This window comes from Arthrobacter sp. TE12231 (assembly GCF_054062895.1).
The window spans coordinates 2,630,549-2,688,219 of the sequence record NZ_JBSSFS010000001.1; the positions used below are offsets into that span (position 1 = coordinate 2,630,549).

At 66.6% G+C, this 57,671-nt stretch carries 43 protein-coding genes, 3 rRNA genes and 1 pseudogene (1 of these 47 cut by a window edge); 16 read left to right on the forward strand and 31 right to left on the reverse strand.

The window, feature by feature from the left end; all coding sequences use genetic code 11:
* The 4 genes from ACVWYS_RS11875 to ACVWYS_RS11890 form a co-directional block, all read left to right on the forward strand.
* Positions 1-536, forward strand: partial view of a GntR family transcriptional regulator gene (locus tag ACVWYS_RS11875; RefSeq protein WP_456509792.1) — the 3' portion only. 106 nt of this gene lie to the left of the window's left edge; 536 of the gene's 642 nt are visible here — the last part of the coding sequence; its start codon lies beyond the left edge, outside the window; its stop codon occupies positions 534-536.
* 10 nt (positions 537-546) lie between these two features.
* The gene (locus ACVWYS_RS11880) at positions 547-2,067 is read left to right on the forward strand and encodes an MmgE/PrpD family protein (RefSeq protein WP_116767554.1); all 1,521 of its coding nucleotides are present in this window, start codon (positions 547-549) and stop codon (positions 2,065-2,067) included.
* The gene (gene prpB / locus ACVWYS_RS11885) at positions 2,067-2,969 is read left to right on the forward strand and encodes a methylisocitrate lyase (protein ID WP_456509793.1); all 903 of its coding nucleotides are present in this window, start codon (positions 2,067-2,069) and stop codon (positions 2,967-2,969) included. Before ACVWYS_RS11880 ends, prpB begins: the two co-directional genes overlap by 1 nt.
* Before the next feature lie 62 nt (positions 2,970-3,031).
* A complete protein-coding gene (locus ACVWYS_RS11890) occupies positions 3,032-4,171 on the forward strand; it encodes a bifunctional 2-methylcitrate synthase/citrate synthase (RefSeq protein WP_116767556.1) in 1,140 nt (379 codons plus the stop codon).
* A 76-nt stretch (positions 4,172-4,247) separates the two neighbouring features.
* On the opposite strand, the gene ACVWYS_RS11895 is transcribed toward ACVWYS_RS11890, so the two are convergent.
* The 12 genes from ACVWYS_RS11895 to ACVWYS_RS11950 all read right to left on the reverse strand — a co-directional run bounded on the left by ACVWYS_RS11895 (position 4,248) and on the right by ACVWYS_RS11950 (position 17,285).
* Entirely contained in the window at positions 4,248-5,582 is a 1,335-nt protein-coding gene (locus tag ACVWYS_RS11895; RefSeq protein WP_456509794.1) for a hypothetical protein, read from the reverse strand.
* Positions 5,575-6,084 (reverse strand): RNA polymerase sigma factor, encoded by a 510-nt coding sequence (locus tag ACVWYS_RS11900; protein WP_456509795.1) that lies wholly within the window; start codon positions 6,082-6,084, stop codon positions 5,575-5,577. The genes ACVWYS_RS11895 and ACVWYS_RS11900 overlap by 8 nt, the downstream gene beginning before the upstream one ends.
* A 67-nt stretch (positions 6,085-6,151) precedes the next feature.
* On the reverse strand, positions 6,152-6,640 hold the full coding sequence (locus ACVWYS_RS11905) for an 8-oxo-dGTP diphosphatase (RefSeq protein WP_344362294.1): 489 nt from the start codon (positions 6,638-6,640) through the stop codon (positions 6,152-6,154).
* Between the two features lie 67 nt (positions 6,641-6,707).
* Positions 6,708-7,727: a site-specific tyrosine recombinase XerD gene (xerD, locus tag ACVWYS_RS11910; RefSeq protein ID WP_456509796.1), complete on the reverse strand. Its 1,020-nt coding sequence runs from the start codon at positions 7,725-7,727 to the stop codon at positions 6,708-6,710.
* Entirely contained in the window at positions 7,724-8,389 is a 666-nt protein-coding gene (locus ACVWYS_RS11915) for an NUDIX hydrolase (RefSeq protein ID WP_344362296.1), read from the reverse strand. The genes xerD and ACVWYS_RS11915 overlap by 4 nt, the downstream gene beginning before the upstream one ends.
* A gap of 27 nt (positions 8,390-8,416) precedes the next feature.
* Positions 8,417-10,222, reverse strand: coding sequence for a CTP synthase (locus ACVWYS_RS11920; RefSeq protein WP_456509797.1), 1,806 nt, complete (start codon positions 10,220-10,222; stop codon positions 8,417-8,419).
* A gap of 87 nt (positions 10,223-10,309) precedes the next feature.
* On the reverse strand, positions 10,310-12,046 hold the full coding sequence (gene recN, locus ACVWYS_RS11925) for a DNA repair protein RecN (protein WP_456509798.1): 1,737 nt from the start codon (positions 12,044-12,046) through the stop codon (positions 10,310-10,312).
* Positions 12,047-12,049: 3 nt separating this feature from the next.
* A complete protein-coding gene (locus tag ACVWYS_RS11930) occupies positions 12,050-13,087 on the reverse strand; it encodes an NAD kinase (protein WP_116767568.1) in 1,038 nt (345 codons plus the stop codon).
* Between the two features lie 22 nt (positions 13,088-13,109).
* Entirely contained in the window at positions 13,110-13,922 is an 813-nt protein-coding gene (locus ACVWYS_RS11935; RefSeq protein WP_344362303.1) for a TlyA family RNA methyltransferase, read from the reverse strand.
* Positions 13,919-14,293, reverse strand: coding sequence for a hypothetical protein (locus ACVWYS_RS11940; protein WP_456509799.1), 375 nt, complete (start codon positions 14,291-14,293; stop codon positions 13,919-13,921). The genes ACVWYS_RS11935 and ACVWYS_RS11940 overlap by 4 nt, the downstream gene beginning before the upstream one ends.
* Before the next feature lie 9 nt (positions 14,294-14,302).
* On the reverse strand, positions 14,303-15,292 hold the full coding sequence (locus tag ACVWYS_RS11945) for an HAD-IIA family hydrolase (RefSeq protein WP_456509800.1): 990 nt from the start codon (positions 15,290-15,292) through the stop codon (positions 14,303-14,305).
* Between the two features lie 4 nt (positions 15,293-15,296).
* A complete protein-coding gene (locus tag ACVWYS_RS11950; RefSeq protein WP_456509801.1) occupies positions 15,297-17,285 on the reverse strand; it encodes a hypothetical protein in 1,989 nt (662 codons plus the stop codon).
* Positions 17,286-17,644: 359 nt separating this feature from the next.
* On the opposite strand from ACVWYS_RS11950, the gene ACVWYS_RS11955 reads away from it, so the two are divergent.
* From ACVWYS_RS11955 to ACVWYS_RS11965, 3 genes are read left to right on the forward strand one after another with little or no spacing between them, the layout of a single operon-like run.
* Positions 17,645-18,937, forward strand: coding sequence for an MFS transporter (locus ACVWYS_RS11955; protein WP_456509802.1), 1,293 nt, complete (start codon positions 17,645-17,647; stop codon positions 18,935-18,937).
* A gap of 3 nt (positions 18,938-18,940) precedes the next feature.
* Positions 18,941-21,337, forward strand: coding sequence for a family 78 glycoside hydrolase catalytic domain (locus ACVWYS_RS11960; RefSeq protein ID WP_456509803.1), 2,397 nt, complete (start codon positions 18,941-18,943; stop codon positions 21,335-21,337).
* Between the two features lie 28 nt (positions 21,338-21,365).
* A complete protein-coding gene (locus ACVWYS_RS11965) occupies positions 21,366-22,910 on the forward strand; it encodes a family 43 glycosylhydrolase (protein WP_456509804.1) in 1,545 nt (514 codons plus the stop codon).
* A 23-nt stretch (positions 22,911-22,933) separates the two neighbouring features.
* On the opposite strand, the gene ACVWYS_RS11970 is transcribed toward ACVWYS_RS11965, so the two are convergent.
* Entirely contained in the window at positions 22,934-23,548 is a 615-nt protein-coding gene (locus tag ACVWYS_RS11970; protein ID WP_091255752.1) for a TetR/AcrR family transcriptional regulator, read from the reverse strand.
* Between ACVWYS_RS11970 and ACVWYS_RS11975 the strand changes: the two genes are divergently transcribed.
* Positions 23,547-23,735, forward strand: coding sequence for a hypothetical protein (locus ACVWYS_RS11975; protein ID WP_344362323.1), 189 nt, complete (start codon positions 23,547-23,549; stop codon positions 23,733-23,735). The genes ACVWYS_RS11970 and ACVWYS_RS11975 overlap by 2 nt on opposite strands.
* A gap of 31 nt (positions 23,736-23,766) precedes the next feature.
* Positions 23,767-24,348 (forward strand): dihydrofolate reductase family protein, encoded by a 582-nt coding sequence (locus tag ACVWYS_RS11980; protein ID WP_344362326.1) that lies wholly within the window; start codon positions 23,767-23,769, stop codon positions 24,346-24,348.
* 131 nt (positions 24,349-24,479) lie between these two features.
* Here ACVWYS_RS11980 and rrf read toward each other — a convergent pair.
* The 6 genes from rrf to ACVWYS_RS12010 form a co-directional block, all read right to left on the reverse strand.
* Positions 24,480-24,596, reverse strand: a 5S ribosomal RNA gene (gene rrf, locus ACVWYS_RS11985).
* Between the two features lie 243 nt (positions 24,597-24,839).
* Positions 24,840-27,966, reverse strand: a 23S ribosomal RNA gene (locus ACVWYS_RS11990).
* A gap of 536 nt (positions 27,967-28,502) precedes the next feature.
* Positions 28,503-30,029 (reverse strand): 16S ribosomal RNA (locus tag ACVWYS_RS11995).
* The 16S, 23S and 5S rRNA genes sit together here, the layout of an rRNA operon.
* Positions 30,030-30,539: 510 nt before the next feature.
* Entirely contained in the window at positions 30,540-31,853 is a 1,314-nt protein-coding gene (tyrS, locus tag ACVWYS_RS12000) for a tyrosine--tRNA ligase (RefSeq protein ID WP_456507054.1), read from the reverse strand.
* A 130-nt stretch (positions 31,854-31,983) separates the two neighbouring features.
* Complete coding sequence (locus tag ACVWYS_RS12005; protein WP_116767746.1) at positions 31,984-34,212, reverse strand: HelD family protein; 2,229 nt, start codon at positions 34,210-34,212, stop codon at positions 31,984-31,986.
* 150 nt (positions 34,213-34,362) lie between these two features.
* Entirely contained in the window at positions 34,363-34,920 is a 558-nt protein-coding gene (locus ACVWYS_RS12010) for an adenine phosphoribosyltransferase (protein ID WP_456509805.1), read from the reverse strand.
* A 136-nt stretch (positions 34,921-35,056) separates the two neighbouring features.
* On the opposite strand from ACVWYS_RS12010, the gene ACVWYS_RS12015 reads away from it, so the two are divergent.
* The gene (locus tag ACVWYS_RS12015; protein WP_456509806.1) at positions 35,057-35,674 is read left to right on the forward strand and encodes a GNAT family N-acetyltransferase; all 618 of its coding nucleotides are present in this window, start codon (positions 35,057-35,059) and stop codon (positions 35,672-35,674) included.
* A gap of 6 nt (positions 35,675-35,680) precedes the next feature.
* Here the strand turns inward: ACVWYS_RS12015 and ACVWYS_RS12020 are convergent, their stop codons facing one another.
* The gene (locus tag ACVWYS_RS12020) at positions 35,681-36,343 is read right to left on the reverse strand and encodes a hypothetical protein (protein ID WP_456509807.1); all 663 of its coding nucleotides are present in this window, start codon (positions 36,341-36,343) and stop codon (positions 35,681-35,683) included.
* Between the two features lie 51 nt (positions 36,344-36,394).
* Entirely contained in the window at positions 36,395-37,129 is a 735-nt protein-coding gene (locus tag ACVWYS_RS12025) for a DNA-3-methyladenine glycosylase (RefSeq protein ID WP_456509808.1), read from the reverse strand.
* A 100-nt stretch (positions 37,130-37,229) separates the two neighbouring features.
* On the opposite strand from ACVWYS_RS12025, the gene ACVWYS_RS12030 reads away from it, so the two are divergent.
* Together ACVWYS_RS12030 and ACVWYS_RS12035 are read left to right on the forward strand one after the other, a co-directional pair.
* Positions 37,230-38,720 carry an AlkA N-terminal domain-containing protein gene (locus ACVWYS_RS12030; protein ID WP_456509809.1) on the forward strand — a complete coding sequence of 497 codons (1,491 nt, stop codon included), beginning with the start codon at positions 37,230-37,232 and terminating at the stop codon, positions 38,718-38,720.
* 29 nt (positions 38,721-38,749) lie between these two features.
* Positions 38,750-39,268, forward strand: coding sequence for a methylated-DNA--[protein]-cysteine S-methyltransferase (locus tag ACVWYS_RS12035; protein ID WP_116767758.1), 519 nt, complete (start codon positions 38,750-38,752; stop codon positions 39,266-39,268).
* A 45-nt stretch (positions 39,269-39,313) separates the two neighbouring features.
* Here the strand turns inward: ACVWYS_RS12035 and ACVWYS_RS12040 are convergent.
* From ACVWYS_RS12040 to argC, 10 genes and pseudogenes are all read right to left on the reverse strand, one after another.
* Positions 39,314-40,052 (reverse strand): annotated as a pseudogene (locus tag ACVWYS_RS12040) (maleylpyruvate isomerase family mycothiol-dependent enzyme).
* Positions 40,053-40,108: 56 nt separating this feature from the next.
* Positions 40,109-40,630 (reverse strand): pyridoxine/pyridoxamine 5'-phosphate oxidase, encoded by a 522-nt coding sequence (locus ACVWYS_RS12045; protein ID WP_344362363.1) that lies wholly within the window; start codon positions 40,628-40,630, stop codon positions 40,109-40,111.
* Between the two features lie 104 nt (positions 40,631-40,734).
* Positions 40,735-42,171, reverse strand: coding sequence for an argininosuccinate lyase (gene argH, locus ACVWYS_RS12050; protein ID WP_344362366.1), 1,437 nt, complete (start codon positions 42,169-42,171; stop codon positions 40,735-40,737).
* Between the two features lie 5 nt (positions 42,172-42,176).
* The gene (locus tag ACVWYS_RS12055; protein WP_091249950.1) at positions 42,177-43,382 is read right to left on the reverse strand and encodes an argininosuccinate synthase; all 1,206 of its coding nucleotides are present in this window, start codon (positions 43,380-43,382) and stop codon (positions 42,177-42,179) included.
* A 143-nt stretch (positions 43,383-43,525) separates the two neighbouring features.
* Positions 43,526-44,059 carry an arginine repressor gene (locus tag ACVWYS_RS12060; RefSeq protein WP_091249947.1) on the reverse strand — a complete coding sequence of 178 codons (534 nt, stop codon included), beginning with the start codon at positions 44,057-44,059 and terminating at the stop codon, positions 43,526-43,528.
* Entirely contained in the window at positions 44,059-45,081 is a 1,023-nt protein-coding gene (gene argF / locus ACVWYS_RS12065; protein ID WP_456509810.1) for an ornithine carbamoyltransferase, read from the reverse strand. Before argF ends, ACVWYS_RS12060 begins: the two co-directional genes overlap by 1 nt.
* Positions 45,078-46,376, reverse strand: coding sequence for an acetylornithine transaminase (locus ACVWYS_RS12070; protein ID WP_456509811.1), 1,299 nt, complete (start codon positions 46,374-46,376; stop codon positions 45,078-45,080). Before ACVWYS_RS12070 ends, argF begins: the two co-directional genes overlap by 4 nt.
* Positions 46,373-47,302, reverse strand: coding sequence for an acetylglutamate kinase (gene argB / locus ACVWYS_RS12075; RefSeq protein WP_344362376.1), 930 nt, complete (start codon positions 47,300-47,302; stop codon positions 46,373-46,375). The genes ACVWYS_RS12070 and argB overlap by 4 nt, the downstream gene beginning before the upstream one ends.
* A 25-nt stretch (positions 47,303-47,327) precedes the next feature.
* Positions 47,328-48,494 (reverse strand): bifunctional glutamate N-acetyltransferase/amino-acid acetyltransferase ArgJ, encoded by a 1,167-nt coding sequence (argJ, locus tag ACVWYS_RS12080; protein WP_456509812.1) that lies wholly within the window; start codon positions 48,492-48,494, stop codon positions 47,328-47,330.
* A complete protein-coding gene (gene argC / locus ACVWYS_RS12085) occupies positions 48,491-49,522 on the reverse strand; it encodes an N-acetyl-gamma-glutamyl-phosphate reductase (protein WP_456509813.1) in 1,032 nt (343 codons plus the stop codon). Before argC ends, argJ begins: the two co-directional genes overlap by 4 nt.
* Before the next feature lie 292 nt (positions 49,523-49,814).
* On the opposite strand from argC, the gene ACVWYS_RS12090 reads away from it, so the two are divergent.
* From ACVWYS_RS12090 to ACVWYS_RS12105, 4 genes are all read left to right on the forward strand, one after another.
* Complete coding sequence (locus ACVWYS_RS12090) at positions 49,815-50,906, forward strand: fatty acid desaturase family protein (protein ID WP_456509814.1); 1,092 nt, start codon at positions 49,815-49,817, stop codon at positions 50,904-50,906.
* A 200-nt stretch (positions 50,907-51,106) separates the two neighbouring features.
* Entirely contained in the window at positions 51,107-52,072 is a 966-nt protein-coding gene (locus tag ACVWYS_RS12095; protein WP_456509815.1) for a quinone oxidoreductase family protein, read from the forward strand.
* Positions 52,073-52,195: 123 nt separating this feature from the next.
* Positions 52,196-56,119, forward strand: coding sequence for a Pls/PosA family non-ribosomal peptide synthetase (locus ACVWYS_RS12100; RefSeq protein ID WP_456510287.1), 3,924 nt, complete (start codon positions 52,196-52,198; stop codon positions 56,117-56,119).
* 46 nt (positions 56,120-56,165) lie between these two features.
* Complete coding sequence (locus tag ACVWYS_RS12105) at positions 56,166-57,614, forward strand: M1 family metallopeptidase (protein ID WP_425547124.1); 1,449 nt, start codon at positions 56,166-56,168, stop codon at positions 57,612-57,614.
* The last annotated feature ends 57 nt before the right edge of the window (positions 57,615-57,671 follow it).

Consider the following 57,671-nt stretch of genomic DNA (forward strand, 5'->3'; position numbering starts at 1 on the left):
GCATCTCGCGCACGCCGCTGCGCGAGGCCCTGAGCCGGCTCACGGCCGAAGGGCTGACGACGACGGCGGGCGGCCGCGGCGTCGTCGTGACCGATATTTCCCTGGACGACATCGACGAACTGTTCGAATTGCGCGAAACCCTCGAAGGGAAGGCCGCCGCCCTGGCCGCCGAGCGCGGCGACCGGGCGACCTTCGACCAGCTCCGGCGGGAGCTGCTCGAAGCCCCGGAACTGATCGGCGGCGAGGACCCGGCCCTGCATGAGTACTACGAGCTCGTCGGGCGGCTGGACGCGGCCATCGACGCAGCCATCTCCAACGCGTACCTCGCCCAGGCCATGCGCAGCCTCCGCGTCCACCTCGTGCGCGTCCGGCGCCTGGCCGCCGACGACGCCGCCCGGCTCACCGCCGCCGCTGCCGAGCACGCCGCGATCGCCGAGGCAATCGCCGCCGGCAACCCGCGGCTGGCCGAGGCCGCCACCACGCTTCACCTGCACCGCAGCCTTTCCCACGTCAAAGCCACGCACACACCTCACTAGAAGGAGCAACATGGTCAAGGAACACCACGTCCGCGTTTACAAGAGCGAGGAAAACCTGCCCCGCGAGGACCAGCTTGCCTACAAGATCGCCAAGGTCGCCGCGGATCCCGTGGACGTCACCGCTGACGTCACCGACATGGTGATCAACCGCGTCATCGACAACGCCTCGGTGGCGATCGCCTCGCTGAACCGTGCCCCCATCGTCGCGGCCCGGGCCCAGGCCCTCACCCACGGCCCGACCACCGGCGGCAAGGGATCGAAGGTCTTCGGCATCGAAGAGCGCGTAGCCCCGGAGTGGGCCGCCTGGGCCAACGGCGTCGCGGTCCGTGAGCTCGACTACCACGACACCTTCCTGGCCGCGGATTACTCCCACCCGGGCGATAACATTCCGCCGATCCTCGCCGTCGCCCAGCACGTCGGCTCCAGTGGACATGATTTGATCCGCGGAATCGCCACCGGCTACGAAATCCAGGTCAACCTGGTCAAGGCCATCTGCCTGCACAAGCACAAGATCGACCACGTGGCCCACCTCGGCCCCTCCGCGGCGGCCGGCATCGGCACCCTGCTGGGTCTCGACGTCGAGACCATCTTCCAGTCCGTCGGCCAGGCCCTGCACACCACCACCGCCACCCGGCAGTCCCGCAAGGGCGAAATCTCCACCTGGAAGGCGCACGCCCCCGCGTTCGCCGGCAAGATGGCCGTCGAATCCGCTGACCGTGCCATGCGCGGCCAGACCTCCCCCGTGCCGATCTACGAGGGCGAAGACGGCGTGATCGCCTGGATGCTCGATGGCCCGGACGCCTCGTACATGGTGCCTCTGCCCGAGGCCGGCGAGGCCAAGCGCGCCATCCTGGACACCTACACCAAGGAGCACTCGGCCGAGTACCAGGCGCAGGCGTGGATCGACCTGGCGCGCAAGCTGCACGGCGAGCACCCCGAGGTCACGGACCCGGCCAACGTCGACTCCGTGCTGATCAAGACCAGCCACCACACGCACTATGTGATCGGCTCCGGCGCCAACGACCCGCAGAAGTACAGCCCCACGGCCAGCCGCGAAACCCTGGACCACTCCATCCCGTACATCTTCACCGTCGCCCTGCAGGACGGCGCGTGGCACCACGTCGATTCCTATGCCCCGGAACGCGCCGCCCGCCCGGACACTGTGGAACTCTGGCACAAGGTCACCACGGTCGAGGACCCGGAATGGACCCGCCGCTACCACTCCCTGGACATCGCCGAGAAGGCGTTCGGCGGCACCGTGGTCATCACGCTCAAGGACGGCACCGTCATCACGGAGTCGATCGCCGTCGCCGACGCCCACCCGCTGGGTGCCCGGCCCTTCGCGCGGGAGCAGTACGTCAACAAGTTCCGCACCCTCGCCGCCGGCCTCGTGGCCGACGAGGAGATCGAGCGCTTCCTCGCCGCCGCCGCGCGGCTTCCGGAGCTCGCCGCCGGTGAGCTTGACCAGCTGAACATCCAGGCGGCCGACGGCGTGATCGACCTCGCCGCCGCCCCGAAGGGACTCTTCTAATGCTGTACTCGAAGACCACGCCGGAGCAGAAGCGGATCCGGTTCCGGGAGCTCCTGGCCTCCGGCACCATCCAGCAGTTCCCGGGCGCGTTCAACCCGCTCTCGGCCCGGCTGATCGAGGAAAAGGGCTTCGCCGGCATCTACATTTCCGGCGCCGTCCTGGCCAACGACCTCGGCCTGCCGGACATCGGGCTGACCACGCTCACCGAGGTCGCCACCCGGGCCGGGCAGATCGCCCGGATGACCGACCTGCCGTCCATCGTGGACGCCGACACGGGCTTCGGCGAGCCGATGAACGTGGCGCGGTCCGTCCAGGAACTCGAGAATGCCGGCTTGGCCGGCTGCCATATCGAGGACCAGTTCAACCCGAAGCGCTGCGGCCACCTCGACGGCAAGAACGTGGTGGACCTCGAGACCGCGACCAAGCGGATCCGCGCCGCGGCCGACGCCCGCCGCGACCCGAACTTCCTGATCATGGCCCGGACTGACATCCGGGCCACCGACGGTCTCCAGGCCGCCCAGGACCGGGCCAAGGCCCTCGTAGAGGCCGGGGCCGACGCGATCTTCCCGGAGGCCATGAAGGACCTGAGCGAATTCCAGGCGATCCGCGACGCCGTCGACGTCCCGATCCTGGCCAACATGACCGAATTCGGCCAGAGCGCCCTGTTCACGGTGGACGAGCTCGCTGGGGTCGGCGTCAACATGGTGATCTATCCGGTCACCCTTCTCCGTAGTGCCATGGGGGCTGCGGAGCGTACTCTGGAATCGATTAAGGCCGACGGAACCCAAGAGGCACAGGTTGGGAGCATGCTGACCCGTGCGCGTTTGTACGATCTCGTTGATTATGAGGCTTACAACCGATTCGATACCGGAGTCTTTAATTTCCATATCCCAGGTCAGTAAGCCCCGCATGGAACCGCCGGCACGTGCCGGTATACAGGCGTTAGGAACAAAGGAGTTTCAGCATGGCTGAACAGGACATTAAGAAGGGCCTCGCCGGCGTCGTGGTGGACTACACCGCGGTCTCCAAGGTCAACCCGGACACCAACTCGCTGCTCTACCGCGGCTACCCCGTCCAGGAACTGGCAGCCAAGTGCAGCTTCGAGGAAGTCGCCTACCTGCTCTGGAACGGCGAACTGCCCACCGCGGAGCAGCTGGCCGAGTTCACGGCACGGGAACGCGCCGGCCGCCCCATCGATCCGGTCGTGAAACAAGTGGTGGACGCGCTGCCCACCACGTCGCACCCGATGGACGTCTGCCGCACGGCAGCCTCCGTCATGGGCGCACGGCACCCGCTCGCCGAGGACTCCTCGCGCGAGGCCAACATGGCTAAGGCTATCGACCTCTTCGCGGCGATGCCGGCGATTGTGGCCTACGACCAGCGCCGCCGGCACGGTCAGGACGTCGTAGCGCCCCGCGACGATCTGGGCTACTCGGCGAACTTCCTCTGGATGGCTTTCGGCGAGGAACCGGTCCAGGAAGTCGTGGACGCCTTCAACGTCTCGATGATCCTCTACGCCGAGCACTCGTTCAACGCCTCGACCTTCACGGCCCGCGTGATCACCTCAACGCTCTCGGACCTGCACTCGGCCGTCACCGGGGCGATCGGAGCGCTCAAGGGCCCGCTGCACGGCGGCGCCAACGAGGCCGTCATGCACACCTTCGACGAGATCGGTATCCGGCAGGAGGAGTCGCTGGACGAGGCCCACGCACGGGCCAAAGCCTGGATGGAGGATGCCCTGGCCCACAAGCGCAAGGTCATGGGCTTCGGCCACCGTGTCTACAAGCACGGCGACTCGCGGGTGCCCACCATGAAGGCGGCCCTGGATAAGATGATCGCGCACTACGGCCGCCCGGAGCTCTTGGGCCTCTACAACGGCCTGGAAACTGCGATGGACGAGGCCAAGGCGATCAAGCCAAACCTGGACTACCCGGCCGGCCCGACCTACCACCTCATGGGCTTCGACACCCCCACCTTCACTCCCTTGTTCGTCGCCAGCCGCATCACAGGCTGGACGGCGCACATCATGGAGCAGCTGGAATCGAACTCCCTAATCCGCCCGCTGAGCGAGTACAACGGCGTCGAAGAACGGCACCTGCCGTAACTTTCGAACAACGCTCGACGGCGGGCCGGTCACCTTTCAGGTGGCCGGCCCGCTTCGTTGTGCCCGCGGACTGGTCCTAGCTGACCTTAGTGACGGTCAGCGAGGTGATGACCGTCTTGAGGTCCTTGTAGGCCTGGGTGCGGGTGAAGGCCAGGGCATCGTCCATGGTCTGGAACTTGTAGAGACCCCACGTGGCTCCGCCAAGGGGACGACGATCCGCGAAGCTGTAAAACTTCAAAGAGTCCGGGCCTTGTACCGCAAAATCAAGGACGCAGCCGATCCCGTCCTGTCCGGCGATGCGGTTCGTGATCCCTATCCCCGCTTGGACGGGACCTCCGTCATTTGCTGCTGAGGTCATGGCGACGTAAGCGAACCTCGGGGTTCCCTGTGCCGGCGCTGCCGGGTCGACCGGGAGTCCTGCCATCGGCTGGCTGTCGAGGACCTTGTAGGGTGCGTTGTTAAGACACCCGCTGGTGGTCCAGTCATTGGTATCGCCGAAGGCCAGCCGTGCCACTTCCTTGCCGGCGGAATCCGTGAGGGAAGTTCCTTCACCGTTTGAGAGGGCGTTGCTCTCCGCGGTCCCGGCGAGTTGCCAGGCAGCCGGGTAGTTGAAGGCCAATTTATAGCCCGTCGACCAGTACTCGTACGTCTTGATCCCCCGCGCCGCCAAGCTGCCCGGCGCCGGGGTGCCTACGAGAGCCTTCCGGAGCTCCACGGGAATTCCCTTGGACGCGAACTGCCCGTCCATGTACTGTTCCGCCGTCAGCCGCTCATTGTTCGCCGCCGCCTGATCCCAGCCGGGCATGTTCGCCCACGGCTGGTCAGCGTCGATGACGTACTTGCGGTCAGTCAGCTTGGCCATCCAGAACCAACTGCCGGTGTCCGTCTGGCCGCCTGAGACCTTCATGCTCAAGGCCATCCAGTCTCCCGCGCAGCCCGCAACCTGTGCGGCAGGCAATTGGTCAGCAAACCAGCTCTGAACGCCGACCACGCTGTCCTTCGTGCAGGCGACAGGTCCGGTGGCTGCCGGCACGCTCGCCGCTGCCGTCGGCGTCGGGGTCGCCGACGGCGTCACGCTAGCCGAAACTGTCGCTGAGGCCGTCGGAGAAGCGGTCGCCGTCGTAGTGACGGTGGCCGCCGGTACGGGGGCGGTGGTGAGGGAACCCAGGTTGGTGGCCACGAGGACGCCGGCCGTGACGGCCGCCGCTGCCAGTGTCAGTACGCCGGCCAGCCGGGTCCGCCTGCGCTTCCGGTCCGCGAGGGACAAGACATTGTGCGGCAGGCTGTCGCTAAACTCCGCGGGCTCGGTGAGTATCCTGCGCAGGGCGGCCTCGCCGTCGGGCACGGACGAATCGTTATGTACGGGGTCGATCCCGGAAATCATGTTCTTGATCGGATCCATCTCAGGCACCCATTTTCTGTGTCATCGTTTCAGCGCCTGCCGGAATGTGCTTGCGAAAGGCGGCCCGCGCCCGGTGCAGCCGGACCTTGGCGGCGGACTCGCTGCAGTGCAGCACACCGGCAATTTCCGCGATACTCAATTCATCCCAGTACGCGAGCTGGAGGATGTCCCGGTCCTTCTCCCGAAGAGCGGCCAGGGCGTCCTGGACCGCCACGTTGTCCGAATCGCCGCCGAACCGCACCACGGCCGCGGAACGCAGCTTGTCCTGGAGCGCCTCCTGCCGGTCCCGGCTCCGGTAGGCGTTCCCGATCAGGTTGCGGGCGACCGTCAGGAGCCACGCCGTATCCGTCCGGGGCGCGTCGTCCCACTTCTGCCACACCACCCGGAAGACATCCGCGGCGAGTTCCTCCGCCAGTTCGACCGATTCCACCCGCCGTCGGACAAACCTGTAGACCTGCGGATAGTTGTCTTTATGAATGGCGATAAACGCCAACTCGCGCTCCGAAAGCACGCATCCCCCAAAAATCAAATGTCCGAACTGCTGGATAACTGTATTGTTTCCGGCTTCCGGGCCGGGGTTACACGCCCCGCAAAGAATATTCCGCCGAGGCCACGGTCTCGTTGTCATCGTTCAGGATGATGACGGCGTCCACAGCGCCCTCCCCCAATGCCAGCGGCAGCCAGTGTTCGGCATCCTGCCACATGCGCGCCAACGGCAGCGACGTGACCGGGAACCATTCCGGGATGATTTCCTGGCTTTCGACCGGGTCGCCGGTCCAGCGGCGCGCGGTGAAGAGGCTCGTGGACATGTTCCATTCCGGCCGGGCGGGAAAGACGAACTCGATCAGTCCGGCGACGCGGAGATCGTGCTCCCTGACCACGATTCCGGCCTCCTCGAAAACTTCGCGGCAGGCGGCCTCGGCGTCGGACTCCCCCGGTTCCACATGGCCGCCGAGACCCACTATTTTTCCGACGCCGAACCCGGTCTTCTTGGTACCGAGCAGGACGTGCGTCCCGGCGGCTTCGTCGCGTAGCAGGAAGCACAGAGTGACAGCTGTCGAATTCATGGATCAACATTAGCGCCCGGCCACGGTGGCTGGGGTCGCCCCGCCGCGGTTGGCCCGGGTGGCCGTCCTAGCCCAGGGCGCGCGGGTGCGCGGCGGCGTAGATCTCCCGCAGCGTATCGGCCGTCACCTGGGTGTAGACCTGCGTGGTGGTCACCGAGGCGTGCCCCAGCAGCTCCTGGACCACGCGGACGTCGGCACCGCCCTCCAGCAGGTGGGTGGCGAAGGAGTGCCGCAGGGTGTGCGGTGACACGTCCTTGGTGATGTTGGCCTTGTCCGCGGCCGACTTAAGGATGGTCCAGGCGCTTTGCCGGCTGATCCTGCCGCCGCGGGCGTTCAGGAACAGCGCCGGGGTGCCCTTGCCCTTGGCGGCCAGCAGGGGCCGGCCGCGGACGAGGTAGGCGTCGAGGGCTCGTGCCCCGAACGATCCCAGCGGGACGAGGCGTTCCTTGGACCCCTTGCCGAAGAGCCTCACGATCGCGGGACCCTCGCTGTCACCGGCTCTGCGCGAGGCATGCAAGGAGATGTCGTCGACGTCAAGGCCCACGGCCTCGCTGATGCGGGCTCCGGTGGAATAGAGGAACTCAAGCAGGGCACGGTCACGCAGTCCGGTGGCCGTATCCGTGCCGACGGCCTCGAGGATCCTCGTGACCTCCCCGACGCTGATCGCCTTGGGCAGGCGCTTGCCGGGCATCGGCGGGTGGACGTCGCTGGCCGGGTCGGTGGGCGTGATGCCTTCCAGCGCCCAGAACTTGTGCAGACCGCGCACTGCCACGACGGTGCGTGCCGCGGACCGGACGCCGAGGGAGGACCCTCCGTCGGACCCGTCGGATAAGGCCTGGACGAAGCCGGTGACATCATGCCGGGTGACGTCCGCCGGGCGCTGGCGGCCCGAACGGGCGAGGTAGCTCGCGTAGCGGGCAAGGTCCCGCCGGTACGCGGCGAGGGTGTTCGCCGCCAGTCCGCGTTCGACCCCCATGTGCTGCAGGTAGTCAGTGACGGCGCGGTCAATCTCCGTCTGCGGCCGAACCGTCGGCGCCGGGGAGCGCGGTTCCAGCGTCTGCGGGCCGGCGATCAGCGCGTCGGTCATCGGCGCTGGCTGGGATGGGCCGGCCAGGGCGCGTCGGCCGGGCGGAGGCTTGCGAAGTTGTCGGCGCGGGCGGCGGCCGCGGCAAGGACGCCGACGACGGCGGACGGGTTGTGGAGGCGGCCGTCCAGCACTGCCTGCACGGCCTCGTCCAGCGGCGTCCAGTGCAGTTCGATTTCGGCTTCTTCCTCGGTGCGGACGTGCCGCTCGTGTCCCGGCACCTCCCGCAGGCCGCGGGCCAGGTAAATGCGGATGGCCTCGCTGGAGGACCCCGGGGAGTTGAAGAAATCTGCCAGCACGTTCCAGCGGTCCGCCACCAGGTCCGCTTCCTCGGCGAGCTCGCGGGCGGCGCCGACGACAAAGTCCTCGCCTTCGACGTCGAGCAGCCCTGCCGGGATCTCCCAGAGATCCATGCCGACGGGGTGCCGGTACTGCCGGAGCAGCAGGACGTCGCCGGCGTCGTTCATCGGGAGAACGGCTACCGCGCCGGGATGGTCGATGTAGTCCCGGACGAGGGTGTCGCCGTCGTCGTTGAGCTGGAAGCTGTCACTGACGACGTCCCAGATCCTGCCTTCGTACACCTTGTGGGAAGACAAAAGACGGCGCGGGCTCGGTTCATCCGAAACCTGCCGTGCAGCATTGGGGGTCTCAGACATACCGGGCATCGCGCCGTCCTTTGATTCAGTTGGAAATTACTTGGACACTGCTGCCGACGAGGGCTTGGCGGCAGCGGCCGGGGCGGTAGCCGGGGCTTCTGCCGTGGCGCTAGCGCCGGCACTTGCCGCCGGCGCAGCGTCGGCGGCGTGCTGGTGATCCAGGGCCGCCTTGACCAGGCCCGCGAAGAGCGGGTGCGGGCGCGTGGGCCGCGAGCTGAGCTCGGGGTGCGCCTGTGTGGCCACGTAGTACGGGTGGACGTCGCGGGGAAGTTCCACGAACTCGACCAGCTTGCCGTCGGGCGACGTTCCGGAGAAGGAGAGCCCCTTGGCGGCAATCTGATCCCGGTACTTGTTGTTGACCTCGTAGCGGTGCCGGTGCCGTTCGCTGACCTTGGTGGCGCCGTACGTTTCGGCAACAACGGAGCCTTCATCGAGCTTGGCTTCGTAGAGGCCCAGGCGCATGGTGCCGCCGAGGTCGCCCTTGCCGTCAACGATGTCCAGCTGTTCTTCCATCGTGGCGATGACCGGGTACTTGGAGTCAGGCTCGAACTCGGAGGAGGATGCGCCTTCGAGGCCGACCACGTTGCGGGCGTACTCGATCACCATGCACTGCAGGCCCAGGCAGAGGCCCAGGACCGGGAGCTTGGTTTCGCGGGCATACTTCAGGGCGCCCAGCTTGCCTTCGAGGCCGCGGATGCCGAAGCCGCCCGGAACGCAGATGGCGTCGACGCCGGCGAGGGACTGCACGGCGCCCTCGCGGGTTTCGCATTCGTCGGAGGGGACCCAGCGGATCTTGACCTTGGTGTCGTTGGCGAAGCCGCCGGCGCGCAGGGCCTCCGTGACGGACAGGTAGGCGTCCGGCAGGTCGATGTACTTGCCGACGAGGGCGATCTCAACCTCGTGCTTCGGGTTGTGGACGGCGTCGAGCAGCTTGTCCCAGCTGGTCCAGTCCACGTCCTTGAACGGCAGGTCCAGGGCACGGACGATGTACGAGTCCAGGCCCTGGGAGTGCAGGGTCTTGGGGATGTCGTAGATGCTGGGCGCGTCCGGGCAGCCGATCACGGCGTCGATGTCGACGTCGCACATGCGGCCGATCTTCTCGCGCATCGGCTGCGGGACGTCGCGGTCCGAACGGATCACGATTGCCTCCGGCTGGATGCCGATGGAGCGCAGCGCGGCAACGGAGTGCTGCGTCGGCTTGGTCTTGAGCTCCTGGGACGGCCCGATGTACGGCACGAGCGATACGTGGAGGAAGAACACGTTGTTGCGCCCGATGTCCTGGCGGACCTGGCGGGCGGATTCGAGGAACGGCTGGGACTCGATGTCGCCCACGGTCCCGCCGATTTCGGTGATGATGACGTCCGGGGCGTTCTTGCCCTCGGCGGGCAGCCGCATGCGGCGCTTGATCTCATCGGTGATGTGCGGGATGACTTGGACGGTGTCGCCGAGGTATTCGCCGCGGCGTTCCTTGGCGATGACAGTCGAGTAGACCTGGCCGGTTGTGACGTTGGCCGAGCCTTCGAGGTTTTCATCGAGGAAGCGTTCGTAGTGGCCGATGTCCAGGTCCGTTTCGGCGCCGTCGTCAGTGACGAAGACTTCGCCGTGCTGGAAGGGGTTCATCGTGCCCGGATCCACGTTCAGATAGGGATCGAGCTTTTGCATTGTTACAGACAGACCGCGAGCCCGCAGGAGGTGGCCGAGGCTCGAAGCCGTCAGTCCCTTACCGAGCGAGGACGCTACACCACCGGTGACGAAGATGTGTTTGGTCGTCTTGGACGAGCCCGGAAACCGGGAATTTACACGAGAGTTTGATCGCTGCACCACGGGGTTTGAGCTTATCATCAATTCGGCCTTCCACGGGTTCTTTGGCGGGATCCCGATGTGATTGTTGTCCTAGCGGCGGTCGTTGCTGCGGTACTGGCGGGCCCCTCAGATCTGCGGGAGGAGCTTGGCGTCGTCCAGCAGCTCCTGGGCGTGGGCCTGGGCCGATTCCGAGTCCTCCTGGCCGGCGAGCATGCGGGCCAGCTCGCGGACGCGCTCGGCCTCGTCCAGCAGCTGAACGTCGCTGGAGGTGAAGCCGGTGGCGGTGGCGCCGTCTGCGCCCCGGACGGAGGTCTTCGTGACCCGGATGTGCTGGTTCGCGAAGGCCGCCACCTGCGGCAGGTGGGTCACCACGAGGACCTGGACGTGCCGGGCCAGCATCGCCAGCCGGCGCCCGATCTCGACGGCGGCGCGGCCGCCCACGCCGGCGTCGACCTCGTCGAAGACGAACGTCGGGACGGGGTCGACGGCGGCCAGCACCACCTCGATGGCGAGCATGACGCGGGAGAGTTCACCGCCCGAGGCCCCCTTGCCCAGCGGCCGGGCCGGGGCCCCGGAGTGCGGCTGGAGCAGGAAGGAGATCTCGTCGGCGCCGAACGGTCCCAGCTGCTCTGTTGGTTCCACATTGATGACCAGGGTGGCGTCGGCCATGGCCAGCGCCGCCAGCTCCGCGCTGACCCGGGCAGAGAGGTCCTTCGCGGCCTTGGTGCGCGCCTTGCTGATCGCGGCGGCCTGCTTCCGGAGCCCGGTTTCGGCGCGGGTGACCTCGGCATCCAGCGCCTCGATCCGGGTGGAGTCGTCCTGCAGTTCGTCGTAACGGGCGCGGGCTTGCTCGGCCCAGACCAGAACCTCGTCGATGCTCGGCGCGTACTTCCGGACCAGCTTGGCCAGCACCGCCCGGCGGTCCTCGATCTCGGCGAGCCGCTCCGGACCCTCGGTGTCCAGGGCGGCCTGGTAGCTGGCGAGCTCGGTGGCGATGTCGTTGAGCAGGAAACCGACCTCTGCCAGGCGCGCCGCGGCCGAGCCCAGCTCCTCGTCGTGTTCGGCCACGTGCTCCAGGGTGCGCTTGGCGGCATCCACCAAGGTGGTGGCGTCGGCGTCTTCGCCGAAGTCCTCGGCGATGAGCGCCTGGTGGGCGGTGCTGGCCGCAATCCGCAGTTCCTCGACGTTGGCCAGCTTCACGGCCTCGGCCTTCAGGGCCTCGTCCTCCCCCGGCTGCGGGTCGACGCCGTCGATCTCGGCGAGAGCAGCCTGCAGCGACTCGGCCTCGCGGAGGCGCTCCCGGGCGGCACTGCGCAAGGCATCCAGCTCACCCTGGCTGGCGTGCCAGTGGGCGTAGAGCTCCTGATAGGTAGCCAGTGTCTTGGCGAGGCTGTCGCCGGCGAACTTGTCCAAAGCGCCGCGTTGCGCCACCGGGCTCTTGAGCCGGATCTGGTCCGATTGTCCGTGCACCACCACAAGCGTTTCGCCGATTTCGGCGAGCACGCCGACCGGCGCGGCGCGTCCGCCCACGTATGCGCGGCTGCGGCCGTCGGCGCCGACGCTGCGGGCCAGCAACAGCTCCGCGCCGCCGTCGAACTCCTCGATCTCCGCGCCCGCCTCGCGGGCCCGCGCGATGGCGGCGTGTCCGGCGTCGAGCTTCAGCACGGCCTCCGCGGAGGCGCTCTTCGCGCCGCTGCGGACGGCGCCGGCGTCTGACCTGGCGCCGAGGAGAAGGCCGACGGCGGTGACCACCATGGTTTTGCCGGCGCCGGTCTCACCGGTCACCACGCTGAGGCCCGGGCCCAGCGGCAAGATGGCGTCGGTGATGACGCCGAGGTCGCGGATTCTCAGTTCTTCAAGCATGGTTCACTTCTCGGTTGAGGGGTCTGGCGATGGATCGGGTGCGTCGCCGTGCCCTGCGTGGCGCGGCGAGGGCAGCGGCGGCATGGGACGGGGTGTGCGGATAATCGGGACGGGTCCGGTGTGGATGGCCTCCGCCTGAGGCATGGGACCGCGCCAGCCCTGAATCGGCAGCTCGAATTTGCGTACCAGCCTGCCGGAGAAGGGCGTCTGGTGCGTCCTGGCCAGCCGCACCGGGGTGGCGGAGCGGGTCACTTCGACGCGCGCGCCCGGCGGCAGGTCCACGGAGCGGCGGCCGTCGCACCACAGCACGCCCTGGGCGTCGGTCCGGTTCAGGATCTCGACGGCGAGCCTGGACCGGGGCGAGACCACAAGTGGTTTGGCGAAGAGGGCATGGGCGCTGATGGGCACGATCAACAAGGCCTCGACTTCGGGCCACACCACGGGGCCGCCGGCGGAAAACGCGTACGCCGTGGAGCCGGTGGGAGTGGCCAGGACGACGCCGTCGCAGCCGAAAGAGGTCAGGGGGCGTTCGTCGACTTCCGTGACCACCTCGAGCATCCGTTCCCGGTTGCCCTTTTCGATCGCCGCCTCGTTGAGGGCCCAGGTGTGCCAGATCTTCTGGCCGCGGACCCAGACCTGCACGTCGATCGTCATCCGCTCCTCCACCGTGTATTCACGGCTCGCGATCCATTCGACGGTCTGGGCGAGGTCGGCTCGCTCGCTTTCGGCCAGGAAACCCACGTGGCCGAGGTTCACGCCGAGCAGCGGGACGTCGACTTCGCGGACGAGCTCGGCGGCCCGGAGGATGGTGCCATCCCCGCCCAGCACCATGACGAGTTCGACGTCGGGCAGCTTCACGTGGTCGTGGAGGACCTCGACGGGGTGGTCGAGCCGGCCGAAGAAGCGGACCATGTCCCCGAGTTCGGTCTTCTGCATCACGGGGATCAGGCCGGAGCCATGCAGCTGGGCGCACGCCTCCCAGGCAGCCTTGAGGGACTCCTCGCGCCCTGTGTGGGCAAGGATGAGGACACGCCTGCTCATCGGGTTCCGCCTTCTGGTGGTACTAGTGGTTCGGCCAGATTGTTCCGAGCAACGCAGCAACGGCTGCGTCCCGCTCCTCGATCTTAGGCGGGACTTCCGACATCGCGCGTTTTATCCACAGGAAGTACTCGACATTGCCGTCCTGGCCCGGCAGCGGGCTTTGGGCGAGGCCTTTGAGGTCCAGGCCCGCGTCCACCGCTGCGGCGGCCACCTTGCCGACGGCGAGCCGGCGTTCCCGCTCCGAGGTGACCACGCCGGTCCGGCCCAGGCGATCCTTGCCGATCTCGAATTGCGGCTTGACCATGAGGACGAGGTCGCCGCCGGGTTCGGTGCAGGCTGCCAGGGGCGCCACTACGAGGGTCAGCGAGATGAAGGACAGGTCCGCCACGGTCAAGGCGGCCGGTCCGCCGATCTCCGCGGGCGTCATGTAGCGCACGTTGAGGCCTTCATGGACGGAGACCCGGGCGTCGTTCCGGATTTCCGGGACCAGTTGGCCGTGCCCGACGTCGACGGCGACCACGTGGCCGGCTCCGCGCCGGAGCAGCACATCCGTGAACCCGCCGGTGGAGGCGCCGGCGTCGAGGCACCGTTTGCCCGCGACGTCGACGGCGGGAAAGGCGTCCAGGGCGCCGGCCAGTTTGTGCCCGGCGCGGCTGACATAGCCGTCCTCGGCGGAGGCAGCAACGTCCAGCGCGGCGTCTTCCGGAATCTGCAGGGAGGCTTTGGCGAGGACTTCGCCGCCGGAGCTCACCTTGCCCTCGGAAATCAGGCGGGCGGCGTGGGTGCGGGACCTCGCCAGCCCGCGGCTGACGAGGGCCTGGTCAAGCCGGCTCACGATCCCCCGTCCCCCGCGCCATGGATGCGGCGCGCTATGCCGGCGCCGGAAGCCACGTCTTCGTTCAGGGCCTCCAGCAGGGCATCGTGCATGCCGGCATAGGCCTCGCCGTGCTCGGAGACCGGCGTCAGCCGTACGGCGGCGAGCCGGTCCAGCACGGCGCTGACAGCCGGGTCCTGGATCTGCGCCTGCCGCCCTTGTGTTTGGTGGGGTGGCAGCGCGGGCCAGTCGATGTCGGCCGCGAGTGCCGGCGCTTCCCCAGCGGCGTCACTCGCCGTTCCGGGCCCGAAGTCGCGGTCCGGCGCATCATGCGGTGCCTGGGCAGGCTCCACGTTTGGCGCCGGGTGTGGCTGCTGGTTCTGCTCGGTCATGGGTCCAGTCTAGTGATCGAGCCACTCGAGGACCGGAGCCAGCGCGCTGGTCGTCTCGGGGTTCGCGGCCCACCAGGCCGAACAGGCGGCACGCCATGAATCGAGGTCAGCGGGATCGCCGGTGATGTGGACGGACTGGCCACGGACGATCGCCGAGGCGATGCCGCTGCGGAACCGCCCGGCGTCGTGCTCCACAGCAGGGTACGGAGCGTACAGGCCGGTCAGGTCATTGATGAGGAAATCGGGGCGCTCCCTGGTCCGTGCGGCGAGGATCGATTCCTTGGTGTCCACGCCGGTCAAGACAGCCACGGTGGCGAATCCGGCGTTGTTGCCGCCCAGGATGTCGGTGTCCAGGCGGTCGCCGACGACGAGCGGCCGGTCCGCGGCCAGCCGCTTGGCGGCGGTATGGAACAACGGCGCCTCGGGCTTGCCGGCCACGATCGGGGCCTTGCCGGTCGCGGCGGCCACGGCCGCCACGAGGGTCCCGTTGCCCGGGGCCATTCCGCGCGCCTGGGGAATGGACATGTCAGTGTTGGTCGCCACCCACAGCGCACCGCCAGCGACGACGTACGACGCCTCGGCAAGATCCTTCCACCCGAGGTCCGGGCTAAAGCCCTGGACGACGGCGACGGGATTTTCCGCCGCGCTGCGGACGGGAACCAGGCCCACCAGCTCAATCTCCTTTGCCAGCGCGGCGCTGCCCGTGATGAGCACGTGCGCCCCGGCCGGCAGCATCGAGGCAAGCAGCGCTGCCGCCGCCTGCGAGGAGCTCACCACCTGGTGGTCCTCGGCGGGGGCGCCGAGCTCGCGCAGGTGTTGCGCCACCTGCGCGGGAGAGCGGGACGCGTTGTTGGTGACGTAGCCAAGTCCGACGCCGACACCGGCCAGCCGGCGCAGCGACTCCACCGCCCCGGGAATGGCGTGGGGTCCTGCATAGACCACACCGTCCAGGTCGGAAAGGAGCGCATCGAAGGTGGAGATCAGTGCGGGTCCGGTCATGCGACTAGTCCTCCACCCGCTCGCGCTGGGCCGTCTCGGAGTCTTCGACGACTTCCTGATCCGCGATGGCGTCCGACTCTTCGTCGGTTTCTTCGTCGGATTCATCGAGGACGTCGGCTTCGAGGGAATCCTGGTCCGACTCGGCGTCGTCGGACTCGAAGTGGCCGGCTTCGGCGTCGTCGGAGACTTCGTCGATCGGGTTCAGGGCGGTCTCCGCCGCAGCGGCGCCGGTGACTTCCGCGGCTACAGCGGCGCCGGCGACCCGTAGTGCACGCTCGTCGGCCCCGGCGTGCGCGGCTGCGACCTCCTGGGCTTCCTGGGCGCGGAGCCGGCGCTGGCGCTCTTCCTCACGCGCTTCTTCTTCCTCGTCCCAGCCGAGGTCGATGATGTCAGGTTCCTCTTCCGCCCCGAGGCCCAGCGCGTTTTCGGCCACGACGGCCTGCCGCTGCCACTTGGCGGCCTCGGCCGCGCGGCCGGCGGCCGTCAGGGCTTCGGCGTATGCACGGAACAGACGAGGGCTGTAGGAAAAGGCACGGTTGATGTCCAGCTGCGCGATCTCCAGCTCGGATACCGCGGCATCGAGCTGCCCGAGGTCGGTGCGGGCACCGGCGGCGACGATAGCCAGTTCCACCTTGCCCGGGGCGTCGAGGTCCTTGGCTTCTTCGGACCGGGCCATATCCAGGGCACGGTCCGGGCGTCCAAGGCCCCGCTCGCAGTCGGCCATGACCGGCAGGTGCATGTTGGAGCCGCTGATTCGCCGGTAGGTCCGGAATTCCCGCAGGGCTTCACCATAGTGTCCGGCGGCGTAGGCGGTCAGGCCGACAGCTTCGCGGACGGACGCAAGGCGGCCGCCACGGCGGCTGGCTGCGAGGGCGTGCTGGAAGGCAAGTTCCGGCTCCTCGTCCAGGAGCCGTCCCGCCATGACCAGGTGGCGGGCCACCCATTCGGCGCTGGTACCTTCGAGGGTCTTGATCTGGTGCTGCGTGGCGCGGTCAAGTTCCTTGCCCGTGACGTCCTCGTCGATCTGCGGTGATCGCTCACGGTCGGGACGGTTGGCGCTGCGGAGATCGGCGGCGTTCGGCACGCGCACGGGACGATCCTCGGGGCGGTCACGGCCGAACTGGCGGGGACCCGAGTCGCCGCGGTCGAAGCTGCGTGCCGGACGGTCTTCACGGTTGCCGAAGGGCTTGCGGTTGTCGCCACCGGAATACGGCTTGCGGTCACGATCGCCGCCACCGGAATACGGCTTGCGGTCACGATCGCCGCCACCGAAGCTGCGGCCCGCTCCGCCTTCACGCGGAGCACGATCGCCATACGGCTTACGGTCGCCGCCAGCGTACGGCTTGCGGTCACCGCCGCCGTAGCTGCGCTGGTCGCCACCCTCACGCGGGGCACGATCACCATATGGCTTACGGTCGCCACCGGCATAAGGCTTGCGGTCGCCGCCGCTGAAGCTACGGCCCGCTCCGCCTTCACGCGGAGCACGATCACCATACGGCTTACGGTCACCGCTACCGGCATAAGGCTTGCGGTCACCGCCGCCGTAGCTGCGCTGCTCGCCACCCTCACGCGGAGCACGATCACCATACGGCTTACGGTCACCGCCGCCGGAGTAAGGCTTGCGGTCACCGCCGGCATACGGCTTGCGGTCGCCGCCGCCATAGCTGCGCTGCTCGCCACCCTCACGCGGAGCACGATCGCCATACGGCTTACGGTCACCGCCGCCATAGCTACGGCCCGCTCCGCCTTCACGCGGGGCGCGATCGCCGTACGGCTTGCGGTCACCGCCGCCGGCATACGGCTTACGGTCGCCGCCGCCATAGCTGCGCTGTTCGCCACCCTCACGCGGAGCACGATCGCCATACGGCTTACGGTCATCCCTGGCGCGGAAGCCGCGAGGATCGCCGCCCGAGTTGCTCGTGCCGCGGTACGGGGCCCCGCCAGTGTTGTCGCGGGCTTTGCCGCCGCGGTTTCCGTCGTTGTGCTCAGCCATGCTGGAATCCTCCTGTTGCGAGCTGACCACTGGCGCAATCGCAGCCGCTCTTTTCCGTGTTTCGTTTCCTACGCAACCCGAAATCAAGCGCTTCGAAGTCCGTACATCTCCCCCAATTCTAGGCGAGCAACCCGTCACGGACTAACGGCATCGCACCAATAGGGCCCCGCGGTGGCAGGACTCACAGCAGCCTGCCGTGCAGTTCCGTCCCGGGTTGCCGGGTCCATCACCTCACGAGAAAAAACAGTGAATCCTTGGTTTTTTATGTCATACTTTCGCTAATGTTCTTGCCGAAAGAGCCCAGCGACCGCCGGCGCCGTCTGGCAACCGACTGAAACCACACAGACAAAGGAGTTCCTGTGACCACCAGCATTGGCGCGGACGCGCCGGCAGCTACTGCCTTAACTCCCGTAGCCGGGCACCCCACGCTCCCCCTGAAGCGGCCCGGGCTTTTCGCTGCGACCCTGATCCTGACGGCTGCCGCCATCTACTTCGCGTTCCTCACGCCGTCGATCGTGAGCCTCTCCATTCGGATCTTCGGGGTCGATCCGACAGGCAAGGCGTTGGGCCTCTCCACTGTCATATTGATCGGCGCGCTGATTTCCGTCGTCATGTTGCCGCTGTTCGGCAGCCTGTCTGACCGCACCCGAGGGCGCTTCGGCCGACGCCGCCCGTGGCTCGTCGGCGGGTCGCTGACCGTGCTTGCCGGCGCCATCGTCGTCGGGACTGCATCCAATGTCGCCATAGTGGCCGCAGGCTGGGCGATTTCACAGCTGGGCTTCAGCGCGGTCATCGCCGCCTTCCTGGCCTTGGTGCCCGACTTCATACCCGAACGACTGCGCGCCCGGACGTCCGCCGGGATCGGCGTCGTGACGGGCCTCGTTGTCCTCGGCGGCATCGCCTTCGCCAGCGCAAACGTTGCAGATCCGGTCACCATGATGGTCGCCCCGGCCGCCGTTGCCGTGCTCTTCGTGCTGGGCCTGTCGATGGTGATTGCCAAAGCTGATGTCATTCCTGCTGACGCGGCGGCGCTTCCCCGCTATTCCGTCCGCGAGTTCGCGGGGAGCTTTTTCATCAACCCGTTGCATCACCCGAGCTTCGCCTGGAACTGGATTAGCCGGCTCCTTTTTGGAATCGCCATGGTCGGTCTCCAGACCTACTCCACCTATTTCCTGACTGACGTGACCGGGTTGTCGCTTCAGGACGCAACGGCCCGCTACACATTCGTCACCTTGATCACCACCCCCATCGGCTTCGTATTCACGGTTGCCGCCGGATTTCTGTCGGACAAGATGAACCGCCGCAAGATCTTCGTCGTCGGGGCAGCGGTGATCGCTGCCGCGGGCATCCTCATCGCCGCCCTGCTGCAGAGCGCGGACGGATTTCTGGTCGCGTACATCGTGTTCTCGATCGGCCTGGCTTTTTATCTGACGGTCGACGTGGCAATCGCGGCCTCGGTCGTCCCGGATTCTGCCCAAACAGCCAAGGCCATGGCGGTGTACCAGGTCTCGACGACGGCGCCCGCCATTGTGGTGCCGCTTCTTGGCGTGCTCGTGCTCACGTCAGCCGCCGCCTACGTCCCGTTCTTCTGCATCCTCGGCGGGATCGCACTGCTGTCTGCCGTCACCATCCTCTTTGTAAAGGTCCGCTGAACCATGCCGCACTCTTCTCCCGAACCCGCGTTCACAGAACTCCTGGACGGCGCGGCATGGATCCGCCCCTGCGAACCTGTCGACCCGGGCCCCGGTTCCCGGCCGGCGTATGTTGTGCGCCTCGACGTCGAGTTGCCCGCCGACGTGGCAGCGGCAACTCTCGCTGCGACGGCCCATGGCATCATCGAGGTCTTCCTCAATGGCCGGAGGGTCGGGGACGAAGAACTCGTTCCCGGGTTCACCGCCTACCGGAAGCGGCTGCAGGTGTTCGAATGGGACGTTGCGGGCTACCTTCACGGTGGCACCAACCGCGTCGAGGTGCTTCTAAGTGACGGATGGTTCCGCGGACGGCACGGCTTCGAACGCCGTGCCGATGGATTCGGCATCGAAACCGCAGTGCTGCTCGGACTCAAAGGGTCCTCCGGTTCCGGCGAAGCGTTCCATGTCGTGTCGGACGGCACCTGGAGTTCGGCTCCGAGCCACATCATTCGGGCTGACCTGATGGACGGCCAGTCCGTCGACTTCCGCCGGCTCGACGGCGACGGCGGCGTCGACGGACCGTGGTCAGCGGTCAGCATTGGAACCGGCGCCCTCTACGACGACGGGTCACGGCTGATCCCTACAAGCGCGGAGCCTGTGCGCCGGATCGACACCCTCCCGCCCGTGGGCGTGTCGTCGCCCCGGCCGGGCACCGCCGTCGTCGATTTCGGGCAGAACCTCAACGGATGGGTGCGCCTGACCTCATTGGGCCCGCGCGACACCCACCTCGTGCTGACCCACGGGGAAGTGCTCGCCGGATCAGGCCTGGTTTCCACGGAGAACTTGCGGTCCTTCATCTTCGCTACCGGCGACCTCCTGCCGGCGGGACAGATTGACGAAGTCATCTCCTCCGGCCGCCCTGGTGAAACCTTCGAGCCCCGGCACACGACGCATGGATTCCGGTACGTCCAGATCGACGGCCTGCCGGGGGCCCTCGATCCCGAGGACATCCGGGCCGTCGTCGTGCACACGGATTTGTTGCCCACCGGCTCGTTCTCCTGCAGTGACGCCGCCCTCAACGCGCTTCACACGGCAGGGGTCTGGAGCTTCCGGGGAAACGCCTGCGAGATTCCTACCGACTGCCCTCAGCGGGAGCGCTCCGGGTTCACCGGCGACTGGCAGGTATTTGTCGGCACCGCGGCCTTTCTGTACGACGTCCAGGCGTTCTCGGACAAGTGGCTCGCCGATCTCGCCGCCGATCAATGGGCCGATGGCCGGGTTCCCACCATCACGCCCAACCCCGCGGGCGGCAAACCCTCGGGCGTTCTCTTCGAGGACCTCTCGGCAGGGTCGGCCGGATGGGGCGACGCCGCCGTCGTCGTCCCCTGGGAACTGTGGCGCGCCTACGGCGACGAGGGCATCCTGCGCCGCCAACTGCCCTCAATGCAGGCCTGGGTCGACTACGCCGCCCGTTCCGCGGCGGGCAACAGGCACCCCGCCCGGGCAGAGCGCCGGCCTGTCCCCGCCGCCTGGGAGACGTTCCTCTGGGACTCCGGATTCCACTTCGGAGAATGGCTCGAACCCGGCGTACCTCCCGCTCCGAATCCCGCCACCGACCACAGCATTGTGGCGACCGCGTTCCTGCACCGGTCAGCCGCACTCCTCGCCGCGTCAGCCAAGGTGCTGGGCGAAAAGGAACTTGAGGCAAAATACAGCACTGTCGCAGCCGGAGCCCGCGAGGCATGGCAACGCGAGTTCCTCACCGGTTACGGGCGCCTCTCGATCGAGACCCAGGCCCACTATGCCCGCGGTTTAGCCTTCGGATTGTTCCCTGCCGGGGCCCGGGAGGCCGCCGCGGGGCGACTTGCCGAGCTGATTGAGGAGAACAACGGACGCCTGGGTACCGGGTTCCTCAGCACCGGGCAACTGTTGCCCGCCCTTGCCGACCACGGCAAAGCCGAGGAAGCGTACGCCGTCCTGCTTTCCAGGGGCACCCCTTCCTGGCTCGGCATGCTCGAGAACGGCGCCACCACGGTCTGGGAGTGGTGGGACGGCGTCGCCCAGGGCGAGGTCCGGGGTTCGCTCAACCATTACAGCAAAGCCGCCGTCCTTTCCTTCCTCTACACGCACGTGGCAGGCATTCGGCTCTCCGAACACCCCACGGCGGACGAAGCGGCTTACCGTCACGTCACGATCGCCCCTGTCCCCGGCGGCGGACTCGACTGGGCACAGGCATCACTGCACACTCCTCAGGGCTTGCTGTCCTCAGCCTGGCGCATCGTCGGCGGCGACTTCGTCCTCGACGTTTCGCTCCCGCCCGGAACCCGTGCCCGCGTCGAATTGCCGAACGGGACAGTCCTGACGGCAGAAGGCGGCCAGCGAACCTTCAGCGTTCCACTTCAGCAGAGTGTCCGTGCCTGACACAGTCCGCGCCTAGCAAAGGAAGAGCATGAACAGCTTCACAAACCCCGTCCTCCGCGGCCACGCTCCGGACCCCAGCGTCGTTCGTGTTGGTGATGACTTCTACCTGGCCAATTCGAGCTTCGGGTTCCTCCCGGGAATTCCGATCTCGCATTCCACCGATCTGGTCACGTGGCGCACCATAGGATTCGCCGTGACGAGACCGGGACAGTACCGTCGCGACGGACAACCCGGGTCCATAAACCTGTTCGCACCCACCCTTCGCCACGAAGAAGGAGTGTTCTATCTGGTCTGCACCAACCAGGCGAAGGGCCAGGGCAACTTCTTCGTCACGGCAACCAGCCCGGAAGGTCCGTGGTCGGATGCGGTCTGGCTCGACCAGGAAGCCTTCGATCCCTCCTTGTTCCGTGACATCGACGGCCGCTGGTACTACACCCGCCGTACCCTTCAGTTCCGCCCGGACGGCAACCTTGGTCCCATCGTCCAAGCGCCCATCGACATCGCAACGGGCACGCTGGGCGAGTTCCGCCCACTGACCGCGAACAACCGGGGATTCTCCAGCAACGACATCGAGGGACCCCACCTGTTCACCCGCGACGGCTGGTACTACCTCACCGGAGCCGAGGGCAGCAGCTGGAAGGGACACATGCAGACCATCGGCCGCAGCAGGTCACCATGGGGCCCGTTCGAACCCGCACCCCACAACCCGATTCTGACCCACCGCGACCGGGTGGCACACCCGATCCAATCCGTTGGGCACGCCGATTTCGTCGAGGACGCATCCGGCAACTGGTGGGCCGTGTCCCTGGGAACGCGCCATGACCGCTTCTCCAGTCATCACACGCTGGGACGGGAAACCTTCCTCGCACCCGTCACCTGGACGGAGGACGGTTGGCCCGTCGTCGGCCACGACGGACACACGGAAGAAGCGTTCGACGACGTTCCGACCCCCACGGACAGGGGAACCCGGATCGACGTCGCCGACTCGCTGTGGCTGCGGGGCTGGCGCACACTGCAGGCCGGCGAACCTGGCGTGAATGGGAAACAGACCGACGACTTCATCGAAGTCCCGGCGGGCCCCGACCTCACCGAACGCCCGCCCGTCGGGGCCCTTTTCAGGGCGCAAAGTGAATTCGACCAGACGTTCTCCGCAACGGTGGATAGTGATGATGCCGTTGCCGCGGGAGTCGCCGTGTATACCAACTCGATGCATTTCTTCTCGGCACTGGTGCGGCCGGTCGGATCGGGCAGGGCCGTCTCCTTCCGCCGCGTGGTCGATGACATGCTCACGGAGACGGAGACAGTTGTTCCTGCTCAGGGCGATCTCCGGCTCACTGTCACGGCAACCGGCGGCAGGTACACGTTCACCGCGACGGTGGGGCACGAGAGCTGGGAACTAGGGTCCGGTAACTCCCGGCTCCTCTCAGCCGAGGCGGCACAGTGGTTCGTGAACGTTAACTTTGCGCTCATCGCCGTCGATGAGGGATCAAACGGTGGTGCTGCCCGGTTCGGCCGGGTCCTCATCGAGGAGCCCCCCAAGACAGTGCCCCCGGCGTTCGAAATCCCGTACTAGGCAACTTCACAGCCTCAACAAATTCACACAGCCCGGAGGCGTTCCTTGAGGCTTTCGGAGAATTCGGCGACGCCGGCGACGATGTCGACTTTGCCGTTGGACAGGACCCATTGAACCTGAAGTCCATCACTGACTGCTATGCACTCCCTGGCCACGAGCTCCAGATCCACGTCATGGCGAATCTCGCCCTTGTCGACGGCTTTCTGCCACCGGGCAACCAGTGATGCCACTACGCCCTCGTACTGCGCCGCAAGCCGGGCGTGGGCGGGGCTTCGCGTGTCTGCCGCCTCTGAAATGGACAGCACAAAGAGTTCAATCAGGCCCGGCTGTTCGGTGAAGCGACGGGTGGCTTCCACCATTTCGTCGAGGGCGTCCAGCCCGGAATCCGAGCCGGGCAGGGATTCCCACCAGGACGCCGTCTCCATGAGGCGCCGCTCGGCCACTGCCTGAAGCAGCACGTTCTTGCTCGGGAAGTGGTGGGCCAGACCGCTCTCACTAATGCCGACAGCTTCCGCAATGGCCGACATGGGGGTCGCGTAGTAGCCGTCCGCACCGAACATCTTCGTCGCCACGTCGATGATCTTTTCGCGACGCCGGACCCCGGTCGGATAACTGCCGCCGCTCGCCTTCAGTCCCATGCGTTTCACCGTAACGCAAGGTGGCAAGAAACAAGGAATCAACGGTCCGGCTCCGGGCCTGGGCAGTACTTTCTGGGGTCTTCAAGGTTCGTGGCCGTGGATGTCGACGATCGTGAACCTCGACATCGGGCGCAGCGTGAACACCCTTCAGCAGGTCAACCCGCCACGAACCGCGAAGAGCCGCTAATCTTGGGGCACCCAAAACAGAGGAGAGACCCATGGGCACGGTGGTCATGTACAGCTCGGTGTCGGTGGACGGCTTCATCGCGGACGAGGACGACCAGCCCGGACCCCTGTTCGACTGGTTGTCCAGCGGTGACGTGCCGTTGGACGAGAGCGGCGAGTTGAAGGTGTCGCAGACGTCCTACGACTACACCCGGCCGTACTGGGACCAGATCGGGGCGACCGTCGTCGGCCGCCACGTCTTCGACATGACGGACGGCTGGGACGGGAAACCTCCGGGCGGGGTCGACCACGTGGTCGTCGTGACGCACCGGCCGGAGCCTGACGGCTGGGACTCCGAAGCGCCGTTTCACTTCGTCGACGGCGTCGAGGCAGCCGTGGCCAAGGCGCAGAAGCTTGCGGGTGACCGCATGGTCGAGGTCGCCGCCGGCGACGTCGGTGGCCAGGTGCTTGCCGCGGGCCTGGTCGACGAGGTGCGCATGGACGTCGTACCCGTCGTGTTCGGGTCCGGCAAGCGCTACTTCGGGTCGGTCCACGCGCAGCACCTGTTGGAGGATCCTGATGTGGTGATTCAGGGCAACCGGGTGCTTCACCTGCGCTATCGGGTGCGCCGTTGACCGATCTGAGCGGGTACGCGAAGAAGTCCACTGCGAACGGTGACACAAGATCGGGCCTCCGCTCGCGGGGTGCGGTTAAATGCGGGAGGACCCCCAACCTGGTGGTTGGGGGTCCTCGACCTGTAATGGTGTTCCGGCGGTGACCTACTCTCCCACACCCTCCCGGGTGCAGTACCATCGGCGCTGTGGGTCTTAGCTTCCGGGTTCGGAATGGGACCGGGCGTTTCCCCCACGCTATGACCGCCGTAACCCTTGCTCCGCCGCCTTCACCCTGGGGGTGTGGCGGGGAAAACTGTGGTTACAACCTGCTGCACCGGTGTTGCTGGTGCAGTTGTGGTGTTGTGTATGTTGTTGTGGTTTTGTTCCTGTTGCAACGTGCCGCGGGTGCGGGTTTGTTGGTTGGGAACCACATAGTGGACGCAAGCAGTCTTGTTTCTTTGTACCCTCCCCTGGTGCGAACCCCTTTTGAAACGGGTTCGCGGGAAGAGTGTGTGGTGTAAGTTATCGGCCTATTAGTACCGGTCAGCTTCACGAGTCGTTAGTCCTCGCTTCCACATCCGGCCTATCAACCCAGTGGTCTGGCTGGGGGCCTCTCACACACAAGGTGTATGGAAATCTCATCTCGAAGCGAGCTTCCCGCTTAGATGCTTTCAGCGGTTATCCCATCCGAACGTAGCTAATCAGCGGTGCACTTGGCAGTACAACTGACACACCAGAGGTTCGTCCGTCCCGGTCCTCTCGTACTAAGGACAGCCCTTCTCAAATTTCCTGCGCGCGCAGCGGATAGGGACCGAACTGTCTCACGACGTTCTAAACCCAGCTCGCGTACCGCTTTAATGGGCGAACAGCCCAACCCTTGGGACCTACTCCAGCCCCAGGATGCGACGAGCCGACATCGAGGTGCCAAACCATGCCGTCGATATGGACTCTTGGGCAAGATCAGCCTGTTATCCCCGAGGTACCTTTTATCCGTTGAGCGACGGCCATTCCACAATGTACCGCCGGATCACTAGTCCCGACTTTCGTCCCTGCTCGAGATGTCTCTCTCACAGTCAAGCTCCCTTGTGCACTTACACTCGACACCTGATTGCCAACCAGGCTGAGGGAACCTTTGGGCGCCTCCGTTACTTTTTAGGAGGCAACCGCCCCAGTTAAACTACCCATCAGGCACTGTCCCTGACCCGGATTACGGGCCGAAGTTAGATGTCCAAAGTGACCAGAGTGGTATTTCAACGATGACTCCACCCGAACTGGCGTCCGGGCTTCAACGTCTCCCACCTATCCTACACAAGCCACTCCGAACACCAATACCAAACTATAGTAAAGGTCTCGGGGTCTTTCCGTCCTGCTGCGCGTAACGAGCATCTTTACTCGTACTGCAATTTCGCCGAGTTTATGGTTGAGACAGCGGGGAAGTCGTTACTCCATTCGTGCAGGTCGGAACTTACCCGACAAGGAATTTCGCTACCTTAGGATGGTTATAGTTACCACCGCCGTTTACTGGGGCTTAAATTCTCAGCTTCGCCTTGCGGCTAACCGGTCCTCTTAACCTTCCAGCACCGGGCAGGAGTCAGTCCGTATACATCGTCTTGCGACTTCGCACGGACCTGTGTTTTTAGTAAACAGTCGCTTCCCCCTGGTCTCTGCGGCCCCGATCCCCTCCCACCAGCGTGTGGTGTTCAAGGTTGGGGCCCCCCTTCTCCCGAAGTTACGGGGGCATTTTGCCGAGTTCCTTAACCATAATTCTCTCGATCGCCTTAGTATTCTCTACCTGATCACCTGTGTCGGTTTGGGGTACGGGCGGCTAAAACCTCGCGTCGATGCTTTTCTCGGCAGCATAGGATCACCGAATCCCCCCCTACGGGGGTCCCGTCAGATCTCAGGCATCATGAACGGCGGATTTGCCTACCGTTCGCCCTACATCCTTAGACCGGGACAACCATCGCCCGGCTCGGCTACCTTCCTGCGTCACACCTGTTAATACGCTTGCCTCCCAGGATCAGGTCCCGCGCTCCACCAAAACCCTCACACCCAAAGGGTGATCGGGCAGGTCTCGGGCGGTTAGTATCCCCTGTTCAACATGGGCGGTTTTTCGCCGGTACGGGAATATCAACCCGTTGTCCATCGACTACGCCTGTCGGCCTCGCCTTAGGTCCCGACTTACCCAGGGCAGATTAGCTTGACCCTGGAACCCTTGATCATTCGGCGGACGGGTTTCTCACCCGTCTTTCGCTACTCATGCCTGCATTCTCACTCGTGTAGGCTCCACCGCTGGTTTACACCGCGACTTCACCGCCCACACGACGCTCCCCTACCCATCCAGACGCCTGAACCACAAGGGCTTAGCTAATATCTGAATGCCACAACTTCGGCGGTGTACTTGAGCCCCGCTACATTGTCGGCGCGGAATCACTTGACCAGTGAGCTATTACGCACTCTTTTAAGGATGGCTGCTTCTAAGCCAACCTCCTGGTTGTCTTCGCAACTCCACATCCTTTCCCACTTAGCACACGCTTAGGGGCCTTAGTTGGTGGTCTGGGCTGTTTCCCTCTCGACTATGAAGCTTATCCCCCACAGTCTCACTGCTGCGCTCTCACTTACCGGCATTCGGAGTTTGGCTGACGTCAGTAACCTTGTAGGGCCCATTAGCCATCCAGTAGCTCTACCTCCGGTAAGAAACACGCAACGCTGCACCTAAATGCATTTCGGGGAGAACCAGCTATCACGAAGTTTGATTGGCCTTTCACCCCTACCCACAGCTCATCCCCTCCATTTTCAACTGAAGTGGGTTCGGTCCTCCACGACGTCTTACCGTCGCTTCAACCTGGCCATGGGTAGATCACTTCGCTTCGGGTCTAGATCACGCCACTGCAACGCCCTGTTCAGACTCGCTTTCGCTACGGCTTCCCCACACGGGTTAACCTCGCGACGTAACACTAACTCGCAGGCTCATTCTTCAAAAGGCACGCCGTCACCAGAATCAGACTGGCTCCGACGGATTGTAAGCACACGGTTTCAGGTACTGTTTCACTCCCCTCCCGGGGTACTTTTCACCTTTCCCTCACGGTACTGGTCCGCTATCGGTCATTAGGGAGTATTTAGGCTTATCAGGTGGTCCTGACAGATTCGCACGGGATTTCTCGGGCCCCGTGCTACTTGGGATACTTCACCAGGCGGTACACAACATTTCGGTTACGGGGCTCACACCCTCTACGGCCGGCCTTTCAAGACCGTTCACCTATGCCTGCACATCACACCTCACCAGCCCGGCAGAACTGGTATGGAAAGTCCCACAACCCCGACCATGCAACGCCCGCCGGCTATCACACATGGAACGGTTTAGCCTGATCCGCGTTCGCTCGCCACTACTAACGGAATCACTATTGTTTTCTCTTCCTGCGGGTACTGAGATGTTTCACTTCCCCGCGTTCCCTCCACGCACCCTATGTGTTCAGATGCGGGTCACCAGGCAGCTCGCGCCCCTGGCGGGGTTTCCCCATTCGGACACCCTGGGATCACAGTCCGGTTATCGACTCCCCCAGGCTTATCGCAGATTCCTACGTCCTTCTTCGGCTCCTAATGCCAAGGCATCCACCGTGTGCTCTTAAAAACTTGACCACAAAAGATCAATCAGAAATTTTCGAGAGAACCATGAAAACCACCACCACCGCCCCGAAGGACAACAGCGACAGATCCAGGTTCATATTCTTGGAAATTGCTTCTTATAAAAGATGCTCGCGTCCACTATGTAGTTCTCAAACAACAACCCCGTACCACACACCCCACACACACAACCCACACGGGCCGAACATGCATGATCGATGCAGCCAGGAAACCAGAAACACAAGTCCCACACCACCACCCCCCACGCTCCCCCGTAAGGGAACCCGGAAACGATGCCATGGTCCTGTTGTCTCAGGACCCAACAGTGTGCCAAACACTAAACCGCCCGGGCATCTCTCCCGCACCGTTCCAGGAACAGTCCCCGAAGGAACCGTCCGTACTAGGCAAGAAGAAAACCCCTGCGGCCGCTATTTGCTGATATTCCACCCGTGAGCACCCGCCGCAGAACTTGCGTCTGCGCAACGGGCGTACTCCTGACAACCCCGCCACACTCAAATGCATGAGGCACGGTGGTTGTAGGTGCTCCTTAGAAAGGAGGTGATCCAGCCGCACCTTCCGGTACGGCTACCTTGTTACGACTTAGTCCCAATCGCCAGTCCCACCTTCGACAGCTCCCTCCCACAAGGGGTTAGGCCACCGGCTTCGGGTGTTACCAACTTTCGTGACTTGACGGGCGGTGTGTACAAGGCCCGGGAACGTATTCACCGCAGCGTTGCTGATCTGCGATTACTAGCGACTCCGACTTCATGGGGTCGAGTTGCAGACCCCAATCCGAACTGAGACCGGCTTTTTGGGATTAGCTCCACCTCACAGTATCGCAACCCTTTGTACCGGCCATTGTAGCATGCGTGAAGCCCAAGACATAAGGGGCATGATGATTTGACGTCGTCCCCACCTTCCTCCGAGTTGACCCCGGCAGTCTCCCATGAGTCCCCGCCATTACGCGCTGGCAACATGGAACGAGGGTTGCGCTCGTTGCGGGACTTAACCCAACATCTCACGACACGAGCTGACGACAACCATGCACCACCTGTGAACCGGCCCCAAAGGGGAAGGACTGTTTCCAGCCCGGTCCGGCCCATGTCAAGCCTTGGTAAGGTTCTTCGCGTTGCATCGAATTAATCCGCATGCTCCGCCGCTTGTGCGGGCCCCCGTCAATTCCTTTGAGTTTTAGCCTTGCGGCCGTACTCCCCAGGCGGGGCACTTAATGCGTTAGCTACGGCGCGGAAAACGTGGAATGTCCCCCACACCTAGTGCCCAACGTTTACGGCATGGACTACCAGGGTATCTAATCCTGTTCGCTCCCCATGCTTTCGCTCCTCAGCGTCAGTTAATGCCCAGAGACCTGCCTTCGCCATCGGTGTTCCTCCTGATATCTGCGCATTTCACCGCTACACCAGGAATTCCAGTCTCCCCTACATCACTCTAGTCTGCCCGTACCCACCGCAGATCCGGAGTTGAGCCCCGGACTTTCACGGCAGACGCGACAAACCGCCTACGAGCTCTTTACGCCCAATAATTCCGGATAACGCTTGCGCCCTACGTATTACCGCGGCTGCTGGCACGTAGTTAGCCGGCGCTTCTTCTGCAGGTACCGTCACTTTCGCTTCTTCCCTACTGAAAGAGGTTTACAACCCGAAGGCCGTCATCCCTCACGCGGCGTCGCTGCATCAGGCTTGCGCCCATTGTGCAATATTCCCCACTGCTGCCTCCCGTAGGAGTCTGGGCCGTGTCTCAGTCCCAGTGTGGCCGGTCACCCTCTCAGGCCGGCTACCCGTCGTCGCCTTGGTGAGCCATTACCTCACCAACAAGCTGATAGGCCGCGAGTCCATCCAAAACCACAATAAAGCTTTCCACCCCCCACCATGCGATGAGGAGTCATATCCGGTATTAGACCCAGTTTCCCAGGCTTATCCCAGAGTTAAGGGCAGGTTACTCACGTGTTACTCACCCGTTCGCCACTAATCCCCGGTGCAAGCACCGGATCATCGTTCGACTTGCATGTGTTAAGCACGCCGCCAGCGTTCATCCTGAGCCAGGATCAAACTCTCCGTTGAAGAAAAACAGACACAACCAGGCACCACGGGAAAACGCGGAACCAGGCTGCACAAAATTTGAAACCAGCTAAAAACACCAGACCACACCACGGGGTGGCGGGCCCGGCACATTCAACCAATTCAATACAATAAATTGGTATCAACAAACTTGGCACACTATTGAGTTCTCAAACAACAGACACATTCGAATACTCGTCGAAACAATTCATTTCAATGAATTCTTTTATTTCGCTTTTCTTCGCTGCGATGTTTACAGCTTATTTCATTCATTTCCACTTTGCAAATTCGCGATTTTCATCCGAATTTCACTCTGTGGAGCGAATCCGCCCAGCAGAATTGAAGCAATTTTCATTATCCGCGCCTAGCGCATGAAGAATTGCTTCTCATTTGTGGGGGTTTGTCTCCGCTCAGCGGCGGCGACTCAGAAAACAATACACGCTCCTCCCCGGCCGTGCAAATCAGCCAGGAAGGAGCGTGCAGCGTGCGTTCTCAGTACGGACCAGCAGCGGATCAGGGCGCCGCGACCTCCACCGTTGCCAGGTTCTTCTTGCCCCGCCGCAGGAGCAGGTAGCGCCCGTGCAGCAACTGGCTGGCCGCAATAACGGCGTCGGGGTCGGAGACCTTCGCGTTGTTCACGTAGGCCCCGCCCTCCCCCACGGTGCGGCGGGCGGCGGACTTGCTCTCGGACAGGCCGGAGGCCACGAGCAGTTCGACGATGCCCAGACCGCCGGCGTCCACGGTGGCGGACGGCAGCTCGGAGGTGGCAGCCTTCAGGGTCGCTTCATCCAGCACAGTCAGATCGCCGTTGCCGAACACCGCCGCCGACGCCGCAATGACCTTTTCCGTGGCGTCAACACCGTGGACAAGAGAGGTCACCTCGTATGCCAGTTTCCGCTGGCCCTCGCGAGCGAACGGCCGTTCGGCGACTGCCAGCTCCAGTGCCTCGATCTCCGCACGGGTCAGGAACGTGAAGACCTTGAGGCGGGCCGCGACGTCGGCATCTGCCGTGTTGAGCCAGAACTGGTAGAAGGCGTACGGGCTGCACATCGCCGGATCCAGCCAGATCGCGTTGCCCTCGCTCTTGCCGAACTTGGTGCCGTCAGAGTTGGTGATGAGCGGCGTTCCCAGGGCATGGACGTGCTTGCCCTCAACCTTCCGGATGAGTTCGGTGCCGCTGGTGAGGTTGCCCCACTGGTCCGAGCCGCCGGTCTGCAAGGCGCAGCCGTAGTCGCGGAACAACTGGAGGTAGTCCATGCCCTGCAGGATCTGGTAGCTGAATTCGGTGTAGCTGATGCCTTCATCCGAGCCAAGGCGGGACGCGACGGCATCCTTGCGGAGCATGGTCCCGACCCGGAAGTGCTTGCCGATGTCGCGCAGGAAGTCGATGGCGCTCAGCGGCGCCGTCCAATCCAGGTTATTGACCATCCGGGCGGCGTTGTCGCCCTCGAAGCTCAGGAAGCGGCGGACCTGCGCCTGCAGGTAGCCCACCCACTCCGAGACGGTGTCCTTGGTGTTAAGGGTGCGTTCCGCCGTCGGACGCGGATCCCCGATCAGCCCCGTGGAGCCGCCGACCAGGCCGAGCGGCTTGTGGCCGGCCAGCTGGATCCGGCGCATTAGCAGCAGCTGGACGAGGTTGCCCAGGTGCAGGCTCGGCGCGGTCGGATCGAAGCCGCAGTAATACGTCACAGGCTCGCCGGCGAGGAGCTTCTCGAGCTCCGCCTCATCCGTGGAGACGTGGACAAGGCCGCGCCATTTCAGCTCCTGCCAGATATTGGCGAAGCTGGGGTCGTTCTGCTGGGCATCGAGATTATTTAGCTGGGACACGGAATCTAAGGTAGCAGGATCAGCACATCCGCATCGCAGGTGACGCCCTGCCGGCCGCTGTCTCCCCGCCGCCGTTCGGCAACGGGGAGCCGCCGTCCGGCAGCCGTACAACGCGGCGGCCGGAACGGGCCTACTCCTCGATGCCGGCGGGGACGCCGGAGGCGGCGATGAGCCTCAGGCGTTGCGTGGGCCTGGTCATGGCCACATAGAGGTCGCCCACCCGGCCGTGCTCATGGTTGAGCATGTCCGTCGGTTCAAGGACCACGACGCCGTCGAACTCCAGTCCCTTTGCCTCGCGGGGGCTGATAACCACGATGTCCTGCGCGTAGCTTCCCGCACCGGTCCCCACGCGGTGCCCGTACACGGCCCGGAGTGCAGCGCTGGCTTCCGGGAGAAGCTCGCCGTCGGCAATGACCGCCAGCAGGCCACCTTCGATCGCGTCCAGTTCCTCCGGCAGTACCTCGACGAGCTTCGTGACAATCTGGCTCTGGTCCACGCGGTCGATCACCGGCGCCCAGCGTCCTTCCCTGACTGCCTTCGGCGCGGAAACCACCAGGCCGGCCGCATTGGCCATCCGGGCGGCCGCCTCGGCGATCTGCGACGGCGTGCGGTAGTTGACGGTAAGTTCCTCGAGCTGCCAGCGGTCGCCGAACATGGGGGCCAGCGCGCTGTGCCAGGAGTTGGCGCCGGCGACTGAACTCGTCTGGGCGATGTCGCCGACGATCGTGAACGACTTCAGCGGGCAACGGCGGACGAGCAGCCGCCACTGCATGGGCGACAACTCCTGCGCCTCGTCCACCACAATGTGCCCGAACGCCCAGCTGCGGTCCGTGGTGGCACGCTCGGCAGCGGTCAGCCGCGTCTCGCGCTCCTGGTTCTGGTCCACGAGGTCTTCGGCGGTGACGAGGACATCCACCCCGGCGGTTTCCATGTTGACCAGAGTCTGCTTGGCGTTGGCGAGATCGCGGGCGCGGTCCTGTTCCTGCTGAGCCAGTCCCCGGCCGGCAGCGGCATCAAGCTCGCCGAGCAATTCGGCGGCCTCGTCGAGCAACGGGACGTCGGACTCCGTCCACGGCGAACCGGCCGGGCGGAGCAGCAGGGCGCGTTCCTCCGGGGTGAGGTTCGGGGTGCATGCCTCGAGAATGGCCGGCTTGCTCAGCAACTCGCCCACGAGCTTCTCCGGGGTCATGGGCATCCAGCACAGGTTCAGCGCGATCCGGACATCCCGGGCGGACCGGACATCCTCCGCCAGGTAGGAGCGGTCGGCGTTGTTGCCGATGTTGCCGGCTTCCACCAGCTCCGTCATCTGTTCGGTCAGTTCGCGGAGCAGAATCTTAACGAAGGAGACTCGGGCCTCGTTGTGCGGCTTGCCCGTGGCCCGTGCCCTCTCCTTGGCGCGGCGGACCTGCCGCGGCGTCAGGATCAGCTTGCGCCCGTCGACCTCCAGGACGCGGTTTCCGGCCGGGAGGCGCTGCCGGTTGGCGACGGCGTTGGCCACCACGTCGGCCATGTCCAGCCGGCCCTTGATGGCGGCCACGGCAGAGTCCGGCTCGGCCACGGCGGTGATGCCCGGCATAAGCCGGCCAAGGCTCGCCATCACGACGCCGGTCTCACCCAGCGAGGGCAGCACACGTTCGATGTACTTCATGAAGGACGACGTCGGCCCCACCAGCAGGACGCCGGCGCTCTTGAGTCGGTCCCGGTGCGTGTAGAGCAGGTAGGCCGCGCGGTGCAGTGCGACGGCGGTCTTGCCAGTGCCCGGTCCGCCCTGGACCACGAGCGCGCCGGAGATGGAGGAACGGATGATCCGGTCCTGCTCGGACTGGATGGTGCCGACGATGTCCGACATCCGGCCGGTCCGCTTGGAATTCAGGGCAGCCAGCAGGGCGCCCTCGCCCTGGAGGGAGTCGTTGTCGGCGAGCATGTCGGCGTCGAGCACGTCATCCTCGATCGCCTTGACCTCGCGGCCCTGCAGGATCAGGTGACGGCGGCGACGAACGCCCTGCCGGTCAAAAGCCGTGGCCTGGTAGAAATGGCCGGCCTCGGGCGCCCGCCAGTCCACCATGAGCCGCTGCAGGTCCTCGGTGGTCAGCCCGATGCGGCCGATGTACTGGGCCTCCCCGGAGTCCAGGTCCAGGCGGCCGAAGACGAGGCGGTCATCGACGGCGTCGAGCTGGGCGAGGCGGTCCTCGTACAGGGCCGCGAAGGCATCGCGTTCGGAGACGTTTTGCATGGTGCCCACGGCACCGGCACGGCGCACCTGGGCCAGCTGGGTGCGCTTCTCTGCCCGCAACTCATCGAGCCGGGCGTAAAGTCCGGCCACATAGTCGCGTTCATGGGCCAAATCAGCGTCGTGCATCGAACGTTCCCCTATCGAAAAAGACAGACCCACCATTCTACAGCCATTTCGGCAGACTCAGCTTTCGCCGGTCTGTCGAACAATGCCAAGGCAGTCTTCGTCAGGGAATTCTACCGACACGTCCCGAATGGTCCAGCCCCGGACCTCCCGTTAGAGCCGTAACAAGGATCGGACGTTGTGGCCGGTCAGGGCCGCGCGGCCGCCAAGATCGTCCAGTTCCATGACCACGCCGACGCCGGCCACGTGGATGCCGCAGCGCTCAAACAGCCGTGCCGCGGCGCCGAGCGTACCGCCGGTGGCGAGGACGTCGTCGAGGATCAGCACGCGGCTCCCGGGCGCCAGATCGGTCGTATGCAGCTCGAGGGTGGCGGTGCCGTATTCCAGGGCGTAGTCCTCGGAGACGACCTCGCGCGGCAGCTTGCCCGCCTTCCGGACGGTGATGACGCCGGTGCCGGTGGCATACGCGGCAGCAGCGGCAAGAAGGAAGCCGCGGGCTTCCACCCCGGCGACGGCGTCGAACTGGCCCCTGAACGACTCAACGAGGGCGTCGACCACCGCCTTCAGTGCCGCCCCGTCGGCGAACACCGGGGTCAGGTCCTTGAAGCTGATTCCGGGTTGGGGGTAGTCCGGGATGGTGGCGCAGAGGCTGTTGATCAGCTCGCCCACGGGCTTTGCTGGCTTGATCTGGTTCGGCTCGCTTGGATTCACCCATCCACCTTACTGGCTGGTAGCCATGCGCCGCCGGGCCTGCCCCGTGCCGGGCAACCTGGCGGTCACCGAATGTTCACCTCAGGGGTGCCGGATTCCACCGTTGCGTCCACTCCCGCGGTGATTGAATGCTCCAATGCGACACGAAATCGTCCTCTCCGGCCATGGCGTCCACGTGGTTCCGCTGGCCCCGGAGCATGCGGAAGGTCTCTTTGATTTTGTGGATTCCGGCATGTGGGCGGGCATGGCGGCGCCGATGCCCGGAACCAGCGGCGAGCTGGCGGCGCTGTTCCAGTCCCGGCTGGACGATCCTGCAACCATCCCGTTCGCTGTGACGGACGGGCGGACCGGCGCCCTCCTTGGCACGACGTCCCTGTGTGACTACGTCCCCGCCCAACAGCGCCTGGAAATCGGGGGAACGTTCTTCGGGCGTCAGTTCTGGGGCAGCCACATCAATCCCGCGAGCAAGCACATGCTCCTCGCCCACGCCTTTGAGGTACTGGAAGTCCACCGGGTGGCGTTCCGCTGCGATGCCCGCAACACCCGGAGCGCGACGGCGATCGAGCGGCTCGGCGCCCGCTTCGAGGGGATCCTGCGCGGCCACCGCGTAGCGCCCGGCGGGGGCCGCTCGGACACCGCCGTGTTCTCGATCCTCTCGCAGGAGTGGCCGCAGGTGCGCGAAGACCTCCGGCGCCGGCTTGCCCCGTTCGCTGTCGGAGCCGACTGCGCACTCCGCGCCTTCGCAGGCCCGTAGAACTCCCTACGCCCCAGGCCCTGCATCTGCACAGGAGGCGCCCCCGGCGTCGCCGCCCGGGTCCGGTGAGCGCAGGAGGTCCTGGGCGAGCCCAAAGGAGACGACGTCGAGCGCCTTTCTGAGCGCGTGCTCGGCATGGAACCGTCCGGCCGCCACAGTGCTCAGCCTGGCGTAGTCCTCCGCCCAGCCGGACCGGCGGAACCTGTCTGCGTCGCCATGCAGGAGCCGCCCGTAGAGCACGTCCTCGAAGAGGTCATGGGCATCATCCTGATCATCCGGGGCGAGTCCGGACATCAACTTCTGGCGGCCCCGGATCATCCCGTCGGTGAACAAGGTGGCCGCCTGGTCTGCGCCCTCGCTTATCCGGGCGTCCGCCGCGTAATTGCACAAACGCAGGGCCCGCACCACGAGTTTGAGCGACACGTGTTCATCCGGAACGATGAATTTGCGCAGCAAGACCGCACGGAAGAGCTCGATCCAGTGCGTGCGCTCCGCCGCTGCAGCGTCGACGGAATCGACGGGTTCCGCTGGCTCCGCCGGCTCGCTCGGGACCGGGCCGCCATCTGCGGAGAACAGCTCAACCATGCGGAAGTACTCGGTGGCCAGCTGCGCAAAGATCTGCAGGCGTTCGAGCTCGCTGCTTGGCTTTCCCCGTTTTCCCTCGCCCATAATGCTTCATCATGCCCCACCGCGGGTGCCCGGCATCAGGGGTCCCTCCGGCTACGCGTTCCTCGCGTTTGGCGCTTTGGCGGCCTTGTAGCGGGACACGGTGGGGTCGCCGCTGAGCCAGAACCGCCACGGGTAGTCGTGGCTGCCGCCGGCGCCGGAGACGCCGACGCGCGGACCCGAGCTGATGTCCGCGGCGGCCGCGCCCGGCGGCGTCGCGGGCAGCTCCAGCCGGAAGGGTGCAACGAGGGCGTCCCGCCCGCTGTCCGCCGTCGTCAGCCCCAGCGCGGTGGCAAGCCGGGCGGGCCCGCTTGCGAGGTCGTTGTCGGATTTCGACGTCGGGCGCCTGCTCCGGGCCAACTCGTGTCCGGCGACAACTTCGCCGGCCCGCAGCAGCAAGGCCGACGCCGTGCCGGCGGGTCCGCAGACGATGTTGGCGCAATGGTGCATCCCGTACGTGAAATACACGTAGAGGTGGCCGGCCGGCCCGAACATCGGCGCGTTGCGCGCCGTTTCGCCGCGGAAGGTGTGGGAGCCCGGGTCAGGGTGCAGTGAATCATGCGGGCCAAGGTAGGCCTCCACTTCGGTGATCCGTACCGAGACGGAACCGTCGCGCCCGTCATGCGTCAAGACGGCTCCCAGAATCAGCGGCGCCACGTGCCGGGCGTCCGCCGAGAGCAGCTCCCGGAGCAACCCGGCCGCAACGGGCGATGCGCCGGGTACCGCACCCGGCACTGTTCCCGCCCCGGACACGGCACCGGACCTGGCGGGAAGCGAGCTGGACGTCATGCTCCGACTTTAACAAACGCCCGCCGGACACTGAACCGCACGCCACGGCCGTGTCCGAATTCCGCTAGCAGGTGGTCGGCGGAGCTGGCAGGATGGGGTCATGGACTTCTGGCAGCGCTACCGGGCAATCGACGCCCGGGACACCCGATTCGACGGGCAGTTCTATACCGCTGTCCGGACCACCGGGATCTACTGCCGGCCCTCATGCCCGGCCCGGACCCCCAAAGCGGACAACGTCACGTTCTATGAAACCTCGGCCGCCGCGCACGAGGCCGGCTACCGGGCCTGCAAGCGCTGCCTGCCCGAGGCCGTGCCCGGCACGCCGGCCTGGAACGTGCGCTCGGACATCGCCGGCCGCGCCATGCGGCTCATCAACGACGGCGTGATCAACCGCGACGGCGTCGAGGGGCTGGCGGCCCGGCTGGGCTATTCCTCGCGCCAGCTCAACCGGATACTGAGCCATGAACTCGGCGCCGGCCCGCTGTCCCTCGCGCGGGCCAGCCGCGCCCAGACCGCGCGCACCCTGCTGGTCTCCACCGGAATGAAGGTCTCGGACATCGCCTTCGCCGCCGGATTCAGCAGCGTGCGCCAGTTCAACGAGACCATCGGCGAAGTCTTTGCCATGACGCCCTCCGCCCTCCGCGCCACGGCCCGGCATCACCGTGCCCCCGCTGCCACCACGGCGCTCACGCTCAACCTTCCGTACCGGGAACCGTTCAATCCCGGCGTGTTCGACTTCCTCGCCGTCCGTGCCATCCCCGGGATCGAGGAAGGCAGCTCCGGCTCCTATGCCCGGACCCTGCGGCTGGCCCACGGCGATGCCCGGTTCCGGGTGGAGTACGACGCCGGCGCGCCCGGCCGTCCGCTGGTGCTGACCATCGGCGCCGTCGACCTCCGGGACCTGGCCTCTCTGCTGAGCCGGGTCCGGCGTCTGCTGGACCTCGACGCCGATCCCGTCGCCATCGATGCCGCCCTCGCGGCCGATCCCCGCCTTGCCGCCGCCGTGGCACGCACGCCGGGCATGCGGATGCCCGGTGCCGTAGACCCGCAGGAACTCCTGATCCGGGCCATGATCGGCCAGCAGATCACCGTGGCTGCCGCGCGGACCGCCCTGGTCCAGCTCTCTGCGGCCGGAAGCGAGAGCCTGGTGCCCGCCGATGGTCTCCACCGGCTCTTCCCCACGGCCGCCCAGATCGCGGAAACAGGCTTCGAACTGCTCCGCGGGCCGCAACGCCGCATCGACTCGGTCCGGGCAGCGGCCGCGGCAATGGCCTCCGGGGACCTTGACTTCGGCTACGGCGATGACGTGCGCGGACTTGAGGACAAGCTCTTGCCGCTTGCCGGCGTCGGGCCGTGGACGGTGGGATACGTCGCGATGCGGGTCATCGGGGCCCCGGACGTGTTCCTGGCCAACGACGCCGCGGTCCGCAATGGCATCCGGTTCCTCACTCCGGCCGCAGACGGCACCACTCCTTCCCCCGATTTCCGTGAGGTGAGTCCGTGGCGCTCCTACGCCACGATGCACCTTTGGCGCGCGGCAGCTGCTGCCCAGGCCGCGGCGCGCACAGCATCTCGTACCCGGTCGCAGTGACCGCCGCAGACTCCGAAGAAAGCGAAACCATGAAAGCCCAGTTGTTGACCATGTCCACCCCGGACGGTCCTTTCACCATCATTGCCCGCGACGGCGCCGTGCTGTCATCCGGCTGGACCGCCGTTCCCGGGGAGCTGACCGGTCAGATCCACGCGGACCTGCTGCCGGCCGAATTCGAGACCGTTACCGGCCTTGGCGCCATCTCCGAGGCGGTGGAGGCGTTCTACTCCGGCGATCCGGAACCGGCCATGGGCGTGCCGGTGCTGCAGAAATCCGGTCCCTTCCGCAGCCACGCATGGGACGTGCTCCGCACCGTCGCACCGGGACGCCCTGTGACCTACACGGAGTATGCGGAGCTTTCCGGCAACGCCAAGGCCGTCCGCGCAGCGGCCAGTGCCTGCGCCTTCAATGCGGCGGCCCTGTTTGTTCCCTGCCACCGGGTCATCCGGACCGACGGGACCCTGGGTGGCTTCCGCTGGGGGCTGGCCGTCAAGGGCAGCCTGCTGGACCGGGAACGCGAACTGGCCCTGACGGCGTCGCGGCCGTAGGGCTGCGGGCCCCGGGAGCGCCGCCTGGCGAAAGGCGGGCCCCGCTCAGTTGTTGACGGGCACGCCCGCGGGCCAGGGCAGCAGCTCCGGAAGGTCCACGCCGTCGGCCGCTGCCGTGGCGCGCAGGCTCCCGAGGCTCGGGGTGCGGCCGGCCAGCCAGGCGGCGATATCGGTCAGCATGCCGCTGATGACGGTGGATTTTCCCCCCGCTGCCAATGGCCCGGTCGGGCAACCCGAGCGGCTGCAGCACGAAACGCTGGCCGTCCGGGACCCTGGCGGAGAGGAAGTCGAAGAGGTGCTCGCAGAAGGGCCGGCTCCAGGTTTCCGGTCCGCGCCCGGTGCCGAGGTCCGTGGCATGGATGACGAGTTCTCGCCACAGCGCCAGTCCGCCGTCAAGGGCCACTCCCCCGCGGTAGGCAATGGGCGCACGCCAGCCGGCCGCGTCGAGGGAATCGAAGGCGCGCAGAGCCCGTTCCAGCGACGAGGCGAGGTCGGCACGGTGCTCCGCGAGGCTGTGGCCGGCCGCCATTTCGATGGCACGGGTGCGCCCCTCGAAACCGCCGTCATAGAGCTCGATTTTCTCGCCGCGGGCGGCATGTTCGAGCTGTCGGGCCATCGCGTTGGCGATGCCGCAGATGTGCGCCAGCACGTGCCCGCGGGTCCAGCCCGGCAGCTCGGACGGCGCCTTGATGTCCTGTTCCGAGAGCGAAGCGGCAATACCCGTCACGGTGTCGGCGGCCCTGTGCAGTTCTTCCCGAAGCTTTTCTGGTGTGATTGCGGTCATGGCGCCCATCCTAACGGAGCCACCGGATTAGCAGCGATTAACTGAGCCGGGTCAGGTCAGCGGGTCGGGTAGCGGTGCCGGATGTGCCGGCGGTCGTGCCGTGCCTGCCAGAATTCGATCTCCCGCGGACGCACCGCGTAGAGCTGCCAGTTGGGGTTCTCAGTGCCGTCCGCCCCGGGCCGGGCGTGCCAGTCCGCGGCCGAGGCCGCGGCGGACAGCGCCACGACGTCCCCTGCCACCCGCACCTGGCGCCCCTGCGGCTGCCAGAAGAAGTTCAGCGCCGCGTGCGGGTTGGCCGTGAGTTCGTGTCCCTTCCGGGACTCCCGGGACGTGGCGAAGTGCCAGCCGTCGGCGTCGATGTCCTTCAGGATCAGCATGCGCGAGGACGGCCGGCCGTCGGCGTCGGCCGTGGCCAGGCTGCAGGCGTTGGGTTGCGGCACCCCGGCCTCGAGGGCTTCGGCGAGCCACTGCCGGAAGAGTTCGGCGGGATCTGCCGGGGCGGCGGCCGGATCAAACTCCGGGAGGACATCGGGGAAATCGGGCAGCGCACGCAGGTACTGGCGGAAGGATTCGCTCATGCACCCACCTTAAGCGCCGCGAGTTGGCACTTCACGGCAGTGTTTTCGAAAAACATTGCCGCGAAATGCCAACTCGGTGGTAGACGCCCGGGTGGCGAGAGTTGCTACCCCGCGTACTCCCGCACGCCGGCCAGCTCGTCTTCAAGGGCCAGCAGCTGGCGCTCGACGGCGGCCGGTGCCGTGCCGCCCTGGGAGTTGCGGCTGTTGAGCGAACCCTCCGTGGACAGGACCGTACGGACCTCCGGCGTCAGGTGCTCCGAGATGGCGGCGTATTCCTCGTCCGTCAGGTCCCAGAGCTCGACGCCGCGGCTTTCGGCCTGCTTCACGGCGGCACCGGAGAGCTCGTGCGCCTCGCGGAACGGAACACCCTGCCGGACCAGCCATTCGGCAATGTCCGTGGCCAGCGCGAAGCCCTGCGGCGCCAGCGCTTCCATCCGTTCGGTGTTGAACTTCAGGGTCGCGATCATGCCGGACACGGCCGGAAGCAGCACTTCCAGGGTGTCTGCGGCGTCGAAGACCGGCTCCTTGTCTTCCTGCAGGTCGCGGTTGTACGCGAGCGGCAGGCCCTTGAGCGTCGCCAGCAGGCCCGTCAGGTTGCCGATCAGCCGGCCGGCCTTACCGCGCGCGAGCTCGGCGACGTCCGGGTTCTTCTTCTGCGGCATGATCGAGGAGCCGGTGGAGTAGGAATCATGCAGGGTGACGAAGGAGAACTCCTTCGTGGCCCACAGGATCACTTCCTCCGAGACCCGGGACAAGTCCACCCCGATCATGGCCGTGATCCAGGCGAACTCGGCGAAGACATCGCGGGAGGCGGTGCCGTCGATCGAGTTGTGCGTGGCGGAGAAGAAGCCCAGTTCCGCGGCAACGGCTTCGGGGTCCAGGCCCAGCGAGGAGCCGGCGAGGGCGCCCGAGCCATAGGGCGAAACCCCGGCGCGCTTGTCCCAGTCGGCCAGCCGCTGCACATCGCGCAGCAGCGCCCAGGCGTGGGCCAGCAGGTGGTGGCTGAGCAGCACCGGCTGGGCATGCTGGAGGTGGGTGCGGCCGGGCATGGCCACACCACGGTGGGCCTTGGCCTGGTCCACGAGAGCATCGATCGTGGCGAGCACGCCGCGCGCGATGATCCGGGCGTGGTCCCGCAGGAACATCCGGCCCAGGGTGGCCACCTGGTCGTTGCGGGACCGGCCGGCGCGGAGCTTGCCGCCGAGCTGGGTCCCGGCGCGCTCGATCAGGCCGCGCTCCAGGGAACCATGCACGTCCTCATCGGACTCGGCCGGCGTATAGGCCCCCGAGGCGACGTCCTCATCCAGCCGCGTCAGGGCGGCCAGCATGCCCTCGAGCTCGGCGTCGTCCAGCAGCCCGGCCTTGTGCAGCACGCGGGCGTGCGCCTTGGACCCGGCGATGTCGTAGCGGGCCAGCCGCCAGTCAAAGTGCGTGGACTTGCTCAGCGCTGCGAGGGCGTCCGCGGGGCCGCCGGCGAACCGGCCGCCCCACAGCGCTCCCGTGTTGGTAGCTTCGGACTTGGTGGTTTCCTGCTCAGCCACAGGGGCTACTTTCCGGCGACGCGGATGTCGCGGCCGGAGGCAACCTTGGCGGACATGCCCCACAGCTCGATGAAGCCACGCGCCATCGACTGGTCGAAGGTGTCGCCGGTGTCGTAGGTGGCGAGGTCGAAGTCGTAGAGCGAGGTCTCGGAGCGGCGTCCGTTGACGATCGCCTGGCCACCGTGCAGGACCATGCGGATGTCGCCGGAGACGTAGCGCTGGGTGTCTTCGATGAAGGCGTCGAGCGAGCGCTTGAGCGGGGAGAACCACTGGCCGTCGTAGACCAACTCGGCCCAGCGCTGGCCGACTGTGGCCTTGAAGCGGGCCTGCTCGCGCTCGATCGTGATGTCCTCGAGGTGCTTGTGTGCGGTGATCAGCGCCATGGCACCGGGGGCCTCGTAGATTTCGCGGGACTTGATGCCCACCAGGCGGTCCTCGACGACGTCGATCCGGCCGACGCCCTGGGCACCGGCCCGGCGGTTGAGTTCCTTGATGGCCTGCAGCGGGGTGACCTTGACGCCGTCGATCGCAACCGGCACGCCGGCCTCGAAGGAGATGGTGACTTCATCCGGCGCCGGCGGGAATTCCGGGGTGGCGGTGTAGTCGTAGATGTCCTTGGTGGGGGCGTTCCAGATGTCCTCGAGGTAGCCGGTTTCGACGGCGCGGCCCCAGACGTTCTGGTCGATCGAGTACGGGTTCTTCTTGGTGGTCTCGATCGGCAGTCCCTTCTCCTCGGCGAAGGCGATGGCCTTGTCACGGGTCAGGGCGAGGTCGCGGACAGGGGCGATGCACTTCAGGTCCGGGCCGAGGGTCTGGATGCCGACCTCGAAGCGGACCTGGTCGTTGCCCTTGCCGGTGCAGCCGTGGGCCACGGTGGTGGCACCGAATTCACGGGCGGCCTTGACCAGGTGCTTGACGATCACCGGGCGGGAGATGGCGGAGACCAGCGGGTAGTGGCCCTGGTAGAGGGCGTTGGCCTTCAGCGTGGGGACGCAGTACTCGTTGGCGAACTCGTCGCTGGCGTCGGCCACGTAGGCCTCGACGGCGCCGCAGCCCAACGCGCGCTGGCGGATGGTTTCCAGGGATTCGCCGCCCTGTCCGACGTCGACGGCCACGGCGATGACCTCGGCGCCGGTGGCTTCACCGATCCAGCCGATGGCTACGGAAGTATCCAGGCCGCCGGAGTAGGCCAGAACAATACGCTCAGTCACTTGAAATGCTCCTTAGTTGTTTGGTTGATGCAGTTGTCTGGGAAGAATGTGGAAGAACTGTCGGGAAAACTACTGCGGAAATCGTGTCTGTTGAAAGCCTGTCACAGGCCCACCGCAGACCCAATCCTGCGTTTGCCGCGGCGCTATTGGCTGCCGGCTTCCTCGGCGAACTGCAGGAAGCGGGCTGCGACGTCGGCGCCGCCCAGGGGGTCCCGGGTGACGAGGAGGACGGTGTCGTCCCCCGCGATGGTGCCCAGGATCGAGGGCATCACGGAGTGGTCGATCGCGAGGGCCAGGAAGTTCGCGGCCCCCGGCGGGGTCCTGAGCACCACGAGGTTGGCCGAGGCCTCGGCGGTCACGAGCAGTTCCCCGCACAGCCGGCTCAGCCGGGCGTCGAGGATTTCCTGGGTGACACCGCTTTTGGCGGCCCGTTCGCCGCCCTCCCCCGGGACGGCGTAGACCAGCACGCCGTCCTTGCCGCGGACCCGGACCGCGCCGAGTTCCACGAGGTCGCGGGAGAGCGTGGCCTGGGTGACCTGGACGCCGTCGTCCGCGAGCAGCGCCGCGAGCTCGGCCTGCGACCGGACCGATTCGCCCGTGAGGATCGCCGTGATCCGAGCCTGCCGGGCCGTTTTGGTGGCCGGGCTGGCCCCCGGAGAGGCTGGCTGGACGGACATCAGGCCGGGCCCACCGGCGCCAGCCCATCGACCGGCGCGAGCCCGTCAACAACCGCCAGGCCTGAGCGGTGCATGAGCCATGCCATGAGTGCCTTCTGGGCGTGGAGGCGGTTTTCGGCCTCGTCCCAGACCACCGACTGCGGGCCGTCAATGACGTCCGCGGCGATCTCGTAGCCCCGGTAGGCCGGCAGGCAGTGGAGCACGACGGCGTCCGGCGCCGCGAGCTTCATGGCCTCGGCGTCCACGGAATAGTTGCGGAACAGCTTCATCCGCGCTTCCTTTTCCGCTTCCTGGCCCATGGACACCCACGTGTCGGTGGCGACGACGTCGGCGCCGAGGAGGGCCTCGGCGGGGTCGATCGTCACTAGCACCGAGCCGCCGGTCTCGGCGGCGCGGTCCTCGGCGGCGGCGATGATCTCCGGGGACGGCAGGTACCCGTCCGGGCCCGCGATGCGGACGTTCATGCCCGCCGTGACGCCGGCCAGCAGGTAGGAGTTGGCCATGTTGTTGGCGGAGTCGCCCAGGTACGCCATGGTCAGGCCGTTGAGTTCGCCCTTGTGTTCCTTGATGGTCAGGAGGTCGGCGAGCAGCTGGCACGGGTGGTAGTCATCGCATAGGGCGTTGATGACCGGAACGCGCGAGTTTTCGGCCATGGCGACGAGGCCGGCGTGCGCGCCGGTGCGCCACACGATGGTGGAGACCATGCGTTCGAGCACCTTGGCGGTGTCCTCGACCGATTCCTTGTGGCCGATCTGTGCCTCGCCCGGGTTGATGATGAGCGGGTTGCCGCCCATGTCCGCGATGCCGGTGGCGAAGGAGACCCGGGTCCGGGTGGAGGTCTTGTCGAAGATGACAGCCACGGTCTTGCGGCCGCTGGCCGCCGCGGCGAAGGGCTGGACGCTGTACGGCGCGGCCTTCATCCGGGCGGCGAGCTCGAGGACCTCGGCTTGTTCGGCCGGGCTGAGGTCCGTGTCCTTGAGGAAGTGGCGGACGGGTCTTGTCGAAATTTCAGTTGCGGTCACTGGGCGTCCTTTGCGGTCTGGAGGAGGGCGGGCAGCGCCGCGAGGAAGCGGTCGGCCTGATCGGTGGTCAGGATCAGCGGCGGTGCCAGCCGGATGGTGCGCGGGCCCGGGCTGTTGACGATGAACCCGGCGTCGAGCCCGGCGGCAACGACGCCGGGCGCGACGTCGGCGTCGAGGTCGAAGCCGATCAGCAGCCCCTCCCCGCGGACCTCGGTCACGCCGTCGATCCCGGCCAGGCCCGCGCGCAGGTGCTCCCCCACGGCCCGGACGTGGGCCAGGACGTCCTGGCTTTCGAGGACGTGCAGGGTGGCGAGGGCGGCCGCGGTGGCCACCGGGTTGCCGCCGAACGTGGTCCCGTGCTGGCCGGCGGTCAGCAGCGCGGAGTTTTCCGGGCCGAAGGTCACGAGGGCGCCGATCGGGAAGCCTCCGCCCAGCCCCTTGGCGAGGGTCACGGCGTCGGGCACGATCCCGGCGTCCTCGCTGGCCAGCCACTTGCCGGTCCGGCCGATGCCGGTCTGGACCTCGTCGAGGATCAGCAGCGCGCCCGCGGCGGTTGTGGCCTCGCGGGCAGCCTTGAGGTAGCCGGCGGGCAGCGGCCGGACGCCGGCCTCGCCCTGGATCGGTTCCAGGAAGACCGCGGCGGTGGTGTTGTCCACCGCGGCGCGAAGGGCCTCGATGTCACCGAACGGAACGTGCACGACGCCGCCGGGCAGCGGCGCGAAGGGCGCCCGGTATGCCTCCTTGGCGGTCAGCGCGAGGGCGCCCATTGTGCGGCCGTGAAAGGCGCCCTCGAGCGCGATGATCTTGGTGCGCGGCTTCGCTGGGCTCTCCGCGGCTGCGGCGTGGCTGGCGCCGGTGTTCCGGCGCGCCAGCTTGAACGCCGCCTCGACGGCCTCGGTGCCGGAGTTGGCGAAGAACACCTTCGAGCCGGCCGGCGCCTTGGACAGTTCCAGCAGTTTTTCGGCCAGGGCGATCTGGGTGGGGCTCGTGAAGAAGTTGGAGACGTGGCCCAGGGTGGCGAGCTGGCTGGAGATCACCGAGGTGACGAACGGGTGGGCGTGGCCCAGCGCGTTCACCGCGATTCCGCCGAGCAGGTCGAGGTACTCCTTGCCGTCGGCGTCCCACACGAGGCAGCCGGCGCCGCGGACCAGAACCCGTTGCGGGGTGCCGAAGACGCCCAACAGGGAGGAGGAGTAGCGGGAGAGCCACTGCGCGCCAGTGGCGTGCGAGTGGACCAGCTCCCCTACCGGAGAGTGTTCGAGATCCGTGGAAGGTGCTGTTTCGATCTGGTTCATTTGCTTTCCTCGTCCGGGACCACCTGGGTGCCGATACCCGCGGTCGTAAAGGTTTCCAGCAGCATCGAGTGCGGCAGCCGGCCGTCCACGATGTGGGCGCGCTCGACGCCGTCGTCAATTGCTTTCAAGCAGGCCGCCATCTTCGGGATCATGCCGGACTCAAGGCGCGGCAGCAGCTCGCGGAGCTCCGAAGCCGTCAGCGACGAGATGAGCGAGGACCGGTCCGGCCAGTTGGCGTAGAGGCCTTCGACATCGGTCAGGATGACCAGCTTGGATGCACCCAGCGCCGACGCGACCGCGGCCGCCGCCGTGTCCGCGTTGACGTTGAGTACCTGCCCGGTGGTGGACCCGTCGTCGTGGATTTCCGGGGCGACGGTGGAGATCACGGGAATCCGCCCGGCGGCCACGATGTCCAGGATGCCTTCCGGGTTGACCCCGACGACCTCGCCCACCAGGCCCAGGTCCACCTCTTCGCCGTCCACCACGGTGCCGGTACGGACGGCGCGGAGCAGGCCACCGTCCTCACCCGACATGCCGACGGCGTACGGGCCGTGGGAGTTGATCAGGCCCACGAGTTCGCGTCCCACCTGGCCGGTGAGGACCATCCGGACCACGTCCATGGCCTCGGGGGTGGTGACGCGCAGGCCGCCCTTGAACTCGGATTCGATCCCGAGCCGGCTGAGCATGGTGTTGATCTGCGGGCCGCCGCCGTGCACCACCACGGGGTGGATGCCGACGTGGTGCAGGAAGACGACGTCTTCCGCGAAGGCGCGGCGGAGCTCGTCGTTGACCATGGCGTTGCCGCCGTACTTGATCACCATGGTGGTGCCGGCAAAGCGCTGGATCCAGGGCAGCGCCTCGATCAGCGTGGCTGCTTTGTCGCGGGCCTCGGACATGGAGGTGGTCTCGCGTGTCTGGGTGTTCATGCTGTTCGTCCCTTCCCGGAAGGGCCTAGCTTGAGTAGGCGCTGTTCTCGTGGACGTAGTCGTGGGTGAGGTCGTTGGTGAGGATCGTGGCCTCGGCCTCGCCGGCCTGCAGGTCGATCTCGACGAGGACCTCGCGCGGCTCCAGGTCCACGAGGTTCCGGTCGTCGCCGATGCTGCCGTTGCGGCAGATCTGGACGCCGTTCATGGTCACATTGAGCTGGTCCGGCTCGAACGCCGCGTCGGTGGTGCCGACGGCGGACAGCACGCGGCCCCAGTTGGGGTCCTTGCCGAAAATCGCGGTCTTGAACAGGTTGGAGCGGGCGACGGCGCGGCTGACGGTCTCGGCGTCCCGCTCGCTCGCAGCGTTGAACGTCCGGATCGCAATATCGTGGCTGGCGCCCTCGGCGTCGCCGATCAGTTTGCGTGCCAGCTCGGCGCAGACCTCGGTCAGTCCTGCGCCGAACGCGACGGCGGACGGCACGGCACCGGAGGCACCGGAGGCCAGGAGCACCACGGTGTCGTTGGTGGACATGCAGCCGTCGGAGTCCGCCCGGTCGAAGGTGACCCGGGTGGCGTCGCGGAGGACGACGTCGAGCATTTCCGGCTGGACGTCGGCGTCCGTGGTGAGGACCACCAGCATGGTGGCGAGGCCCGGGGCCAGCATGCCGGCGCCCTTGGCCATGCCGCCGATGGTGAACTCGTTGCCTTCGGCGTCCGTGCCGGTGAAGACGGCCTGCTTGGACACCGAGTCGGTGGTCATGATTGCGGTGGCCGCTGCTGCCCCGCCGTCGTCGGCCAGGCCGGCGGTGGCGGAACCGATCCCGGCCAGGATCTTGTCCATGGGCAGCTGCTCGCCGATCAGTCCGGTGGAGCAGACCACGACGTCGGTGGCCGAGACGCCCAGCGCCTCGGCGGTCTTCTCGGCCGTGGTGTGCGTGTTCTGGAAGCCCTGGGGCCCGGTGCAGGCGTTGGCTCCCCCGGAGTTGAGGATGACGGCGTCGACGCGGCCGTCCTTGACCACTTCGCGGGACCAGTGCACGGGTGCCGCGGCGACGCGGTTGGACGTGAAGACTGCCGCGGCGGCCTTGGACGGGCCGTCGTTGACCACGAGGGCCAGGTCCGGTTTGCCGGAGGTCTTGAGGCCGGCGGTGACGCCGGCGGCGCGGAATCCCTGCGGTGCGGTGATGCTCACGGTGCGACTCCCTGGAGGTTGAGGCCGGCGTCTTCCGCCAGGCCGAGGGCAATATTCATGGACTGCACGGCCCCGCCGGCGGTTCCCTTGGTGAGGTTGTCGATGGCGCAGCACACGATCACGCGGCCGGTGTGCGCATCGAACGCAAGCTGCATGGCCGTGTGGTTGGATCCCAGGACCGATTTGGTGGAGGGCCACTGGCCTTCGGGGAGCAGGTGCACGAACGGTTCGTCGTCGTAGGCCTCGCTCCAGGCGCGGCGCAACTCCTCGGCGGTGACGCCCGAACGCACCTTCGCAGTCGCCGTCGTGAGGATGCCGCGGCTCATCGGAGCGAGCGTGGGCGTGAAGGACACGGTGACCGGGGCGTTCAGGGCTTTGGACAGTCCCTGCTCGATCTCCGGGGTGTGCCGGTGTCCGCCGCCCACACCGTAGGGGCTCATGGAGCCCATGACCTCGGCGCCGATCAGATTCACCTTGGCGGCCTTGCCGGCCCCGGACGTGCCGGAAGCGGAGACGATCACGACGTCGTCGCCTTCCAGGAGGTGGCTGCTGAAGCCGGGCGTGAGGGCCAGCAGGGCCGACGTCGGGTAGCAGCCCGGGACGGCGATCCGGGTGGCGCCGCGCAGGGCGTCGCGCTGGCCGGGCAGCTCGGGGAGTCCGTAGGGCCAGGTGCCGGCGTGCGCGGAGCCGTAGAACTTCTCCCAGGCGTGCGGGTCCTCGAGGCGGTGGTCCGCGCCGGCGTCGATCACCACGGTTCCGGCCGGAAGCCGGGCCGCGATCTCCGCGGACGCCCCGTGCGGAAGTGCCAGGAACACGACGTCGTGCCCGGCCAGGTTGTCCACCGTGGTGTCTTCAAGGATCCGGTCTGCCAGGCCATGGAGATGCGGCTGCAATTCCCCTAGTCTGGAACCGGCGTTGCTGTGGGCCGTGATGGCGCCGATGGTGACGTCGGGATGACCGGCAAGGATCCGCAGGACCTCGCCGCCGGCATAACCGCTCGCCCCGGAAACGGCAACAGAAATAGTCATAAGCACGACTATACAGCAAGAGTATGCATAGGTGCCGATATTTATGCATCGATGCTTCCGTGTCCGGATGAACCCCGGAATGCGTACGGCTACGGCCCCCTAGCCTGTCCTCCGAGCACGGCTCCGGAAGAAGCGTGCCGGCGTCAGGCGAGTTCCGCCGGCAGAGGATGACGGTGTGGATCGGCGGTCCGTGTAGACACCGGGGCGTATGCTGGGTAAAGGGTAATACAGACCGTGCAGCTGCGAATGTCAGTTGGCGCGTTGCCCGTAACAGTTACGAGGCAAGCGCTCCATGACCCTCACCACCGCAACGACGGAGCGACCGAAATCGCGCGTCCGGCAGCCCAATGCCGTCGTCCTCAGCTACTCGGAACTCCTGAAAACCGTCAAGGCGGCGGGCCTGCTCGAACGCCGCGTCGGTTTCTACATCACGGTGTTTTCCGTCCTGGCCCTCCTGATGGCCGCCACCTGGTTCGGCTTCGCCTTGATCGGTGACAGCTGGTTCCAGCTCCTCATCGCCGCGGCCCTGGGCATCCTCTGCACCCAGCTGAGCTTCCTGGCCCACGAGGCCGGGCATCGGCAGATCTTCGCCTCCCGCCGCGCCAACGACTGGGCCGCACGGCTCCTTGCCACCTCGGTCGCCGGGATCAGCTACTCCTGGTGGGAGCAGAAGCACGGCGCGCACCACAACCACCCGAACGTCATTTCCAAGGACCCGGACATCGCTACGGGGGCGATCGCCTTCTTCCCGGAAGCCGCGGCCACCCGGCAGGGACGGTTCTCGTTCCTCACCCGCAAACAGGGCTGGTTCTTCTTCCCGCTCCTGTTCCTTGTGGGCCTGGGCCTGCAGATCGATTCGATCAAGTTCATCTTCCAGCGCGCCAAGGTCACGCACCGCTGGGTTGAAATCCCGATCCTCGTGGTCCGCCTCAGCCTGCTGCCGGTTCTCGCCTTCACTTTCCTGCCGTGGGGCATGGCACTCGCGTTCATCGCGGTCCAGCTCGCCGTCTTCGGTTTTTACATGGGCGCCTCCTTCGCCCCGAACCACAAGGGCATGCCGGTCCTGCCTGCCGACAGCCGCGTGGACTTCTTCAGCCGCCAGGTCCTGACCTCCCGGAACATCTCGGGCGGCCGCTTCATGGACATCCTGCTCGGCGGCCTCAACCGCCAGGCCGAGCACCACCTGTTCCCGGACATGGCCCGCCCGCAGCTGGACAAGGCCGCCGTGATCGTCCGCGAGTTCTGCGCGAAGCACCAAGTTCCTTACACGGAAACCACGCTCCGGCAGTCCTACGGCATCATTGTCCGTTACCTCAACGACGTCGGCCTCTCCGCCGGACGCCACTTCGAGTGCCCGATGGCGACCGTCACCCGCCGCTACTAGCCGGGCGCAACGCCTCTGCCGCCGCCCGGGCGCAGGCTCCGCCGGCGGACCGGGCAGGTGTGGGACCATCATGCGCTGGTCTGTTCATGGCCGCACCACGTGACGGCTAGTTACGGACGGCCCCTTCATGGTTGTCGCCGGTGTCCCTAGGATGGTCCATGGGACCGGGACATAAAATTCCCGCCCGGAAAAGGAGCCATATGATGCACGCTATCGTCGCCCGCCGGGCAGGGGGCCCCGAGGTCCTGGAACTCGACGAAACAGCCCGTCCCGTTCCCGGACCGGGCCAGCTTCTGATCAAAGTCGCCGCCGCGGGCGTGAACTTCATCGACACCTACAAGCGCAGCGGCGTCTACAAGGTCGCCTACCCCTTCACACCCGGCTCCGAAGCCTCGGGGACCGTGGAGGAAGTCGGCGACGGCGTCACCGGGTTCGCTCCCGGCGACCGGGTGGCGACGGCGGAAGGCATCAACTGCTACGCCGGCTATGCCCTCGTCGACGGGGACAAGGCCCTCCCGGTTCCGGACGGTCTGGACGATTTCACCGCCGCGGCCCTGCCGCTACAGGGCGTCACAGCCCATTACCTGATCAATTCCACCTTCAAGGTCGAGCCTGACCACACGGTGCTGGTCCACGCCGGCGCCGGTGGTGTCGGGCTCCTCATGATCCAACTGCTCAAGGCCAAGGGCGCCCACGTCATCACCACCGTCTCCACGGACGCGAAACAACAGCTGGCCCGGAACGCCGGGGCAGACCACGTGCTGCGCTACGACGGATTCGCGGAGCACGTCCGCGACCTGACCAGCGGCAACGGCGCGGACGTGGTGTACGACGGCGTCGGAAAAGACACCTTCGACGGGTCCCTGGCGTCGCTGCGCATCCGGGGCATGCTGGTCCTCTTCGGCGGAGCCTCCGGCCCGGTCCCGCCGTTCGACCCGCAGCGGCTCAATGCCGGCGGCTCGCTGTACCTCACGCGGCCCACCATGGGCCACTACCTTCGCGACGCCCGGGAACGCCGCTGGCGCTCGGACGAAGTCTTTGCCGCCGCTGCCGCGGGCAGCCTCAAGGTCAGGATCGGCGCGCGCTACTCCCTCGCCGAAGCAGCACAGGCCCATGATGACCTCGAACAGCGCCGCACCACGGGCAAAGTCATCCTGGTCCCCTAAAGCCGCGCGGGCGCCTAGACCACGCGGCAACACCATCCGTTCATCTCTTGCAGGGACAATGCGCCAGTGACCGAGCAACAACTGACCCCGAGTAAAGCCCCCGACGCCGGTTCGGCACAGCGTGTGGCGGCGGACGACACCCCCGTCCACGCGCCCCAACTGCCCGGCGCGCTCTCCGCCCCGCCGGAGCGGACGCTCATAGACATCCTCCGCACTACTGCCGACCGATTCCCTGATGCATCCGCCCTCGACGACGGCCACCGCTCGCTCAGTTACGCCCAGCTAATGCACGAAGTCCGGGCAACCGCGCGGAAACTGCACATGGCCGGACTGGGTGCCGGCGACAAGATCGGCGTCCGGATCCCGTCCGGCACCAATGAGCTCTACATCTCGATCCTGGCGGTGCTGCTCGTCGGGGCGGCGTACGTCCCGGTCGACGCGGACGACCCCGACGAGCGGGCCAAACTCGTCTTCGGGGAAGCCAGGGTTTCCGGCATTCTTCGCGCCGGCGCGAAGATCGTCACGGACAGCAAACACCCCCGGCCGTTCCCCGCGGCCAGGCAGCCGGGCCCCGACGACGACGCGTGGGTTATCTTCACTTCCGGTTCAACCGGCACTCCCAAGGGCGTTGCCGTCCAGCACCGCTCGGCCGCCGCGTTCGTGGACGCCGAGGCCCGCCTCTTCCTGCAGGATGATCCGGTGGGCCCGCAGGACCGGGTGCTGGCAGGATTGTCCGTTGCCTTTGACGCCTCCTGCGAGGAAATGTGGCTCGCGTGGCGCAACGGCGCCTGCCTCGTCCCGGCACCCCGGGCGCTGGTCCGCACCGGGATGGACCTTGGCCCCTGGCTCATCAGCCACAGCATCACAGTGGTATCCACCGTCCCCACGCTCGCCGCACTCTGGCCCGTCGAGTCGCTGGAAAGCGTCCGCCTGCTGATCTTCGGCGGGGAAGCGTGTCCGCCGGACCTTGCCGAGCGGCTCGCCGTCGAAGGCCGGGAAGTATGGAACACCTACGGTCCCACCGAGGCCACCGTGGTCGCCTGTGCCGCGCCGCTCGGCACGCCCGGCCCCATCCGGATCGGCCTGCCGCTGGACGGCTGGGACCTCGCCGTCGTCGACGCCGATTCACTCCCGGTCGCCGAAGGCGCGGTGGGCGAACTGATCATCGGCGGCGTCGGGCTGGCCCGGTACCTTGACCCGGTCAAGGATGCGGAAAAGTACGCCCCCATGCCGACGCTGGGCTGGGAGCGCGCCTACCGCTCGGGCGACCTCGTCAAGTACGAGGCCGAGGGACTCATCTTCCAGGGCCGCGCCGATGAACAGGTCAAGCTCGGCGGCCGCAGGATCGAACTGGGCGAAATCGACGCCGCCCTGCAGTCGCTGCCGGATGTCGCCGGTGCCGCCGCCGCGGTGCAGACCACGGCGGCGGGCAACCAGATCCTGGTCGGCTACCTTGCCGCCGTGGCTGGCCAGGACATTGACCTCGCTGTCGCGCGCGAACTGCTGGGCGAGAACCTGCCGGCACCGCTCATCCCGCTCCTGACCCTCGTCGATTCGCTGCCCACCAAGACCAGCGGCAAAGTGGACCGCCATGCCCTGCCCTGGCCGCTCAGCGGTACCGGAGCCGTCGAGGCCGAAGGCGCCCCGCTCAACCTGCCCGAGGACGCGCAATGGATCGTGCAGCAGTGGAGCGCCGTGCTGGGGAGCCCCGTCACGAGCCTGGACGCTGATTTCTTCGCCTACGGCGGCGGCTCGCTGGCAGCCGCGCAACTCGTGTCCGCCCTGCGCGTGCGCTACCCGACCATCACGGTGGCCGATATCTACGCGACCCCCAGGGTAGGCGCGCTGGTGGACACGGCCCGCCAGTCGCTACCCGAGGGCGGGGCTGTTCCCGCACAGGAGCGGACCGTCCGGCCCACGGCACGGAGGTCCCAGGCCTTCCAGACGTTCATGGGCGTCCCCCTGCACATCCTCGTCGGCATGCGTTGGCTGACCTACCTGATGGCCGCCAACAACCTTCTGGCGGCCTTCGCCGGATTCAGCGCGGCGCCAACAATTTCGTGGTGGTGGGTCCTCGCCTCATGGCTCGTCTTCGTCAGCCCCGCCGGGCGGATGATGATCTCCATTGCCGCGGCCCGGATCCTGCTCCGCAACGTCGGGCCCGGAACGTACCCTCGGTCCGGGAAGGTGCACATCCGGCTCTGGCTCGCCGAGCAGATCCAGGACCTCGCCGGCGCTATCAGCCTGGCCAGCGCGCCGTGGGTCCCTTACTACGCAAAAGCCCTGGGCGCCAAGATCGGCGAGAACGTCCAACTGCACTCCCTCCCGCCCGTCACCGGGCTGCTGACCCTCGGAGCCGGGTCCAACATCGAGCCTGAAGTTGATCTGTCCGGCTGGTGGATCGACGGCGACCTCGTCCACATCGGCGCCATCAGAATTGGCCCCGGCGCAAGCGTTGGGGCGCGCAGCACACTCATGCCGGGAGCCATCGTGGGCGCAGGAGCGCAGGTAGAGCCGGGCTCCGCAGTCATGGGGAAGGTCAAAGCCGGCCAGCTGGTGGCAGGGTCACCGGCCGAGCGACGCGGCAAGGCCCGGCACTCGTGGCCGGAATCCCCGGCCGAGCACCGGCTGATCGGCCGGCTGTGGTTTGCCGGGTTCGCCGCGGCATCCGCTGTGCTGGCTCTTATCCCCTACGCCTCCGCCGCCGCTGCGGCCTTTGTGATGTTCTTGTTCATCAAGGGGCACTCCTCGTTGTCCGCAGCCCTGCCCGGACTTGTGCTCTCAATCCCCCTTGCGGCACTCGTGTGGTTCCTGACCAACCTGTTGCTGATACTTGCCACCACACGGCTCCTCAGCATCGGCCTCGCCGAGGGCTACTACCGTGTCCGCAGCCGGATCGGATGGCAGGTGTGGGCAACCGAGCGGGTGCTGGACCTGGCCCGGGATCTGCTGTTCCCGATCTACGCCAGCCTCTTCACCCCTGTCTGGCTCCGGCTTCTCGGCGCGAAGATCGGCCGCAACGTGGAAGCCTCCACGGTGCTCCTGATCCCCCGCATGACCACTGTGGGAGAAGGCGCGTTCCTGGCCGACGACACCATGGTGGCGTCCTACGAACTCGACGGCGGCTGGATGCGGATTGCGCCGGCAAAGATCGGCAAGCGGTCCTTCCTGGGCAACTCGGGCATGACGGCGGCCGGCCGCAACGTGCCCAAGAACTCCCTCGTGGCTGTCCTCTCCGCGACCCCGGCCAAGGCGAAGTCCGGGACGTCGTGGCTCGGCAGCCCGCCCGTGCGGCTGCGGCGCACCGCCATCGCCTCCGACGACACCCGGACCTACCAGCCGCCCCGGCGGCTGAAGGTCGCACGCACCCTGTGGGAGCTGTGCCGGTTCGTCCCTGTCATGCTCACGGTCGCGATCGCCGTCGCCGTGATGCTGGCATTTGACGCGATCGCAACCATCTTCAACTATGGTATCGCCGCCGTCCTGGGCGGGGTGGTGATCCTGCTGGCCGGTGCCACGGCCGCAGCCAGTGCGGTGGCGGCCAAATGGCTGCTGGTCGGCCGGATCCGCCCCGGTGAACACCCGCTCTGGAGCTCCTTCATTTGGCGGAACGAAGTGGTGGACACCTTCATCGAGATGGTCAGCGCCCCGTGGTTCGCGCGCGCGGCCACGGGCACACCGGCGCTGGTCTGGTGGCTGCGGGCACTCGGCGCGAAAATCGGCAGGGGAACCTGGTGCGAAAGCTACTGGCTGCCCGAGGCAGACCTCGTGACCCTCGGCAGGAACTCGACCGTCAACCGCGGGTGCGTCGTCCAGACCCATCTGTTCCATGACCGCGTCATGAGCATCGACACTGTTACGCTCGATGACGGAGCCACCATGGGACCGCATGGCGTCATCCTGCCGCAGGCCAGGATAGGCACCGGCGGCACGGTGGGGCCGGCGTCCCTCGTCATGCGGGGCGAAACCGTCCCTGCCGGCACGTACTGGATGGGCAACCCCGTCAGCCCCTGGGACGGCCCCGCACCGCCCGCCAAGTCCCGGTAGGCCCGGCCCGTATGTCCGACAGCACCACAATCCGAAGGTCCGTCCATTGAGTACCAGTGCACCAAGCAGCGGCGCCTCTGCCACCGGCGGGGATACTGCCGGAGAAATCGGCGGGGATATTGCCAGGCAAATCAGCAGGGATACAGCCAGGGCACCGGCGCGGGTTGTTGGCTCCCCGGACCCCTACATGCCTGGTCACGGGACCCACGCCTACCGGGTCACCCGGTATGAACTCGAGCTGGACTACAGGGTCAGCAGCAATCGCCTGAACGGGCGTGCTGTCCTGCACGCCATGACACAACTTCCGACGTCGGCGATCGTCCTGGACTTGACCGGGCTGCGGGCCACCAAGATCCAGCTCGACGGCCGCAAGGTGCGCCGGTTCACCCAGCGCGCCGAGCAGCTCGTCGTATACCCGGAAGTGCCGCTGCTCGCCGATGAGGCGTTCAGCCTGGATATCCGCTACGAGGGATACCCTGCACCCCGCCGCGGCCTCTGGGGCGAAGTGGGCTGGGAAGAGCTCTCCGATGGCGTGCTGGTGGCTGGCCAGCCCAACGGCGCCGCTTCCTGGTTCCCGTGCAATGACCACCCGCGGGACAAGGCGAGCTATCGCATCACGGTGACCACCGAGGCGAACTACCGGGCGGTGTGCAACGGCGTGCTGCTGTCCCGCACCAGCAGGGCCAGCCGCGAGACCTGGGTGTACGAGCAGGCCGAACCCATGGCCACCTACCTCGCAACGGTCCAGATCGGGCGTTATGAGCTCCTGACGCTCAACGCCGAGCGGCCGTCGGGTCACGTTCCCCAGTATGTGGCCGTTCCGGCGTCGCAGGCGGCGGACGCCCGGACCGCCCTGGCCCGGCAGCCCGACATGATGCGGACCTTCACCAACTGCTTTGGGCCGTATCCGTTCCCGGAGTACACCGTGGTGGTGACCGGGGACGTGCTGGAAATCCCGCTGGAGGCACAGACGCTGTCCATCCTGGGTCCCAACCATTTGCGGCAGGACTGGGAGTCGCAGCGGATGGTCGCCCACGAGCTCGCCCACCAGTGGTTCGGGAACTCGCTCACGACGGCCACGTGGAAGGACATCTGGCTGCACGAGGGCTTTGCCTGCTATGCCGAATGGCTCTGGTCCGAAGAGGCCGGCGTGATGTCGGTGGCCGGCCGCGCCCGGGCTGCCTGGCGCAAGCTTTCCGCCCTCCCACAGGACCTGATGGTCGGCGACCCCGGCCCGGAGCTGATGTTTGACGACCGCGTCTACAAGCGCGGAGCCTTGGCCCTGCACGCACTGCGGGTGCGCTCTGGCGACCTCGCGTTCTTCGCCCTGCTGCATGACTGGACGGACCGTTTCCGCCACGGCACCGTGACGACGGCCGACTTCATCCTCACGGCGGCCCACGCGACAGGCCTCGATGCCGAGGCACTGCTGCACCCGTGGCTCTACGAAGATGCCCTCCCGCCGCTGCCGCAGTCAGCGCCGCCAACGCCCTGACGGCGGCCGGCGCCGCAGAAAGACCGGTCGCAGACACACTGGCCGCGTACAGACCGA

Coding starts and splice junctions, on each gene's coding strand:
- ACVWYS_RS11880 (WP_116767554.1), top strand. CDS start 547: ATGGTCAAGGAACACCACGTCCGCGTTTACAAGAGCGAGGAAAACCTG.
- prpB (WP_456509793.1), top strand. CDS start 2,067: ATGCTGTACTCGAAGACCACGCCGGAGCAGAAGCGGATCCGGTTCCGG.
- ACVWYS_RS11890 (WP_116767556.1), top strand. CDS start 3,032: ATGGCTGAACAGGACATTAAGAAGGGCCTCGCCGGCGTCGTGGTGGAC.
- ACVWYS_RS11905 (WP_344362294.1), bottom strand. CDS start 6,640: ATGAATTCGACAGCTGTCACTCTGTGCTTCCTGCTACGCGACGAAGCC.
- xerD (WP_456509796.1), bottom strand. CDS start 7,727: ATGACCGACGCGCTGATCGCCGGCCCGCAGACGCTGGAACCGCGCTCC.
- ACVWYS_RS11915 (WP_344362296.1), bottom strand. CDS start 8,389: ATGCCCGGTATGTCTGAGACCCCCAATGCTGCACGGCAGGTTTCGGAT.
- ACVWYS_RS11920 (WP_456509797.1), bottom strand. CDS start 10,222: ATGATAAGCTCAAACCCCGTGGTGCAGCGATCAAACTCTCGTGTAAAT.
- recN (WP_456509798.1), bottom strand. CDS start 12,046: ATGCTTGAAGAACTGAGAATCCGCGACCTCGGCGTCATCACCGACGCC.
- ACVWYS_RS11930 (WP_116767568.1), bottom strand. CDS start 13,087: ATGAGCAGGCGTGTCCTCATCCTTGCCCACACAGGGCGCGAGGAGTCC.
- ACVWYS_RS11940 (WP_456509799.1), bottom strand. CDS start 14,293: ATGACCGAGCAGAACCAGCAGCCACACCCGGCGCCAAACGTGGAGCCT.
- ACVWYS_RS11945 (WP_456509800.1), bottom strand. CDS start 15,292: ATGACCGGACCCGCACTGATCTCCACCTTCGATGCGCTCCTTTCCGAC.
- ACVWYS_RS11950 (WP_456509801.1), bottom strand. CDS start 17,285: ATGGCTGAGCACAACGACGGAAACCGCGGCGGCAAAGCCCGCGACAAC.
- ACVWYS_RS11960 (WP_456509803.1), top strand. CDS start 18,941: ATGCCGCACTCTTCTCCCGAACCCGCGTTCACAGAACTCCTGGACGGC.
- ACVWYS_RS11965 (WP_456509804.1), top strand. CDS start 21,366: ATGAACAGCTTCACAAACCCCGTCCTCCGCGGCCACGCTCCGGACCCC.
- ACVWYS_RS11975 (WP_344362323.1), top strand. CDS start 23,547: ATGCGTTTCACCGTAACGCAAGGTGGCAAGAAACAAGGAATCAACGGT.
- ACVWYS_RS11970 (WP_091255752.1), bottom strand. CDS start 23,548: ATGGGACTGAAGGCGAGCGGCGGCAGTTATCCGACCGGGGTCCGGCGT.
- ACVWYS_RS11980 (WP_344362326.1), top strand. CDS start 23,767: ATGGGCACGGTGGTCATGTACAGCTCGGTGTCGGTGGACGGCTTCATC.
- ACVWYS_RS12005 (WP_116767746.1), bottom strand. CDS start 34,212: ATGCACGACGCTGATTTGGCCCATGAACGCGACTATGTGGCCGGACTT.
- ACVWYS_RS12015 (WP_456509806.1), top strand. CDS start 35,057: ATGCGACACGAAATCGTCCTCTCCGGCCATGGCGTCCACGTGGTTCCG.
- ACVWYS_RS12020 (WP_456509807.1), bottom strand. CDS start 36,343: ATGGGCGAGGGAAAACGGGGAAAGCCAAGCAGCGAGCTCGAACGCCTG.
- ACVWYS_RS12025 (WP_456509808.1), bottom strand. CDS start 37,129: ATGACGTCCAGCTCGCTTCCCGCCAGGTCCGGTGCCGTGTCCGGGGCG.
- ACVWYS_RS12030 (WP_456509809.1), top strand. CDS start 37,230: ATGGACTTCTGGCAGCGCTACCGGGCAATCGACGCCCGGGACACCCGA.
- ACVWYS_RS12035 (WP_116767758.1), top strand. CDS start 38,750: ATGAAAGCCCAGTTGTTGACCATGTCCACCCCGGACGGTCCTTTCACC.
- ACVWYS_RS12045 (WP_344362363.1), bottom strand. CDS start 40,630: ATGAGCGAATCCTTCCGCCAGTACCTGCGTGCGCTGCCCGATTTCCCC.
- ACVWYS_RS12060 (WP_091249947.1), bottom strand. CDS start 44,059: ATGTCCGTCCAGCCAGCCTCTCCGGGGGCCAGCCCGGCCACCAAAACG.
- ACVWYS_RS12070 (WP_456509811.1), bottom strand. CDS start 46,376: ATGAACCAGATCGAAACAGCACCTTCCACGGATCTCGAACACTCTCCG.
- argB (WP_344362376.1), bottom strand. CDS start 47,302: ATGAACACCCAGACACGCGAGACCACCTCCATGTCCGAGGCCCGCGAC.
- argC (WP_456509813.1), bottom strand. CDS start 49,522: ATGACTATTTCTGTTGCCGTTTCCGGGGCGAGCGGTTATGCCGGCGGC.
- ACVWYS_RS12090 (WP_456509814.1), top strand. CDS start 49,815: ATGACCCTCACCACCGCAACGACGGAGCGACCGAAATCGCGCGTCCGG.
- ACVWYS_RS12095 (WP_456509815.1), top strand. CDS start 51,107: ATGATGCACGCTATCGTCGCCCGCCGGGCAGGGGGCCCCGAGGTCCTG.